This window comes from Aquidulcibacter sp., assembly GCF_020253525.1.
Taxonomy (GTDB): Bacteria; Pseudomonadota; Alphaproteobacteria; order Caulobacterales; family Aquidulcibacteraceae; genus Aquidulcibacter.
On record NZ_JADCBK010000079.1, the window covers coordinates 1 to 45443 of the forward strand.

The 45443-nt window shown below is 56.2% G+C and carries 35 protein-coding genes and 2 tRNA genes; 24 read left to right on the forward strand and 13 right to left on the reverse strand.

The window, feature by feature from the left end; translation table 11 throughout:
* Positions 1-318: 318 nt before the first annotated feature.
* Complete coding sequence (locus IOB61_RS10155; RefSeq protein ID WP_290815943.1) at positions 319-1620, reverse strand: amidohydrolase family protein; 1302 nt, start codon at positions 1618-1620, stop codon at positions 319-321.
* 188 nt (positions 1621-1808) lie between these two features.
* Between IOB61_RS10155 and IOB61_RS10160 the strand changes: the two genes are divergently transcribed.
* The 3 genes from IOB61_RS10160 to IOB61_RS10170 all read left to right on the forward strand — a co-directional run bounded on the left by IOB61_RS10160 (position 1809) and on the right by IOB61_RS10170 (position 6529).
* Entirely contained in the window at positions 1809-3767 is a 1959-nt protein-coding gene (locus IOB61_RS10160; protein WP_290815946.1) for a S9 family peptidase, read from the forward strand.
* An 84-nt stretch (positions 3768-3851) separates the two neighbouring features.
* Positions 3852-4262 (forward strand): MAPEG family protein, encoded by a 411-nt coding sequence (locus IOB61_RS10165; RefSeq protein WP_290815949.1) that lies wholly within the window; start codon positions 3852-3854, stop codon positions 4260-4262.
* A 272-nt stretch (positions 4263-4534) separates the two neighbouring features.
* Positions 4535-6529, forward strand: coding sequence for a DEAD/DEAH box helicase (locus IOB61_RS10170; RefSeq protein ID WP_290815952.1), 1995 nt, complete (start codon positions 4535-4537; stop codon positions 6527-6529).
* A gap of 53 nt (positions 6530-6582) precedes the next feature.
* Here IOB61_RS10170 and IOB61_RS10175 read toward each other — a convergent pair whose 3' ends face one another.
* Complete coding sequence (locus IOB61_RS10175) at positions 6583-7425, reverse strand: SDR family NAD(P)-dependent oxidoreductase (RefSeq protein WP_290815955.1); 843 nt, start codon at positions 7423-7425, stop codon at positions 6583-6585.
* A 164-nt stretch (positions 7426-7589) separates the two neighbouring features.
* Here IOB61_RS10175 and IOB61_RS10180 point away from each other — a divergent pair, with 164 nt between their 5' ends.
* The 3 genes from IOB61_RS10180 (at position 7590) to IOB61_RS10190 (ending at position 12203) form a co-directional block, all read left to right on the forward strand.
* Entirely contained in the window at positions 7590-9647 is a 2058-nt protein-coding gene (locus IOB61_RS10180; protein ID WP_290815958.1) for a M13-type metalloendopeptidase, read from the forward strand.
* A 432-nt stretch (positions 9648-10079) separates the two neighbouring features.
* Positions 10080-10922 (forward strand): MaoC family dehydratase N-terminal domain-containing protein, encoded by an 843-nt coding sequence (locus tag IOB61_RS10185; protein WP_290815961.1) that lies wholly within the window; start codon positions 10080-10082, stop codon positions 10920-10922.
* Between the two features lie 66 nt (positions 10923-10988).
* Positions 10989-12203, forward strand: coding sequence for a CoA transferase (locus IOB61_RS10190; RefSeq protein ID WP_290815964.1), 1215 nt, complete (start codon positions 10989-10991; stop codon positions 12201-12203).
* 52 nt (positions 12204-12255) lie between these two features.
* Here the strand turns inward: IOB61_RS10190 and typA are convergent, their stop codons facing one another.
* Positions 12256-14121, reverse strand: a complete 1866-nt coding sequence (typA, locus tag IOB61_RS10195; protein ID WP_290815967.1) for a translational GTPase TypA — start codon at positions 14119-14121, stop codon at positions 12256-12258.
* A 208-nt stretch (positions 14122-14329) separates the two neighbouring features.
* Here typA and IOB61_RS10200 point away from each other — a divergent pair, with 208 nt between their 5' ends.
* The 4 genes from IOB61_RS10200 (at position 14330) to IOB61_RS10215 (ending at position 18240) form a co-directional block, all read left to right on the forward strand.
* A complete protein-coding gene (locus tag IOB61_RS10200) occupies positions 14330-15295 on the forward strand; it encodes a complex I NDUFA9 subunit family protein (protein ID WP_290815973.1) in 966 nt (321 codons plus the stop codon).
* Positions 15296-15422: 127 nt separating this feature from the next.
* Positions 15423-15872, forward strand: coding sequence for a hypothetical protein (locus tag IOB61_RS10205; protein WP_290815975.1), 450 nt, complete (start codon positions 15423-15425; stop codon positions 15870-15872).
* 27 nt (positions 15873-15899) lie between these two features.
* Positions 15900-17156: a CsgG/HfaB family protein gene (locus tag IOB61_RS10210; RefSeq protein ID WP_290815978.1), complete on the forward strand. Its 1257-nt coding sequence runs from the start codon at positions 15900-15902 to the stop codon at positions 17154-17156.
* A gap of 124 nt (positions 17157-17280) precedes the next feature.
* The gene (locus IOB61_RS10215; RefSeq protein ID WP_290815980.1) at positions 17281-18240 is read left to right on the forward strand and encodes a hypothetical protein; all 960 of its coding nucleotides are present in this window, start codon (positions 17281-17283) and stop codon (positions 18238-18240) included.
* An 82-nt stretch (positions 18241-18322) separates the two neighbouring features.
* Here the strand turns inward: IOB61_RS10215 and IOB61_RS10220 are convergent, their stop codons facing one another.
* Entirely contained in the window at positions 18323-19519 is a 1197-nt protein-coding gene (locus IOB61_RS10220; protein ID WP_290815983.1) for an aspartyl/asparaginyl beta-hydroxylase domain-containing protein, read from the reverse strand.
* Positions 19520-19561: 42 nt separating this feature from the next.
* Positions 19562-21592, reverse strand: coding sequence for a S9 family peptidase (locus IOB61_RS10225; protein WP_290815987.1), 2031 nt, complete (start codon positions 21590-21592; stop codon positions 19562-19564).
* A 387-nt stretch (positions 21593-21979) separates the two neighbouring features.
* On the opposite strand from IOB61_RS10225, the gene IOB61_RS10230 reads away from it, so the two are divergent.
* Positions 21980-24148, forward strand: a complete 2169-nt coding sequence (locus tag IOB61_RS10230; protein ID WP_290815991.1) for a S8 family serine peptidase — start codon at positions 21980-21982, stop codon at positions 24146-24148.
* 76 nt (positions 24149-24224) lie between these two features.
* Here the strand turns inward: IOB61_RS10230 and IOB61_RS10235 are convergent.
* A tRNA-Leu gene (locus tag IOB61_RS10235) sits at positions 24225-24309 on the reverse strand.
* Positions 24310-24398: 89 nt separating this feature from the next.
* On the opposite strand from IOB61_RS10235, the gene IOB61_RS10240 reads away from it, so the two are divergent.
* The 6 genes from IOB61_RS10240 to IOB61_RS10265 all read left to right on the forward strand — a co-directional run bounded on the left by IOB61_RS10240 (position 24399) and on the right by IOB61_RS10265 (position 29827).
* Positions 24399-24587 (forward strand): hypothetical protein, encoded by a 189-nt coding sequence (locus IOB61_RS10240; protein WP_290815994.1) that lies wholly within the window; start codon positions 24399-24401, stop codon positions 24585-24587.
* Entirely contained in the window at positions 24514-25743 is a 1230-nt protein-coding gene (locus IOB61_RS10245) for a cation:dicarboxylase symporter family transporter (protein ID WP_290815998.1), read from the forward strand. Before IOB61_RS10240 ends, IOB61_RS10245 begins: the two co-directional genes overlap by 74 nt.
* Before the next feature lie 33 nt (positions 25744-25776).
* Positions 25777-26619 carry a type I methionyl aminopeptidase gene (map, locus tag IOB61_RS10250; protein WP_290816000.1) on the forward strand — a complete coding sequence of 281 codons (843 nt, stop codon included), beginning with the start codon at positions 25777-25779 and terminating at the stop codon, positions 26617-26619.
* 6 nt (positions 26620-26625) lie between these two features.
* Positions 26626-27318 (forward strand): DNA repair protein RadC, encoded by a 693-nt coding sequence (gene radC / locus IOB61_RS10255; protein ID WP_290816003.1) that lies wholly within the window; start codon positions 26626-26628, stop codon positions 27316-27318.
* Positions 27319-27422: 104 nt separating this feature from the next.
* Positions 27423-28562 (forward strand): hypothetical protein, encoded by a 1140-nt coding sequence (locus IOB61_RS10260; protein ID WP_290816005.1) that lies wholly within the window; start codon positions 27423-27425, stop codon positions 28560-28562.
* Positions 28563-28708: 146 nt separating this feature from the next.
* On the forward strand, positions 28709-29827 hold the full coding sequence (locus IOB61_RS10265; protein WP_290816007.1) for a hypothetical protein: 1119 nt from the start codon (positions 28709-28711) through the stop codon (positions 29825-29827).
* 86 nt (positions 29828-29913) lie between these two features.
* Here IOB61_RS10265 and IOB61_RS10270 read toward each other — a convergent pair whose 3' ends face one another.
* The gene (locus IOB61_RS10270) at positions 29914-32025 is read right to left on the reverse strand and encodes an ATP-binding protein (protein ID WP_290816009.1); all 2112 of its coding nucleotides are present in this window, start codon (positions 32023-32025) and stop codon (positions 29914-29916) included.
* Positions 32026-32276: 251 nt separating this feature from the next.
* Here IOB61_RS10270 and IOB61_RS10275 point away from each other — a divergent pair, with 251 nt between their 5' ends.
* The 5 genes from IOB61_RS10275 to IOB61_RS10295 all read left to right on the forward strand — a co-directional run bounded on the left by IOB61_RS10275 (position 32277) and on the right by IOB61_RS10295 (position 37570).
* Positions 32277-34106: an ATP-binding protein gene (locus IOB61_RS10275; protein ID WP_290816012.1), complete on the forward strand. Its 1830-nt coding sequence runs from the start codon at positions 32277-32279 to the stop codon at positions 34104-34106.
* 224 nt (positions 34107-34330) lie between these two features.
* Positions 34331-34966 (forward strand): outer membrane beta-barrel protein, encoded by a 636-nt coding sequence (locus tag IOB61_RS10280; protein WP_290816015.1) that lies wholly within the window; start codon positions 34331-34333, stop codon positions 34964-34966.
* Positions 34967-35135: 169 nt separating this feature from the next.
* Entirely contained in the window at positions 35136-35834 is a 699-nt protein-coding gene (locus IOB61_RS10285; RefSeq protein WP_290816018.1) for a response regulator, read from the forward strand.
* The gene (locus IOB61_RS10290) at positions 35831-37036 is read left to right on the forward strand and encodes an ATP-binding protein (protein ID WP_290816021.1); all 1206 of its coding nucleotides are present in this window, start codon (positions 35831-35833) and stop codon (positions 37034-37036) included. The genes IOB61_RS10285 and IOB61_RS10290 overlap by 4 nt, the downstream gene beginning before the upstream one ends.
* 60 nt (positions 37037-37096) lie before the next feature.
* A complete protein-coding gene (locus tag IOB61_RS10295; RefSeq protein ID WP_290816024.1) occupies positions 37097-37570 on the forward strand; it encodes a hypothetical protein in 474 nt (157 codons plus the stop codon).
* Positions 37571-37622: 52 nt separating this feature from the next.
* On the opposite strand, the gene IOB61_RS10300 is transcribed toward IOB61_RS10295, so the two are convergent.
* Both IOB61_RS10300 and IOB61_RS10305 read right to left on the reverse strand, forming a co-directional pair.
* A complete protein-coding gene (locus tag IOB61_RS10300) occupies positions 37623-38864 on the reverse strand; it encodes a pilus assembly protein TadG-related protein (RefSeq protein WP_290816027.1) in 1242 nt (413 codons plus the stop codon).
* Positions 38865-39134: 270 nt separating this feature from the next.
* On the reverse strand, positions 39135-40241 hold the full coding sequence (locus IOB61_RS10305; RefSeq protein ID WP_290816030.1) for a Fic family protein: 1107 nt from the start codon (positions 40239-40241) through the stop codon (positions 39135-39137).
* A gap of 279 nt (positions 40242-40520) precedes the next feature.
* Here IOB61_RS10305 and IOB61_RS10310 point away from each other — a divergent pair, with 279 nt between their 5' ends.
* Entirely contained in the window at positions 40521-41471 is a 951-nt protein-coding gene (locus IOB61_RS10310) for a DUF2971 domain-containing protein (protein ID WP_290816033.1), read from the forward strand.
* Between the two features lie 212 nt (positions 41472-41683).
* Here IOB61_RS10310 and IOB61_RS10315 read toward each other — a convergent pair.
* A tRNA-Arg gene (locus tag IOB61_RS10315) sits at positions 41684-41760 on the reverse strand.
* 37 nt (positions 41761-41797) lie between these two features.
* Positions 41798-42781 (reverse strand): P1 family peptidase, encoded by a 984-nt coding sequence (locus IOB61_RS10320; protein ID WP_290816036.1) that lies wholly within the window; start codon positions 42779-42781, stop codon positions 41798-41800.
* Positions 42782-42960: 179 nt separating this feature from the next.
* Here IOB61_RS10320 and IOB61_RS10325 point away from each other — a divergent pair, with 179 nt between their 5' ends.
* Positions 42961-43746 (forward strand): hypothetical protein, encoded by a 786-nt coding sequence (locus IOB61_RS10325; RefSeq protein ID WP_290816039.1) that lies wholly within the window; start codon positions 42961-42963, stop codon positions 43744-43746.
* Positions 43747-43775: 29 nt separating this feature from the next.
* Here the strand turns inward: IOB61_RS10325 and IOB61_RS10330 are convergent, their stop codons facing one another.
* Together IOB61_RS10330 and rlmJ are read right to left on the reverse strand one after the other, a co-directional pair.
* Positions 43776-44720: a cold shock domain-containing protein gene (locus IOB61_RS10330; protein WP_290816042.1), complete on the reverse strand. Its 945-nt coding sequence runs from the start codon at positions 44718-44720 to the stop codon at positions 43776-43778.
* Between the two features lie 206 nt (positions 44721-44926).
* A partial coding sequence (rlmJ, locus tag IOB61_RS10335) for a 23S rRNA (adenine(2030)-N(6))-methyltransferase RlmJ (RefSeq protein WP_290816045.1) occupies positions 44927-45443 on the reverse strand: 517 nt, incomplete at its 5' end.

Consider the following 45443-nt stretch of genomic DNA (forward strand, 5'->3'; position numbering starts at 1 on the left):
CATTTTGGTGGAAACCTTGTTTCACCAAAATGGATCATCAAGCATGAGCGCGACATCTGGGTCGTCAAGTGCGCAGCTTAGCTGCGTCGCAAGCGATCCGTTTTCGAAGAAAACGGACACTTGACTACCCAGAGGTCGCAAGAACAATTTCGTTTGCGGTTTGGTGGGCCGGAAGGATCACCAAACCGCGTCTAGATAAAAAGAAATCCAAAAAAACGTCACCCCCGCCGAAGGATCAGCTGCGAGCGGGGACCTCAGCGCGTTTTCAGCAAGGGAGCTGCGTCATCGGAAATGATGCCGTCTGACGCAGGGATGGCCCTATTCCTTGGCGATGCGGCCGCCGACCATAACAAAATCGATTTTGCGCATGAGGGAGATGTCCGTCAGAGGATCGCCAGTAACGGCGACAAGGTCGGCGGCTTTGCCCGGAGCCAAGGTGCCGATTTGATCGGACAGGCCAAGATGAGCCGCGCCGCCCACCGTTGCGCTGCGCAAGGCTTCAGCCGGGGTAAAGCCTGCTTGCACCATGAGTTCAAACTCACGCGCATTATCGCCATGACGCGAGACGCCGCTATCGGTGCCAAACACAACGCAGACGCCTGCTTCACGCGCGCGGCTCAGCATATTGACCATAAGCGGACCCACCGTCAAAGCCTTGGCCGCTTGCGCGCCCGTCAAGGTACCGCCGGCCTTGGCCATTTCGGTAACGGTTGTACCCGCCAGCAAGGTCGGCACCACACAGGCATTTTTGGCCTTGTAAAGGGCAAAGGTCTCTGCGTCGGCATAGCTGGAATGTTCAATACTATCAAAGCCTGCCCGTAAGGCCGCTTCAATGCCGCCTTTGCCATGGGCGTGAGCGGTGGCGGTCTTGCCCAAGAGGTGCGCCGTATCGGCAATGGCTTTGAGTTCATCATCGAAAAATTGTTGGCTGAGGCCGCTGGCCGTATTGCTCAACACGCCGCCAGTTGCCGTAACCTTGATGATATTGGCACCAGCCTTGACCTGTTCACGCACGGCGCGCCGGCAATCATCGACGCCATTACACACGCTTTCAGGACCCATCACATGCATGATATCTTCACGGAACCCATGCACATCGCCATGCCCGCCGGTTGGGCTGATGGCAGCCCCAGCAGCCAGAATACGGGGGCCGAGCAAGCGACCCGAGGCAAATTGGTCGCGCAATGCAAAAATCGTGTGGTGCCCATCGGCACCCAAATCAACCACGGTGGTAAAGCCTGCCCGCAGGGTTTTCTGCGCATGGACCAAGCCATCCAAGGCCAGATCGCTTTCCTCCTTGGTCACTGTATCCAAACGGCTGGACGGAGAGAGTTCTGAGAGGAGATGGACATGGCTGTCGATCAGGCCCGGCAGCACGGTTTTGGACTTAAGATCGACGAGCTTAGCACCCGCACTTGGGGCGACATAACCATCACGAATGGCTTCAATCTTGCCATCGCGGACAATCAGCGTTTTGGCATTGGTTGGCGGCGTGCCAGGCTCTGCAATCAAGCGACCGACATGGATAAAGGTGGCTTGCGAGGCAGCAGGCGGGGTCTGCGCCCCTACAGCACCCACGGCCACACAAGCCAAAATAGTCGATAAAAAAAGTGAACGCATGCTGCCCCCCAGGAGAGTGATTTTCACCTACCATGCGACTGACCCCTGGGTTTGGCAAGCGCCAGCTTGGCCCAAGCGCGCGCCCTAACCATCTGTCAGACCACGGCTCTGCCCCGCTAAGGTCGTGCCAGCAAACGGGATTGCCTTAGCGGGAAAGCTGTTGCAGTCTCGTGTGATTGGAGGCGTGTATGAGACGTAAATTGCTTTTGAATTTAGTTGCAGGATCCATTTGTTTAGCCGGGATTTTTCCAAGCCTAAGCCTTGCCAAACCAGCGCCCGCCACGGCAGAAGCTTTTGCAGCATCCCCTAACATCTCACGCGTGGCCATATCGGCAGATGGGAACCGCATCGCCTTTGGCTATACGACTGCGACGGGGGAGACCCAAGTACGGGTGTTGGATGTGCCGAGCAAAAAGACTGTCGGTGTAACAGTTGGCGACAAAAAGTTGCGCAGCGTCCGATTTGAAGATGGCGGCGATGTGCTGATTACGGCCAGCGACACCTTTCGGGGCTTTGGGCCCAAAGCTGAAGTCTTTCGCACGTTCTCTTTCAATTTTGAAACCGCCAATATTCGCACGCTTCTGGCCACAGGCGGCATGGTTCGCGAGTATAATTCTGGCGTCAATTTGCATTCCTTGCTGCCCGATACCCCAAACCGCGTGATCATGTCGGCCTATGACGTGAATAATTCAAACATGATCTCGCTCAATCTCTATGAAGTCGCGACCAATGGGGTGCAAGTCGTCACCAAGGCTTTGGGCAATTCCAACACGATTGACTGGATAACAGATCGCGCGGGCACACCGCTGGCGCGGGTCGATCATGACGCCGACCGCAAGACAACAAAGTTATTCTTGCTCGGCGAGAATAACCAATCCTCGGAAGCTTTGCGGTTGGATGATACCCCAGCAGGTGGGATCAATTTGATGGGTCTGTCACGGCAAGGGCGGATCATTTTTTCCAAACCGTTTGAATCAGAGTTTGGCGAACTTTTTTCTATCGACCCCAAGACAGGGGCAATCGCAACCTTTCTGCGCGCTGACGGGACCGAGCTTGAATCGGTATTCCGCGACCCTTGGTCAGACGTTGTCGTTGGCGTTTCGATTGGGGGCTTTGAGCCGATGGATCAAATGATCAGCCAAGACTTGCAAGCGGCCCAAGCAACATTGGAAGCAACTTTTGAAGGAAAGATCATTTCGATCGTCTCTTTTTCGCGAGACCGAAAAAAGATTATTGCGCGAATTCAAACCCCATCCACTCCGCCTGAATATCTGTTGCTGGAAGTAGACGGGCCTAAAGTAATGCGGCTGGGCGAAGCCTATCCAGGCCTCAAAAATGTGCCAATGGGCCGCCTCAAAGCCACAACATTCAAGGCGCGCGATGGGGCAGAAATTCCTGTCTATGTGACCCTGCCACCGGGGGATCAAGACATCAAAAATGCGCCGACCATCATCTTTCCCCATGGTGGCCCCGAAGCCCGCGACGAGCCGCGCTTTGATTATTGGACCCAATTCATGGCAACGCGTGGCTATGTGGTGATCCAGCCCCAATTCCGCGGCTCAACGGGCTTTGGGAAGGCCCATGCGGATGCTGGTCGCCGCCAATGGGGTAAAAGGATGCAGGATGATGTGTCGGATGCGGTGGCTTGGGCGGTGAAGGAAGGCCTGAGCGACCCCAAAAAGGTTTGCATTGTGGGCGGCAGCTATGGCGGCTATGCGGCTTTGGCTGGGGCAACCATGACCCCGGACTTATATCGGTGTGTCGTCGCGGTTGCTGGCGTTTCAGACCTGCCGCGCATGATTGCGCAAGAAAAGGATGATGCCGGTTCCTCTAAATCCAGCTCCGTCAATTATTGGTCTGAACATATTGGCGCCGATGATCGTGCGGCGATGGAGGCCGCCTCACCGCGACGCTTGGCCGATCAAGTCCGCGCCCCCATCCTGTTGATGCATGGGCGCGATGACACGGTGGTGCGCTTTGAGCAAAGTGCCGGCATGGCCAGTGCGCTAAAGGCAGCGGGCAAGCCCTATAAACTGGTGGAACTCAAAGGCGAAGACCATTGGCTTTCCAAAACCGAAACCCGCCAGCAAATGTTGACCGAGCTTGAGGCCTTCTTGCGGGAGCATTTGGGACCGGGGGTGAATTAGCTCTTCCGCACCCCCCGCCTTCCCTCTCCGCCAATCCCGTCCTAGAGTGTTCCCCATAGAATAATGCTCTGGGGAGGGCCTCTCATGTTATTACCAATTTTGGCGCTAATTGCGTGGACCATGGTCATGTGGGTGTGGATGTATGCCACCCGACTACCAGCTATGCAAAAACACAACATTGACCCGCAAGGGGCTGCAAAACCGGGTAGTTTGGACGTTTTGCCCATGAAAGTGGCCCAAGTCGCCCATAATTATAACCATTTGCACGAGCAACCGACCCTGTTTTACGCGCTGGCTTTGACCGCGCATGTGGGAAATTGGGCTGATGGGCTTTCCATTCAGCTCGCTTGGGGCTATGTGGGCCTTCGTGTACTGCATTCGCTGGTGCAAGCGACCGTCAATCTGGTAGCTGCGCGCTTTGCGGTGTTTGCCTTGGCTTCACTCGTTTTAATGGCACTTTGTGTGAAAACGATCCTGGAAGCACTCGGCAGCTAAGTCAGGTGTGAGGGGCTTTTGCCCCCCCGATCTGCCCGAGTTTAAGTGCACGTCCCACATCAGAGCCACAATGGCTCTTTCATCGCTTTCCGCCGTCTGGGCGTTGCACGTGGCCGTGTTTGTTTTCGCGAGGCCACACCGGGCGAAGGATTGCCCTATTTGGCGCGCCTGACGAGAAGCAACTCACGGTCAGGTCCGTCCCAGACGCGTGTGCGCACCCCAAGTGACGGGGGCGATACCGCACGCTTTGACGTGTGAAAGACGACTAAACCATGACTACTTTTGCCGATTTCGGCTTTGCTGAGCCTATTTTGAACGCCATTGCAGGCGAAGGCTATGAGCATCCTACCCCGATCCAGTTGCAAGCCATCCCGCCTGCCATGCAATCGCTCGACATTTTGGGCCTCGCCCAAACTGGTACGGGCAAGACGGCTGCCTTTGCACTGCCTTTGTTGCACCATTTAAGCCAGCGCCGCATTCATGCTGGCGCACGGGCCTGCCGCGCACTCATCCTCTGCCCAACCCGCGAATTGGCTGGCCAGATTGCTGACAGCCTGCGCACTTACGGGAAGTTCGTTGGCCTGTCGGGCGCTTTGGTCTATGGCGGGGCCAATATCCGCAAGCAGATCCGCTCGATGGAGCGCGGCGTGGATATTCTGATCGCCACGCCGGGCCGCCTCATCGATTTGATGAAGCAGCGCGCCATCCGCCTCGACATGGTGGAGCATTTGATTTTGGACGAAGCCGACCAAATGCTGGACATGGGTTTTATCAAGCCGATCCGCCTGATCGTCGGGGAAATTCCAAAGGCCCGTCAGACCAGCCTGTTCTCGGCAACCATGCCGAAAGAAATCGCCCATCTCGCCGAAGAATTGCTGACCGATCCCAAGCGCATCCAAGTCGCCCCTCTGTCGTCGGCGGCCGAGCGGGTCGATCAGCGCTTGATCATGACCAGCCAAGTGAACAAGCAGCAATTGCTGGAATCCATCTGTCATGAGCCCGAAGTAAAGCGCGCCATGATCTTTGTACGCACCAAGCATGGGGCGGAGAAGGTTCTCGACAAGCTGGAACAACAAGGCATGTCGGTTGATGCCGTGCATGGCAATAAGAGCCAGAATGCGCGTGAACATGCGCTGGAGCGGTTCCGCAAGGGCCACACCCGCTTGCTCGTCTGTACCGATGTAGCCGCGCGCGGCATTGACGTCGATGGCGTGACCCATGTGTTCAACTTCGATCTGCCAGACGTGCCAGAAGCCTATGTCCACCGCATTGGCCGGACCGCGCGCGCTGGGGCGGAAGGCATCTCTATCTCCTTCTGCGCACCCCATGAGCGCGACAATTTGCGCCAGATTGAGCGCTTGATCAAAAAGTCCATCACCAAAATGGATCCAGCCAATTTGATGAAGGCACCGCGCCCTGCCGCACCTAAGCCTGCTGAAGTCCAATATGATAAAGATGGTGAGGCGATCTTTGTCGAAACCGTGGGTGAAGCCTCCAACACTTTGGCTGCGCCAACCAATGCGCATGGCGATGTGATCGGCGTCTTGCGCCGCACTGGCCCGAAAGAAATGCTGTATGAGCCGCGCAACGATCCCCGTCGTGATGGCAAATTTGGCGCACGCGATGGTGGCCGTGAAGGTGGTCGGGGCGGTCGTCCTGGCCCGCGTGGCGGGCAATATTCCAACCGCGACCGCAGCGAAGATGGGGATCGTCGTCCCCGCTCGGGCCATTTCGCAACAGGCTCTGTCTTTAATGAAGGCCGCCCACAACAGCGCGAGGAAAACCGCTTTGGCGCCCGTGGTGCTGAAGCTGCGGAGCGTCCAGCTTATGTTCGCCCCGTAGCTGACACTGGGCGCGAAGAGCGCCCACGCTTTGACAAGCCATTCCATGGCAAGCCACGCGAGGAGCGTAGCTTCCAAGACCGTCCACGCAACGAGCGTCCTCGCGATGATCGTCCCCGTGATGACCGTCCCCGTGGTGATCGCCCAACCGGCGACCGTCCACGTGCCTATGAAGCCCGCAGCGAAGCCTTTGGTCATCGCAATGGCCAAGGCCAACGCGATTTCGCGCCACGCAAGGGCCCTGTCCCCCGGGGCGAAGCCCGCATTGAAGGCCGCAGCGATGATCGCAAGTCATCCAAGCCCGCCGCTGGCAAGAAGAGCTTTGGCGGCAAGCCCGTCAGCCTTGGCCGTTCTGGCGCACGGGGTGGGGCCAATGTCGGTCGCGGTGGGGACAGCACCTTCGTGCCCCGTCGCGGTCGCTCGTAAGCGACTTACTCAGGCCCGTTCAGGCCCACAAAGCCTGAACGGGTCAAATCACCTTAAGCCTCCTCGCCTTCGCGCGCCCAAAAGCGCGCCAAGGCCCCTTCTATCGCCTCGGCCCGCGGCCTTGCCACTTCGGCAATGTCGCGGCCATGGGTGAAGAGGAAGAATTCATCGGCCTCGATGCCGCGCAAGATACGCTCTGCAGCGGTGATGGCTGGAAGGCCCATGCGGTTCTCCTGCCCAAAGGCTGCATCCAAGTGGCGTGGCCCACCAAACTTCTCATGCCGATTACGAAACCCATTCCAGATTTCAGACGCGACCAATCCTGGGCACAGGACCGATACCGATAAAGGCGTGCCCGCATAGTCGCGCGCCATGGCCTCACACAGGCCCACCAGCGCGTGCTTGGAGGCTGTATAGGGCGTGGCCTGCCCGCCCCGGATCGGCAGGCCCAAGCCATGCTCAGACGCGGTAATCACCAAACGCGACGGGATGTCTTGTTCCAGCAAGCGCGGCGCAAAGGCACGTACACCATCAATTGTGCCCATCAGATTGACCGCAAACGTCCATTCAATATTGGCCCGTGACGCTTTATGGATCGATCCACCCGCGCCAATGCCCGCGTTCAAAAACACCAAAGTCACCCGGCCAAAGCGCTCAAAAGCAAACTCTGCCAAGGCTTGGTTGGAGGCGGGATCGGCGACATCGACGAAACAGCCAAGGGCAGCCCCACCTTGATCGCGGATCGCTTGGGCGGCAGCTTCAGCCTTTGGTCCTTCAATATCGGCCAATAGGACGGCGGCCCCCTTTGCCGCGAGGGCTTGGCCCAAAGCCAAACCAATGCCCGAGGCACCCCCGGTAATCACGGCAACATCGGCTGGTCCTATCGTCTGGGTCATAGCTAACCTCCCTTGGCTTCTTTGGATGATGGCTTCACTCTATCGTTGCTCAAAGGGACTTGCTTGGCAAACCTTGCTGCAAGTTAATTCGACAAGGTTTCCCAAGAGGCAGAAGACTTAAGGCGTTAAGGTCCATGGGGCGACCAGCGAGGGAGGGAGTATCCATGAATAGACGCGCGTTTTTGGGCACAGGGTGCAGTGGTTTAGGCTTTGCCCTTGCAAGCCAAGTTGGCGTTGCAGGCCCCGCTTGGGCCGCACAAGGCAAGCCGAAGTTCGGCAGTTTCGGTTTTGATAAGGCTGGCCGCGACCTTTCGATCCAACCCGGCGATGACTTCTGGCGCCATGGCGGCGGCACATGGATGAAAAACAACCCCATGCCGGCAGACCGCTCACGGTGGGGCGCATTTGATGCCCTTGCAGCCCAAGCCGAAGCTGATGTGCGCGCGATCATTGATGAGGTTGCGGCCCAAAAGGCCGCACCCGGCTCAATCGAGCAAAAACTTGGCGACTTTTATCGCGCCTATATGGATATGGACACGATCAATGCCAAAGGCCTTGCCCCCATGCAGCCCGAATTAGACCGGATTGCCGCGGCCAAAACGCATGAAGATATCGCAGCCATCATGGGCACCCCTGAAATTCCGACCCAAAGCCCGCTAGGCTGGGGCGTGACCTTGGATGACGGCAATCCTGACCGCTATCTGGTCTTTGTGTCGCACAGTGGCCTCGGCATGCCCGAGCGCGAATATTATCTCAGCGACGACAAGCGCTTTGCTGAATTGCGCGAGAAATATCCCGCCCACATCGGACGCTTGATGACTTTAGCGGGTCAGAGTGACGGTGTCGAAAAGGGCAAGCAGATCCTGGCGCTTGAAACCGAGATCGCGAAACTCCATTGGGACATTACCGACCGGCGCGACAGCACAAAAATCTATAATCTGCGGACCTATGCCCAACTTGAAGAGTTGGCACCTGAATTCCCATGGGCTGCTGGCTTTAAGGCCAACGGGTTTAGTGGCGTTAAAGAACTGATTGTGAACGAAATCACCGCGATCGGACCCTTAGCCAAATTGTTCCGGGCAACTTCGGTTGAACACTGGCAGACCTATCTGACCTATCATGTAATTGCCGCCAGCTCTGGCGTATTGCCCCAAGCCATTTATGACGAGCGCTTTGATTTCTATGGCCGGACGTTGAATGGCCAGCCTCAGCAGCGCGAACGCTGGAAGCGGGCGACCCAGGCCCTTGATGGCGCGTTGGGCGAGGCCATTGGTCAACTTTATGTCGCTAAGCATTTCACCCCGACTGCGAAAGCAAAAATGCAAGTACTGGTCGAGAACCTGCGTAAAGCCTTCCATGTGCGCATTGACGGGCTGACCTGGATGACAGCTGCAACCAAAGCGAAGGCCAAGCGTAAGCTGACGACCTTTAACCCCAAGATCGGCTATCCGGATCAATGGCGCGACTATGGGGCGCTCGAGATCAAAGCAGGCGATGCTTTTGGCAATGACCGTCGCGCGCGGGCATTTGACGTCAAACGCGATGTCGAAGACCTTGGGCGCAAAACCGACAAACGGCGTTGGTTTATGACACCCCAGACGGTCAACGCTTATTATAATCCGGTGTTCAACGAGATCGTCTTCCCGGCAGCTATTTTGCAGCCACCTTTCTTTGACGAATTTGCCGACCCAGCTGTCAATTACGGGGCTATCGGCGGGGTGATTGGTCATGAAATGGGCCATGGCTTTGACGACCAAGGGGCCAAATATGATGAAAAGGGCGTCTTGCGCGATTGGTGGACCCCTGCCGATGTTGAGGCCTTTAACAAGCTCGGCGCAAAAATGGTCGCACAATATTCCAGCTTTGAGCCCTTGCCCGGGGTGAAACTGAATGGCGAGCTTTGTCTAGGGGAGAATATTGGCGATCATTGCGGCGTTGTTGTTGGTCTCACGGCCTATAAATTGTCGTTGAAAGGCCGCTCGGCCCCTGTGATTGATGGATTTACAGGCGATCAACGCTTCTTCCTATCGTGGAGCCAAGTCTGGCGTGAAACACAGCGCGATGAGTCTTTGCGCAATCAAATCCAGTCTGACCCGCACTCCCCGGCGGAATTCCGGGTCAATGGTACGGTCCAGAACGTGGATGCGTGGTATCAGGCCTTTAATGTGCGGCCGGGCAATAGGCTCTATGTTGCACCCGAAAACCGGGTCCGCATCTGGTAATGAGTTAGCCCCTCTTCCAATCGGGAGAGGGGCTTTTTCGTTCATTGTGCGGCCAAGGCGTAAACATCTGAAAGCGCTTTCCTCGCGTCATGTGCGCCGCACAATTTAGGGGGCTTCTGCCGCCCAATCACAGGGCATTACTTTCTTCAAAAAGACTTGCACCCCAAAAATGCTGAGCCGAGACAGACGGATAAGCGGCACACGAGGCCTTAAAGGCAAGCGCCCCAGCCCAAGTAGACATGCGCAAAACCTTGGCAAAACCAGCCAAAAATGAGCAAAAAGCACTGAAATTTGCGCTTTTGGCGCGTGCGCACAGCGATCAGCAAGCGGCGGAGGGTTCCGATTTACCTTGTGCCAGGGTCAAGGCCATGATCTCTGATCCATGATGGCTGCCCCTTCTTATTGGAACAGCTTTCCAATCGGGGTGCGGTGATGACACAGGAACCCATTTCAAACTGGCTGGGACGACAGGAAACGCTGGAAGAAACCCTCGCCGCAGGCCCGGCGCAGGGCTTGGCGGCAACTTTGAACCTCAATCCCGGAGACTTTGCTAAAGACGGCGCGGTCCTGCCGCCGATATGGAACTGGCTTTACTTCCTGCCCCGCGCGCCCAGCCACCAAATCGGCCCAGATGGCCATCCTAAGCGCGGTGGTTTTCTGCCGCCCATCACGCTAGCGCGTCGCATGTGGGCGGGCAGTCGTTGCCGCTTTCATCAGGATTTGCGCGTGGGTGAGCGCGCCACCAAAACCTCCACCATTTTGAAGATTAGCGAAAAGCAGGGCCGTGCTGGCACCATGTTCTTCGTCACCGTCGGCCACAACATCCATGTTGGGTCCAATCTGGCCTATGAGGAAGAGCAAGACATTGTCTATATGGACATTCCCGCCGTGTTTACGCCACCTGAACCGGTGGCTTTACCGCCCTGCACCTGGCAGCACGCGGTCGCATTGGACCCCGTCCTATTATTTCGCTTTTCAGCCCTGACCTTTAACGGCCACCGCATCCATTATGATCGCGACTATGCGATGGGGGTCGAAAATTATCCGGGGCTTGTCGTCCATGGGCCGCTGCAAGCCATTTTGGCCTTCCACTATGGCTGTTTGGAACAGCCAGACCGCAAGCCACAGGCGTTTCGGTTCAAGGGTATCCGCCCCTTGTTCGACTTCGACAGCTTAACCGTCAATGGGGCCACCTCTGACGCAACAAGCACCAGTATCTATGCCGCCAATGGCGACAACAACGTGACCATGGAGGCCCAGATGACTTGGGCCTGACGGCAAGCAACGCATACAGAAAGCCCACCCATGGCAGCTAGCACCAGGGTTGGCGGGGGAAACAAGATGAACAGAATTTTAGACGGTATGCGCGTGGTAGAGGGCTCAGCCTTTGTGGCTGCCCCCTTGGCCGGCATGACTTTGGCGCAAATGGGGGCGGATGTAATTCGCTTTGACCGCTTACAAGGTGGTCTCGATGCCGAGCGTTGGCCCGTCACCAAGTCTGGGAAAAGCCTTTTTTGGGCGGGCTTAAACAAGGGCAAGCGCAGCCTCGCGGTGGATATGACGACGTCACAGGGCCGCGAGATCTTAACCCGGCTCATTTGTCGGCCCGGCGAGGATGCGGGCATTTTTCTGACCAATCTGCGGCTGCGCGGCTGGATGTCCTATGAGGGGTTGAAGCAGCACCGCGAAGACCTAATCATGATGGCGGTGCTGGGGGATCGCCACGGGGGGCCGCAAGTTGATTATACGGTCAATCCCGCCGTCGGCTTTCCCATGGCGACCGGGCCTGAAGGGTCGAGCGAACCTGTCGGCCACGCTTTGCCCGCGTGGGACTGTATTACGGGCCAGCAGGCCGCCATGGCCATTATTGCGGCTGATCGCCACCGCCGAAAGACGGGCAAAGGTCAATTGATGGAATTGGCCTTGAAGGACACAGCCCTCGCCATGCTGGGCAACCTGGGCATCATTGCCGAAGCCAGCATCAATGGCATCGACCGACCCAAGATGGGGAATTCTTTGTTTGGGGCCTATGCACAGGATTTTGTCTGCCAAGATGGTCAGCGCGTGATGGTGGTTGCCCTAACCGATCGGCAATGGCGCAATCTGAAAGCGGCAACGGGGGCAGAGGCTGCGATGGCGGACTTGAGCCAGCGGCTCGACACCGATCTCGATCAAGAGGGGGCGCGCTTCATCCATCGCCACGCCATTACGGCGCTCTTAAAGCCTTATTTCGAAATGCGCACCTTGTCGGAGGTGGCAACCAGCCTTGCAGGGTCTGACGTGACTTGGAGCCAGTATCGAACCTTCAAGCAAGCGGTGGAGGAAGACCCAGATTGCAGTCTCGATAATCCCATGTTCGAAATGCTGCACCAACCGGGCATTGGCAGCTATTTGACGCCGGGCAGCCCGATCCATTTTATGGGCGTAGACCGCTTGGGCCCAGCACCTGCCCCAATCTTAGGGCAACATACGCTGGAAATCCTCACCGAGATCGGCTTTTCCAATACAGAGATTGCCACGCTGCATGATGGCAAAATTGTCGCCAGCCCCAAATAAAAAGGGGCTTGAAGCCTTTGCCTCAAGCCCCTGTTTCAGGATCGTGATTTGATTAGTCAGCCTTGGGCTTGCGCTTACGGAAGGCGGGATTGAGTTCCATTTTGCGGATGCGGATCGATTTTGGGGTGATTTCCACCAACTCATCATCATCGATCCAAGCAATGGCTTGTTCCAGCGTCATGCGGCGCGGCGGGGTGAGGCGCATGGCTTCATCCTTGCCCGACGAGCGCACGTTCGACAGCTTCTTTTCCTTCAGAGGATTGACGTCCATATCTTCTGGCTTGGCGTTTTCGCCAATGATCATGCCCTGATAGACATCTTCGCCGCCATCGATGAACAATACGCCGCGCTCTTCAAGATACCACAGCGCATAGACAACCGACTTGCCGCTGTCATTGGCAATGAGAGCGCCATTGTGACGGCCATTGATATTACCCTTCCACGGCGTCCAGCTGTGGAAAATGCGGTTCATAATGCCCGAGCCGCGCGTGTCGGTCAGGAATTCAGAGTGATAGCCGATGAGGCCGCGTGCGGGGGCTAAGAAGGTAACGCGGGTCTTGCCGCCGCCCGAAGGACGCATGTCTTGCAACTCGCCTTTGCGGATCGACATTTTCTCAACCACAACGCCTGCATATTCATCATCCACATCGATGACGACTTCTTCCAGAGGCTCCATCTTCTGGCCGGTATCTTCGTCGATCTTGGTCAACACGCGGGGGCGCGAAATCGACATCTCAAAGCCTTCGCGACGCATGCCTTCCAACAACACGCCGATTTGCAATTCGCCACGGCCTTGCAGCTCATAAGCGTCCTTATCGGCAGTTTCGGTGACTTTGATCGCGACATCGGTTTCAGCTTGCTTCAACAGACGGTCGCGGATCACCCGGCTTTGGACCTTATCGCCATCGCGACCGGCCAAGGGGCTTGAGTTCACCATCACGGTGACAGACAGGGTTGGCGGATCAATGGGGGTGGCGTGAATGGCTTCGGTTACATCCATGTCGCCAATCGTATCGGCCACCGTGGTGGTGGACAGACCTGCAATGGAGACGATGTCGCCTGCTTCGGCTTCTTCAATCGGCTGGCGGCGCAGACCGCGGAAAGCCAAGACTTTAGAAACGCGCGAGCGCTCGATGGTTTTGCCATCAATGCTGATACCCTTCACAACGGTGCCTGCGCTCAAGCGGCCGCTCTCAACCCGACCCGTCAGGATACGGCCCAAGAAGGGGTCTGAATCGAGCATGGTGACCAACATACGGAAAGGCTCGTCACGGCGCAGCGCTGCATCTGGTGCGGGCACGTGCTCAATGATGGTCTCAAACAGCGGATTGAGGTTCTCGCGGGCGCCATCAAGGACCAAAGTTGCCCAGCCATCGCGGCCAGACGCATAAACAGCAGGGAAGTCTAATTGTTCATTGGTGGCATTCAGCGCCATGAACAGCTCAAACACTTCATCGAGCACTTCGTCAGGGCGCGCGGTTGGGCGGTCAACTTTGTTGAGAACCACGATGGGGCGCAAGCCGAGCGCGAGCGCTTTGGTCAAAACGAATTTGGTCTGTGGCATCGGGCCTTCGGTGGCATCGACCAACAACAGACAGCCATCGACCATGGACAAAACCCGCTCCACTTCGCCACCAAAGTCGGCGTGGCCTGGGGTGTCGACGATATTGATGCGGACTTCATCGGCACCTTGTCCGTACACAATGCTGGTGCACTTGGCCAAAATCGTAATGCCGCGTTCTTTTTCTTGCGGGTTGGAATCCATCGCGCGTTCGGCGCGGGCTTCGTTTTCGCGGTAAGCACCACCTTGGGCCAATAATTGGTCGGTAAGGGTTGTCTTGCCATGATCAACGTGGGCGATGATCGCAATATTGCGTAGCGCAGCCGATGAAACTGGCGCGTCAGAAAGGGTGGTCACGGGTCATGCTCCGGGAGGAAATCTGCAGTGGAGGCCCCATCTACCCACGATCGAAATCAGGTGGCGGAGGCCTTAGTGTGCCGGGCCTATAGCAGCAAGGTGGGGGGTGCGGCAAATCGACCGCTGCGCAAAGCTGATTGGGTGTCCCAAACGCTCGACAAACAAGGGCCTATCAGACTATGCCGAAGACGACTTGTAGGGGAAAACCATGTCCAATGATGTGATCGTCGTGTTTGGTGGCTCAGGCTTTGTTGGGCGCTATGTTGTGCGCGCGCTGGCAAAAGCGGGCAAACGCGTGCGCGTGGCGATGCGGCGGCCCCATTTAGGGCAAGATTTGCGCGTGATGGGCGATGTTGGGCAGATTCAACTCGTTCAAGCCAATATCCGCAACCCGGAAAGTGTCGCCCGCGCCCTCGAAGGCGCAAAAGGTGTGATCAATCTGGTCGGCATTTTGTATGAGACGGGCAAACAATCCTTTGAGGCCACCCAATTGGAAGGCGCACGCATCGTTGCAGCCGAATCAGCCAAGGCCGGGATCACCCGTTTCGTTCATATGTCGGCCTTGGGTGCTGACCCCGCTTCGGCATCTAACTATGGCCGCACCAAGGGTGCTGCCGAGCAGGCCGTCCTTGAGTTGATCCCAAGTGCTGCAATCCTGCGCCCTTCCATCATTTTTGGCGCGGAAGATAATTTCTTCAACCAGTTTGCCGCCATGGCCCGCATGTCCCCTGCCCTGCCCTTGATTGGTGGCGGCAACACCAAGTTCCAACCCGTCTATGTTGGCGATGTGGCCGAAGCGACCGTGAATGCCCTCGATAGCGGCGGCGGCACCTATGAATTGGGCGGACCACGCATCTATAGCTTCAAGCAAATTCTCGAATATATCTTGAAGGAAATTGAGCGGCCACGCTTCCTAGCCCCTCTGCCCTTCTTTGTGGCCCAACCCCTGGGGGCGGTCCTCAATGCAGTGTTCAAACTCTATCCCTTTGCCGGCCCACCGCTGACAGACGATCAGGTCGTGATGTTGAAAACCGACAATGTGGTCAGCGCTGGCGCTAAGACTTTAGTGGATCTCAGGGTAACCAATTTGGAGAGTGTTGAGGCAATTGTGCCCACTTATTTGTACCGTTTTAAGCCATACGGTCAGTTTCAGGTAAAGCGCAAAGCCGTCTAGGAACAGAAATTAAGTATAACTGACGCGTAATACATCTAAATATCTGAGTTCATTGTAAAAACCTGACTGGCACATAGCTTGCTACCTGCTCTTTAACCAAAGTGTTACAAGAGTAGGATGTTCCAGAATGGTACGTACCCAACAACATCGAGCTTTCCGCAACAAAGCTCTTTGGATGTGTGCAACCGCAATTTGCTTTGTGCCCGGATTTGCCGCGGCTCAACAACAAGGTGCCGATCAAATCCGTCGCACCTATGGCGTCACCCCCGACGTTGAAGCCAGCCCCTACCGCTTTCCCAGCCGCGATCCAAATGGCGTGCGCCTTGTCGTGAATGGGCGGCCGGTTGATCTGGGCGGCTCTCGTGCAGCTGGCCCTGCACGACTGGCGGATCCCAACGCGGGCATTGGCGGACAACTTTCCAGTTCAACGCGTTCGGGTCGTTTGGCGAGTTCAACGCTGCCCAGCACAACCGCAGTCGGCAATAATGTGACGATTAGCAATGTGCGCAATTCCACCATTTCGATCACTCAGATCAACACGGGCCGCGTCACCGCGTCCTCCAACACGCCGCGCTAATTTCGCGCGCCAACTTCGGTGAACCCTATGATCCGCAAAAGTCGAGCGACCCGCCTTCTCTTAGTCTGCACCGCCTTGAGCAGCTTGCTTGCGGGTTGTGCCAGTGTGGCTGGCTCTGAAGACCATGTTGCGCCTGTAGCCACCTTAAAGGGCAGCCCGGTCTCCAAGACCCAGACCGATTATACAGCGGCCTTAAGGTGCGTGGCCGATGTTGCCGGTAGCCAAGACTTTCCTGCTCCCCGCATCGCCGTAGGCCATATCACCGATATGACCGGTGCCGATGACCTCTATCTGGGGCGGCGTTTAACCCAAGGGGCAACCTTGATGGCCATTACGGCCGTCTCCAATGCCGGCATGCGGGTGATTGAACGCTTTGATACCGGCGTTACCCAAGTGGATTTGGACTTTGCCAATAATCGCCTGTTGCGGGATTCACCCACCGTGATCCGCACCCCGCAAGAAGGTCAGATCCAGGGCGTCGCTCTTTATATCGTAGGCGGGATCAGCGAATATAATCATAATATTCAATCGCGTGGCCAAGATGCAGCCTTCAGCAAGACTGGCCGCAATGGCGGTTCAGCCTTTGTTGCCAATGGCGATTATGTCGTCGATGTCGGCATGGATTTGCGCCTGATCGATGCACGCACCACCGAAGTCATCGCCGTCAAATCCTATCGCAAACAAGTGCGTGGCCAACAACGTGAGCTCGGCGCCTTGATCGCCAATGGCTCCGAAACGCTGGATTTTGGCCTCGGCGGGCGACGGAATGAGCCTATTCAAACCGCTATTCGCAGCATCATTGACCGTTCGGTGTTTGAGTTTACCGCAGGTCTCTATGGCCAAGATGCATCGCATTGCTTGAGCCTCGCCCAACAGGTTGAGGCAATCCCTGCGCGTACCTCGGTTGCGACAATGCGCGCACCCGTCCAGCGCGCCACGGCCACCCCATCCGCCGCACGCCCTGTGGCACGCCCCGCAGCACCGGATATGGCGGCATTCCCTCAGACTTCCAGAATGGAACCTGCTGCCATCGCGCCACCCTCGGTGCCGCTGGCACCCTGGCTACAACAATCCCGTGTTGGCCAGAGCCAAGTACAGGCCAGTCCATCACAAGCTAGACCCCAGTCGCCAGAATTGGCTGACGGTCAAACAAACTTCGGGCAGACCCAATTGAACGCTCCATTACGGGGTCTTCGAGCGGGTCAATTAGATCAACCCTTCGTGCCCGGGGACCGGTCCAACAGTGAGACGATGCAGGAACGCCTGCGTCGCGAGGGGAGCTAGCGGCATTGTTGGGCTCATGCTCGGTGAGGTACGGGCATCATCTCCTAACCTCCTCATCGAGCCAGTATGTAACCAGCCAAACAAGAGCAAAAAGCTCTAACGGCAATCAAGAGGGAAGTATCCAGTGACTAAAAAATCACTTTTCATCACCGCAACCGCCATCGCGCTCAGCGCTTCGGTTGTTTCGTCGGCAATGGCGCAGCGCACCGTGATCAACACGAGCCAAAACAATGTGGCACGTGCGATTGCTGAAACCAATGCAGGCATCACCCGTGCAGGCAACATTGCTGGCGGCAAGGTTGAGGCAACTGCCGCAGCGATTGGCAACACGTCGTCGATCGATGTGAGCCGTGTGGCAACAATCTCCAACACCCAGACCAACATCGCCCCAGTTTCATCGACCCTGAACCTGACTGCGGTCAATGGCGCAGCCAATAACTTCAAGGATGTCACCGCAACTTCGGCAGCGATTGCCAACTCTGCGACCATCAAAGTCGCCAATACCTCGGCTGATGCAACCGGCATCACCAACACCCAACGCGCTTGGGGCGCAACCCAATCGCGTTTGAACAGCAATATCGGCGGTGTAACCGGCAAGGTGGAGCAAACCTCTGCTGCCATCGGCAACACCTTCTCGGCTGAAGTCTCTGGCCCAGTCGGCACCATCAACACCTACCAAGCCTATTGGGGTGATGTGAGCAGCCAATTGAACACCACTGTGAACAATGTCAGCGGTGACGTGACAGGTACCTCTGCTGCAATCTGCAACAGCGGCACAGTGAAGGCGACGACTGCCGCCAGCATCAATCTGAACAACACCCAAGTCTGCAACATTGACCCAAGTGCTACCACCAACGCTCTGATCCAGAATGTTGGCGGCAAGGTCACTTTGACCACGGCAGCGATCGGCAACACCTTCTCGTTGAACGCTTTGCCAACGTCGACCTTGAACGTGAACAGCTTCCAAAACAATGGCGCCATCAATGTCGCCACCTCTAACCTGACCTTGGCAAACGTGGCTGGCGATATCGCCTCGACCACCGCTGCTATTGGCAACAGCTTCACCATCTCGGGTGGCAACTAAACAGGACGGGGCTGTCTCAGTCCCGTAATACTGGCTCGGGCCAATCTGTCTTGCGGCAGGTTGGCCCTTTTTTGTGCGCGGCCTATGTGACGGGTTCGAAGCTTTCAACAGCCGCCAAAAGGGCAGCAACCAAATGGCGCTCCTCCTCGGTCAAGTCGGGATGCCAGATGTTGAAAATGAGGACAACGCGTGTTCCCGTGCCCTGATTGCGGGCTTCATGCTCAATCGTATCGTCAAACACCCAAGCTTTGCCCCGCTCCCATAAGCGGACTTGGTTGCCAACCCGGAACCAACAGCCATCCGGAACCAGCAAGGGAAGATGGCAGACTAAGCGTGAGTTCAAAAAGCCGGTATGGGGGGCGATCCAAGCACCGGGAGTCAATTTCGAAAACAAAACAAAGGGCGCACGGCCTTCAATGGCCTCTAACGGTACCCCATCGAGAGCGGCCAATGTCTTTGGGCATCGTTCGGCCAAAGGGCTTTGGCGTTTGCCGTCGCGGATTAGATAGGCGGCGGTCCAATCCTCAACCGAGGAGACAGCTTCCTTCGTCCCGCTTCCAACGAAATGGGCGGACTTTTCAGCCTCCACCTCGATATAGGGACCAAAATGGGTGCCCTCTTCTAGGATTGGCATCAGCTCAGACACCATATCCTCAGTCGCGGCTTCAACTTGATCCAGCCAAGCAAAACGCGCGCGGTCGTAAAATTCGATCGCCGGCAGCTCTGGGAAGAAATACGCGCGCGGCGTTGGAACATAGCGTTGCTTCCGCCCCGTCAAAATATCGAGACTATCGCGAAAGCGGCGGCTGGATCGAGCGGGGTGGAAGCCTGCCTTTTCTACCTCAGCCTGCAGATAATCGCTCAAACCTTGTTTCAGCTTGGCATGGGTCTCGCGCGCGCGTTTGAGCTCAGCGGCGATTTGGGGCGGAAGACCTTGGGTATCTGGGACAAGTACCTCCAGATGCGCATAAAAGCCCATCGCCGCGCGCCGATGACCTAAAGCAACCAAAGCATCAGCTTTGATCAAATTAGCCCGAATGTTATCCGGATCCTGATCGAGGATGTGGGTGACCGCAGACACTTCCGCTTGCCGGTCACCGGCCGCTTGATAGGCCATGGAAAGGGCGAGCCAGACGGCGGTATCTGCCGCGCCAGCCTCAACAATGGATTGAAACTTGGCGATGGCTGTTGCGAAGTCGCCCGCGCGCAGGGCCTGCATCCCAGCATTGCCAGCCGCCTCCATCGCAGCCGCATTCATGGCAAATCCTTTGGCTGTCATATGCCCGCGTCTCTTAGCCTAACCTCTCACGCAGCGGCCGTACTATTGGCCGCCCGGCGGGGCATAGGTCTCAACCCATTTGCGGACTTCTTGATACCAGAACAGAGAATTTTGTGGCCGCAGAATCCAATGGTTCTCATTGGCGTAGTAGATAAAGCGCGACGGAACGCCTTTCTTTTGAAGGGTGTTGAACAATTCAATGCCGTGATTGACTGGAACCCGCAGATCGAGCTGGCCATGAATAACCAGCGTGGGGGTTTTGAAATTGGCGGCCATCATATTGGGGCTGATGGCTTGGAACTTCTCAGGCTCTTCCCACGCTTCATAATAGCGGTTTTCGTTGGCCCCATAATCGGCACCGATCTGGGTATATTGATTATAGACGGGGGCATGGGCCACCAAGGCTTTGAACGGATGGGGCCGGCCCAGTAGGACCGTGGCGAGATAACCGCCATAGCTGCCACCGGCGGCAACCATGCGTTCGGAATCCACCCATTTTTGCGCTTTCAGATAGTCCGCCGCGGCAATTGTATCTTGATAGGGCAAGGTCACCCAATCAGGCTGGATGGCATCGGTAAAGGCATCGCCAAAGCCCGATGAGCCGTGGAAATTATGCCAAGTGGTCACATAACCCCACCCCGCAAAGACTTGCGCATTCCAGCGGTAAGACCATTGGTCGGTAATCCCGACATGGGGGCCACCATGCAGCAAGAACATCACCGGATATTTTTTTGACGCGTCAAACTTGGGCGGCTTGACGACCCACATCTGAATGTCGGCTCCATTGCCGCCGCGATAGCTAACCGATTCCACTTTGCCCATGTCCACTTTGGCCAATAAAGCGTCGTTGAAGCGGGAAAGCTGGCTGGTTTGGCCTGTCGCGCCATCGATACGGACCAAGGTGGCGGGGCTTGAAAAACTTGCCTGCAGGCCAACAAGGCCGCGCCCGGCAGCGGCAATGCCGGCGAAATCGCCATCCTTTGTGATCCGCCGTGGCGTCGCCCCAGTGAGGTCCATTCTGAACAGACGCCGGGTTGGCCGATCCTCAGCAATCACCCACAGCGATTTGGAATCAGCAGCCCACGTAACTTCTGCGGCCGACCAGTCCCAATTGGCCGACAAATCGCGCGGTGCAGCCCCTGCTGCTTGGCGGTCCAACAGCATGACGCGTTGGCGATCTGCGGCCGCGACAATAACATTCGAGCTCCAGCTCAAATAGCGCCCATCCGGGCTATAATGAGGCTCATTATCCCCTGCGAGATTCGCGCTTGTCAGATTGCGTGCGGTTCCTGCAGCCAGCGACAACACAAACACATCCGAATTGGGGCGGGTACCCTTGGTGTCGCTTTCGCCTACGAATGCGATCTCTTGGCCATCTGGGGCGATGTCATAATCCTCTGCGCCGGGGGTGCGAAACTCAATCGCGACCCCAGCCGGGCGGGTCAGTGCAACAGGGTCCCCGGCATTGATCGAAATGGCATAGAGGTGGGGCTGACGCTCATCAAGAAAGCGGTCCCAATAGCTGATGGGCGCTTTATCCCAAACGCGGGCCTGCATGGTGGTCGAGGCGCGGTCTTTCAACCGCTTGCCCTGATCTTCCCATGTTTGCAGATCGGGAAAGATCGAGCTGATGAAGGCAATTCTCTGGCTGTCGGGGAACCATTTAGGCGCGGATACCCCCGTTGGCACGCCCGTCAAGCGGCGGGCTTCGCCCCCGTCGGGGGCGATCACATAAAGCTGGTTGGCTTGGTCATTGCCGCGCTTGGAGACAAAGGCGATCCACTTGCCGTCCGGGCTCCAAACGGGGGAGACGTCATTGCCTTCCCCACTGGTGAGTTGGCGGCTGGTACCGGTCTCAGTAGAGATCACCCAGAGCGCGGTAAAGCTGCGGTCGCTCTCAGCATCAAACCGCGTCACCGGCACGACCGAAAACCGGCCATCGGGTGACAAAGAGGGCGCGCCGACACGTTGCAATTGCCACATGAGTTCAGGCGTCAGCGGTCCTTTAGCTGGATTGGATTGTGCGACGCCTTGGCTAGCCCAAGCCAGTCCGCAGGCGGCTAAACCGATCAAGCCCCAATTCCTCAAAACTCGCACGTGCGTCCCTCCAGCTAGACTCCGTTTTTGTCTTCTCTAAGCGGATCGTGGTTGAAAGCTAGGCCGGGGGGGCGATCACAAAAAGTTTTTTCACATCTCCTGAGGCTCATTGCTTAAGCCGCGCCCTTGCGCCTGCCGCATAAGGGCTAAAGCGCCTGTCATGCTTAGGAGAAATTTACTTCAATTCCGCCGGTCCTGAGTTGCCTTAGCTGAATAGCCAACCCCCAACTCGACCAAATTTGATCTATCTTTGACTAAAAAAGCCAATTTGCAGGGTAGAAATTCTATGCCTTGTTTCAAAATTCCGCTTTAAACCTTCGGATTTATCGGTCCATCCACGCATTCACGTTCGGGGACCACCTGATGAAATCCATTCTACTTTCCATGACCGCCGCTGCAGCCCTTGTTCCATGCAGCGCAGCACTCGCTCAAACCGCCGCCCTTCCAACAGGCCAAGAACTTGCTTGGTCATCTGCTGCCGCGCGCGTTGGCGCATTTAAGCCTCGCCCTTGGGCAGCACGTGGCACCAATGTAACCATCGCCATTATCGATTCAGGCATTCGCCGCGACCATATCGACTTCGCCGGTGCCATTACCGGTGGCTATAATGCTTTCACCAATCTGACCGGCACCGCCGCAGTCAACGACACCAATGGCCATGGCACGCACGTAGCCTCGCTGGCAGCGGCGCGCGCCAATGGGGTTGGCATGGTGGGGGTTGCCTCAAACGCGCGCATTCTGCCCGTTCAAGTGTTCCAAGGCTCCTCAACCTCAGACTTCTTTGTGGCGCGCGGCATTAATTACGCGACCAGCCAGCGTGCCTTCGTGATGAATTTAAGCTTGGGTGGCTCTACCATGAGCCCCACCATCCGCACCGCCCTACAAGGCGCACAAGCGGCTGGTCTTTTGATGGTGATTGCCGCGGGCAATGAAGGCCTTGCCAATCCATCCTTCCCCGCCCGTCACGCTTCTGAAGCGTGGGCACGGGGCCAGATCATCGCTGTGGGTGCGGTTGACGCCAATAATGTCATTGCCAACTTCTCTAATCGGGCCGGCGATGCACGCAATTTCTATCTGGTGGCTCCTGGCGTCAGCCTCATTGGGGCCTTCCCTTCCGCCCCCAATGCCTATGCCATGATGAGCGGCACCTCGATGGCAGCGCCAGTGGTGGCCGGGGCTGCGGCTGTGGTGAAAAGCGCGTGGCCGTTCCTGACCGCACCAAGGGTTGCTGAAGTCCTGTTTGTGACCGCCACAGACCTCGGTGCCCGCGGGATCGACCCGATTTATGGCCGCGGTCTGCTTAATCTTGAACGCGCCCTCTTGCCCGTCGGCACCGTAACAACGGTCAGCTCCGCTGGGACAACGCCGCTGGCGCTTGCCCCGACGTCTGCGGGGGCCGTGGCCATTGGGGCCAAGTCCTTTGCAGCCAATGGCGGGGCCTTTGAAGGGGTGGTGTTTGACGCCTTTGGACGCGACTTCGCCTATGACTTTGCCACCAAAGCTCAAGACTTGCGGCCAGATTCAGTCTCCATCCTCGCGACAAGTTTGACCAACCGCATGCAGGCGACTTTGGCCAGTGTGGCAACCCCAAGCGGCACATTGTCCTTGATGGCCGCCCCCGCCCAAGCGGCTGGTGGTGACGCCAGTGGTGGCCTGCATTTTGTCGGCAATCAAGGCCAGTCTTGGGCCGTTGCGATTGGCCAAGCCTCCCCCATTTTGGGTGCAAGCTTGACGGCTGGGGCTGCCCCCAGCGCCCGCCTCTTGGGCTTTGCCGACCACACCGCCTTGTTTGAAGGCACCACCGCCAGCGTGGCGAGCCAACGCACCTTGGACAATGGTCTCAGCCTGACCTTTGGCGCGCGCTTGCAAGGTGAGCAGTATAAGCGCCGGGGCCTGAACTGGACCCCCAATACAACAAGCCAAGCCAGCAGCGTCGAAGCCGCCCTAAGCCGCACCTTTGATCGCGTCAGCCTCAGCGCCAGCGTCGCCGCCATCCAAGAAGCACAAGGCCGCCTTGGCGATGTGGATAGCGAATTGTTTGGCCTGTCAGGGCCTGCCCGCACCCTTGCGGTCCAGACGGATTTGGCTTGGGCTGTTTCGCCGACTGCGTCGTTGAGTGCGCGGATGACCCATACCCAGACTGCCGCCCAAGTCGGTGGTGGGGCAAGCTTGGTCAGCTCGATCAGCGCAACCGAGGCCACCGCTTACGCGATCAATTTCGCCCAGCGTGACCTTTTGGCCAAAGGCGACCAGCTTGATCTTGCCATCGGGACGCCTCTGACCAGCCGCAGCGGTATGATGAATTTGTTCTTGGCAACCGGTGCAGACCCTGAAACCGGCGCGCCCATCATGACACGTCGCGGCATCAGCCTTGCGTCGAAAACGCCGGAACAACGCTTTGAGGCCGTCTATACACGGACTTTGAGCCCAGATTCCGCCCTCGCCTTTGCCGTCATGGCGCGGCAAGATGCCGATGGCATTGCAGGCAAAGAAGATCAGGCCCTGATGGTGCGCTATCAGACCAGCTTCTAAGTCACACCAAAGGTTCCCAAAGCCCCGCGGCTGGCACGTCCAGTCGCGGGGTTTGGTGTTTTTGGGCTATCAGGATTGGTAGGGACGGCCGGACTTGAACCGGCACGGATTGCTCCAACGGATTTTAAGTCCGGTGCGTCTACCTATTTCGCCACGTCCCCATCTGCGCGCTTTGTGCGTCATACGCGCTTTTTGAGCAAGAGTGTGATGATGTAATCTATCGGCTTTCTGCACGCACATTTTAGGTGCCATGCAGAAGATGGTGCCGCTTTTGGCGGGGGCTTGGCTTGCCGTAGCCCGCAAGCTCAGCCAGATTGGGGCCTCTGGGCCCCGTGACGGGCCGATTTGGCTGAAAGTTTTGGAATATGTCGAAGGCGCTGATCATACTGGCCGCACTGGTTTTTGGGCTTTTGGCGGGCATTTGGCTGGGGTCGATTGAGGCGATCAAGTCGACCGCCGACACGATTGGTTCGGTCTGGCTCAATGCACTTCGCATGACAGTTGTCCCCTTGGTGGTTGCCCTTTTGATAACGGGGATTGCGCAAACAGCCTTGGCGGCGCGGGCGGGACGGCTCGCCGCGCGCGGTGTTGCGACGATGCTGGTGATTTTGTGGTGCTCGGCCATTATGGCGGCTGTGACCCTGCCCTTGATCCTCAACATCTTCCCGATGCCGGATGGATCGGCAGCGGCCCTGCGTGACGCTTTGAGCATTACCGAAAAGCCCGGGCCCGTGCCGCCCTTGGGCGATTTCTTGCGCGCCATGATCCCAACCAATCCGATTGCGGCGGCCGCCAATGATGCCATTCTGCCCTTAATCATCTTCACCTCTGCCTTTGGCTTTGCCTTGACGCGCTTGCCTTTAGAAAAGCGCGCCCCCGTGACAGGCTTTTTTGAAGCCGTGGCCGAGGCCATGATTTTGGTAATTGGTTGGGTCTTAGCCCTTGCCCCGATTGGCGTGTTTGCTTTGGCCTTTGTGGTTGGGGCGAAGGCGGGGGCAGAAGCCTTTGGCGCGCTGGCCCATTATGTCATCGTGCTCTCTGCCTTGGGGGTGATTGTGTGGCTGGCCTCCTTTGCTTTGGCGGTATTTGGGGCAAAGCGCGGTTTGGGCGCGTTTTTCAAGGCCGCCATTCCGGCTCAGGCGGTGGCAATTTCGACACAATCCTCTCTCGCGTCGCTCCCGGCTATGCTGAAAGGCGTGCAGGCTTTGGGTGTGCCCGCGGCCAAGGCCGATGTGATCTTGCCGATTGCGGTTGCCATTTTCCGCGCCACAGGGCCTGCCATGAACCTTGGCGTCGCGCTTTATATCGCCAATTGGTTTGGGGTGGAGTTGGGGCCTGCCCAGATTGCTTTGGGCATTGCGGCTGCGGCCACCACCACGCTTGGCGCCGTCAGCCTGCCCGGCTCCATCAGCTTTATTAGTTCCATCGCGCCCATCTGCTTGGCTTTGGGTGTGCCGGTCGAGCCTTTGGCCCTGTTGATTGCGGTTGAAACCTTCCCCGATATCTTCCGCACTTTGGGCAATGTGACCATGGATATGGCCGTCACCGCGACCGTAGCGCGGCAAGATGACGATGCGGCAGAGCAATCCTCATAAGACCCCCTGCCCAAAAGCCAATTTGAAGGCTATATGACAGGGATGTATATCGACGCAGACACCGCACCCGACAGCCGTAATGACCATGCCATCAAATTGCATGGGCCAGAGGCGTTTGCCGGCATGCGCGCCGCAGGCCGTGCCGCCGCCGAAGTGCTGGATATGCTGGTGGGCGAGGTCAAGGAAGGTGTCACCGCGGAGCGGATCGACACATTGGCCCGCGACTATGTGCTTGATCATGGCTGGATCCCTGCCTGCATGGGCTATCGCGGCTATAATCACACCACCTGTATCTCGCTGAACCATGTCGTCTGCCACGGTATTCCAGGCCCGCGCCAGTTTCGCAGCGGTGATATCGCCAATATTGATGTGACCGTCATTGTCGATGGCTGGCATGGCGACCATTCGCGCATGTATGGCATTGGCGATGTGTCGCGTAAGGCCCGTCGCTTGATGGATGTGACGTGGGAAAGCTTGCAGCGCGGCATTGCGGCGGTAAAGCCCGGCGCGACTTTGGGCGATATTGGCCATGCCATTCAAAGCTTTGTCGAAGCGCAGCGTTGCTCTGTCGTGCGTGATTTTTGCGGCCACGGCCTTGGCCGTGTCTTTCATGACAACCCCAATGTCGTTCATTTCGGCAAGCCAGGCCAAGGCCCAGAATTGCGCCCTGGCATGTTTTTCACCATTGAGCCGATGGTGAATTTAGGCAAACATTCGGTTTCGGTCCTGCCTGATGGCTGGACCGCTGTTACGCGCGACCGTTCCTTATCCGCGCAGTTTGAACACTCAATTGGTGTGACTGAGGACGGATGCGAGATTTTCACCCTCTCCCCTCTTGGCTTGGACACACCCCACACGCTGTCTGATCCAGTTTGAGGGCCCATGGGACTAACCAACAAGTCGAATGCCCATCTTGATGGCCATCGCGAACGCTTGCGCGACCGCTTCTTGCGGGCGGGCGCAGACGGGCTTGCTGATCATGAATTGCTCGAGCTGTGGCTGTTTGGCGTCATCAAGCGACAGGATACCAAAGCGCTCGCCCGCAATCTCTTGGCGCAGTTTGGCGGCATTAATGACGTGCTGCAAGCGCCGATCAACGACCTCTTGCGGGTCAATGGTGTTGGCCAAGTTGCAGCCATCCACCTCAAATCCATTCACGCGCTCCAAGTTCGCGCCAGCCAGAGCGAAATAACCAATAAGCCGGTTCTGGGCTCGTGGTCGAGTGTCTTGTCCTATCTCAAGCTGAACCTTGGGGGCGCCAAGCGGGAGGAGTTCCGCGTCTTGTTCCTCGACAAAAAGCTCCGCCTGATTGTGGACGAAAAGATGGGTGAAGGAACGGTCGATCATGCCCCCGTCTATCCGCGTGAGATCGCGCGGCGGGCCTTAGAATTATCGGCAAGCTCTGTCATTTTGGCCCATAATCACCCATCCGGTGATCCCACACCTTCAAGTGCCGACATTGCGATGACACGAGAAATCATCAATGCACTCAGCCCTTTGAAAGTAAGTGTGATTGACCACATAATTGTCGGCGCCCAAGATACACGAAGCCTTAAGGCTTTTGGGCTAATATAGACACTGTATAGTTGTATTCTATACGCGTTAGTATCCGTCAAATAATCAACAATGTGATCGGGTAATTTTGCGTATCTGAAATTACTCATAGGGAAGCATTCTCTATGACTATGCATGCACGCAGCTTTGGTGGCCCCAATACAACCGGCGTTCGCAGCCTAGCGGCCCTTGCGAAGACCTGTTCGACAAGCCGCGTTCTCAATCTGAATTCAATAGATCACAAAGGATTGCGGGCCGCGGACAAACTTCACACGCCACTTTTCCAAGATCGGCTGTTGAACAGTGCCATCATCACCAAGCATCGGCCACGACCCGACGAGGTTGATTTTTTCCATGAAAGCGTGCCCGTCGCCACCAAAATCATTTTCCCGCTCGACAATGATGACCTGCGCGTTGGCGGGCGGTCTGTATTTGTCAATCAGATTGGCTATTTGAACGCGATTTGTGATTTTTTGGGCAAGGACCTTGTGGCGCTCGATGGCGATCTCATGGTTCTTGAGCTTTTAAATGAATTACCTTCGCTCGATCCTTTTTTGGTCCGCGAACAGCTCAAGCGCCATAGTCTGACCCCATCAGACGATTATTTCGCGATCACGCCAAATGACACCGCTCGGTTGGAGAAATTTGCCTATAATGAAATCCGAGACTTGGTGTCGCTGGCGTTCCAATCGGGGGCCGAAGCTGGCGGTGAGTTGGTCAAACGCATGTCGAACGCCATTCTCGCAACCAATGCCGATCACCGTTTGGCTCCCCTCCAAGCAACGCTGGGTCTGGAGGGCGAGCAATTCCAGCGCGGCATTTTTAGTTGGAAGGGCTTTTTATATTACAAATGGCAATTCGTAGAAACAAAGCCAGAGCTTTATAAAGTCGTTGCCCAGATGCAATCCATGAGGATACGGGGCCGCATCGACCCAACTATGGGCTATATGGTCACAACTATTCGCGGCTCCATTAAGGCGCGCATCCAAGAAGCAATTCGACGAACCGCCGATATCTTATCCCTTTATGATGATGGGCTCGCCGGGCTCACCCAAAAGGGTAATGCTGTAGAGTTTCGCAAATTTCTACTGGAAGCGCCGGGTCTGTTCATCGAACTGGGCCACGCCATGGGGATGATTTCCCATATCGTCTCTTATTGGCGTTATCAGTTCAAACCCACCCAATCAGAAGTGACCAATGTGGAAGAGTTCATCGAGCTGTTGAAAGACTTCGACCTCGGCCTTTCCCCAAGGGAAGTGCGATAGCTTGTGCAATTTGTTCGCTTTTTCGGCAAACTGCCTGCATAGATGTAACCAAGGTTTACGAAATCTCAATTGGACTTGACCTATCTTTCAACTGCCGATCATAAGCGTTTCTGTGTGCGCCAGTTGGAATGTTAGGGTGAGTATCCATGAGTGGCGTAAGAAGCTTAGCAGCGCTAACAAACACCGCTTCGACCAGCCGGGTGTTGAACCTGCATTTGGTCGCGGTTGAGTTTGCAGACGACTTGGCGCGGGTCAGTGCGCCCTTCTTTTTCGACGCCTTGTTAAACCGCGCCATTATCATCAAGCACCGGCTGCGCAGTGATGAGACCTATCTGTTGAGCGACGGGACATCGGTTGCGACCAAGATCATGTTTCCGCTAGACCGCGCGGACCTGAAGGCTGGTGGACGCTCTATCCTTGTCAATCAAATGGGCTGGCGCGCGACCTTGTGCGACGTCCTTGGGGCTACCGAGGCTGAGCTGCAAAAGGATTTTGAAATCCTTGAGATGCTCAATGAATTGCCATCGCTCGACCCATTCTTGGTGCGCGAGCAATTGCGCCGCTATCACCACTATCCCGCTGATTGCTATTTCGCCATTTCACCGGCTGACAATGCGCGAATGCAAACCTTTACCTCCAACGAAATGGCCCCCCTGATCGCCATGGCGTTTGGCAGCAAGAATGGCACCATTCCACCCGAGCTCGTCAAAAAGCTGGCCGACGCACTTTTGTCGACCAATGCGGATTCACGGCTGGATCCGTTGCGGATGACGCTGGGTCTTGAAGGCGAAAAATTCACCCAAGGCATCTTCAGCTGGAAGGGGTTCATCTATTACAAATGGCAGTTCTCTGAGACCTTCCACAAACTGACCCGCATCAGCAGCGAGATGGACTCGATCAAGATTAAAGGGCGTATGGACAAGAATATTCGCGAAGAGATCGATGATCTAAAAAAGTCGATCCGGGGCCGTATTCGCGACAGCGCCAAAAGTTGCCAGCAGGTTTTGGCGCTTTATGACGACGCCTTCCGCGACCTTGTCGACAAAGGCAATACAGCAGCCTTTCGTAAATTCTTGCTCGACGCGCCAGTGCTCTTCATTGAGCTCGGCCATTCCATGGGCATCATCTCGCACATTTCATCCTTTTGGGCCTATCGCTTCAATAAGGAAAAAGAAGCCAATATCGAAGTTCTCGAATTCCTCGACATTCTGCGGGAGTTTGAAAACGGCCTTGCCCCCAAACGGGCAACCATGGTGACTTGGTAGGCCAAAGGCGGCAAGCTTTGTTTTTTGGCGCGCCACTTAAACGCGCCGCTCCCCAAACGCTCAATATTGCCGAGCTTGTGGCCTCTTTAGGCTCGGGCTTGGGCGAGCTTTCCGTAAGTTGTCAACGCCATGCGCATGGCGTCACCAATAGCCACTTGGGTTACGGGCTTGGCAACATGGAGGTCTGCGCCCGCCGCCAAAGCCTCCCGGCGATGATTTTCCCCGGCATTGGCTGTCAACATGATGATCGGGGTAGGCTTTGCCCCTGTTTGGGCTTCAATCGCGCGGATTTCACGGGTTGCGGCCAGGCCGTCCTTTACGGGCATTTGCATGTCCATGAAGATGATGTCGAAAGTAGCGGTCTCAAAGGCCTCCACCCCCTCATCGCCATTGGTCGCGGTGAAAAACTCTGCGCCAAACGGCTCCATCATGAAGCCGAAGACTTGTTGGTTCAGCACTTGATCTTCAACCAAGAGAACCCGCAAATTCTTTGGGATGTCGCGGCAGATTTCGTCTAAATCCTCAGCAGTAGGCGCGCTCAGCACGGCGCGGTCGAGCGGCAGGGGGAGGTCCAACGTAAAGATCGAACCAACATCGGGTGTCGATTTTGCGGTGATCGTGCCGCCCATTAACTCAGTCAAGGATTTAGAGATCGCAAGCCCCAACCCCGTCCCGCCAAAGCGACGGGTGATCGAACTATCGGCTTGCGAAAAGCGCTCAAACAATCTTTGACTTTGAGCCTCGTCAAACCCAATGCCGGTATCTTCCACGTGAATCGTCACCCCAGGGCCCGTCACGCGGGGCAAGGCCGAAACAGCAATCCGACCGGCATTTGTAAACTTGACCGCATTTGACACGAGATTGGTGACGATTTGGCGCAGGCGAACAGGGTCGGCCAAATAAAGTTGCTTCGCGGGCAGTTTGTTCTCAAACGCGAGCTCAAGTTTCTTTTGCGTGCAGGCACCAGACATCAGGCTGACCACCTCTTGCAGGATCATCCCGACATCGGTGGGCACGGCTTCGAGTTGAAGCTCACCGGCTTCGACTTTGGTCAGATCAAGGATGTCGGACAATTGCCGCTCTAAATCCTTGCCGGACGACCGGATCAATTCGACCATCCGTCTTTGGCGATCATCCAAAGGAGTATTGGCAAGTGCCGAGGTAACACCCACCACCCCATTTAAGGGCGTCCGCAACTCATGACTCATATTGGCCAGAAACTGCGTCTTAGCCGCATTGGCGGCATTGGCCTTGAGCGATAGATCGCGCAAATGTTCTTGCTGTGCCTTGAGATGGGTGATGTCGGAAAAAGTCGACACGACAAAGGATGGCGTTTCGTCAAACGGTTCGAACAGGGGACTGGCCGAGAGATGAAGCCATTTCGTGCTTCCATCGGCTGCAGGAATACCGACCACTTCATTGCTGATCGGAATGCCGCTGCGCAACACCTGCATGGCTGGCATCTCATAGGGTACATAGGGTGTCCCATCTTCGCGTACGCGCTGCCAACGCTGATCATTGACCATCATGCCCAAAAGCTCGTCGCGCGATAAGCCTAGAATCCGGCACGCACTGGGGTTGGCCTCAACAACCTTGCCGATGCGATTTTTGATCAATACCCCTTCAGACATCGTCTCCAAGATCACACGCGCATGGTCTGCTTCGCGGTTGAGCGCTTCATTGGCCTCGGCAAGAGCCAAAGCATCACGGGTTGAACGGGTAATTTCGAGTTGGCTGACAACGATTTTGGCCAAGGCCTTCATGTGCTGAATTTGAGCCGGCGTAATGCTGCGCGGCTTTTGATCGATCGCGCATAGGGTACCGAGCCTTAAATCCGGACCTACAATCAGCGGGAAGCCAAAATAGGCGCGAATTTTTGGATCCCCGACAACTAAGGGATTGGTCGCAAATCGCGGGTCTTCGAGTGCATTTGGAACAATCAGCGGTTCATCGTCCAAAATCGCATGGGCGCAAAAGGCACTCTCGCGATCGGTCTCGCAGGCATCTAAACCGACCCGGGCCTTAAACCATTGCCGCTCTGCATCGACCAGAGAGACCAGCGCGATGGGCACATCCAATATACTCGAAGCTAAGGCCACAATCACGTCAAGAGACGGATCGGGCAAAGTATCCAGAACCGCAAAATCTACCAACTCCGCGAGGCGCTGGGCTTCGTTATGGGGTTTCGGCGCAGCCATGGTCAATCCTCAAAATAGACCTAGGCCATCGCATAAACCCTTTAAAGGAGTATTAGTGCAGCGAGGAAAAGGCGCGATCACACCTCGATTTGAACAGAATTCGATACAAAACGCAGGTAAATTCATCAGGTCAAGCAAGCAGTAATTTCAGGCATAGGCGAAGTATGCACCTAAACTTCATCTAATTTTTACTCCGCAGTTCTAAGGTTTGGTCGGGCTTTTTTTCCGCGGCAAAGAATTGGTCAGATTTGATGGATACGCACGCAGCTGGATTTGCCGAAGTCGGCCTTAATCGCGCGAAGGAGCTGAAAACGCGTCTTGCGGTTGCGATTTTCCTTGCGCTTGCCTGCTTCTTCATCGTCGGTGGTTATGAGCCTTTTGTCTGGTTGGGCGTTGTGGTGCTGGGCCAGGTACTCGACTGGTTCATTTTCAAGCCGTTGCGACTCAATCCCGAGGGGGCCGTTTCCCCACGGCGGAAGTTTGCCTGTATCCTCATCGTGACACTCAACGCCTTGGTTTACACCAGCGTCGCCGCAATTTTGTGGGCCGAAGGCGGGGAAGCTGGCCGCATCTTTGCAACTCTGATCATTTGCGGTGCTTTGCTGCACTCCACCTTACATGCCGCCCGTTCGACGGCGCTTTTGGCCGCATCGACCGTACCGATGTGCCTTTATCTGATCGGTCTTCCCATTGCGTCTTGGCTTTATTTTCAGATGGAGCCAGCCACCTCCGCTGTGATCCTGATTGGATCGCTGGTTTATTTGGGCCATTTGGCGATCATCATTCGCCGCTCATATGAGTTTACCGACCAGCTTGTGCGCGCCAATGAAGAAGCCCAAGATCAGAAAAATCGCGCGGAAAGCGCAAGTCAGACCAAATCTGACTTTTTAGCCACCGTCACCCATGAAATCCGCACCCCGATGAATGCGGTTATGGCCTCTGCCATCCTCTTGCGCCGGACCAAATTGACAAAGGCGCAGAGCGAGCATGTCGATATGCTCAATGATGCCGTGGATACGCTTTTAGCGCTGTTGAACGACGTGCTGGACATGTCGAAGATCGAAGCTGGCAAGATGACTGTCGAGCGGGTCGATTTCCCGGTCATCGATGAATTGCAGGCCGCCGTGCGGATTTGGGACCCACGTGCCTCCGACAAAAATCTTCACCTGCGCTTTGAAGCCACGCCTGACTTCCCCAGTGCGATCAAGGGCGACCCGCTGCGCATTCGGCAGATTTTGTTCAACCTGATTTCGAATGCGGTGAAATTCACCGAAGCTGGATCGATCACGGTTTCTGCCCGGACCGCCATAGACGCCAAAGACCGACCCGCCATGGTGCTGGAAGTCGCAGATACAGGATGTGGCATTTCGCCAGTAACTTTATCGCGCTTGTTTGCCGAGTTTGAGCAAGGCAATCAGATGATTGCCCGAAAGAAAGGTGGCACCGGCCTTGGTTTGGCCATCAGCCGTCGCCTGGCTGAATTGATGGATGGCACGTTAGACGTGCGCAGTGTTGAAGGCGAAGGCTCAGTCTTTACGGTCACGCTGCCTTATGAATTGGCCGACAGCCAGGGTGCCCTCGATGAGGACGAGGATGTGGATCTTGACGTCCGGGCTTTACGGATTTTGGTTGCCGAAGATCACCCGACCAATCAGAAGATCGTCAGCCTGTTTCTATCGACGATGGGCTGGTCTTTGGCGATGGCCAATGATGGGGTCGAAGCCCTCGAGATGGCGGCCTTGGAAGAGTTTGATGTCATCCTGATGGATATGCAAATGCCCAATATGGATGGGCTGGAGGCCACCCGCCGACTGCGAGCCACATCTGGCTATACCCAGCACGTGCCAATTATTGCACTGACTGCCAATGCGATGGACCACCACCGCGCTGCCTTTATGGAAGCTGGGGCGGATGCCTTTGTGCCAAAGCCACTCGACCCCAATGTCTTGATCCAAACGATCCTGACCTGTGCGAAAGCCAGCATGGCCGATGTGACCGGCTCAACCACCCAGACGCCAGAGCCAACGCCAGCCCCGAGCTTATCAATCCCTGCTTGGCAACTTGATCAAAACCTCGCCTAAAGCGGGCGGAAAATGGGCCTAAACATAAGGGTCTTGGTGTTTGTCCTCGGTCGAAGGCCCGCGCTGACAAAACCCGATTTCTCATCCATTTCTCCAAATGTCCTCCACATTGCCTCCATCTGTGTCGCTATTTTCGCGGTCATACACCGCTGCGAACTAATCCAGATGGCGCTCCTGTAGGGTTCTTCGACTCTACCGCCATGCGGTGACACGGAGAAAGAAAAATGAAAAAAGCGATTGTCCTCGGTACTCTTCTTGCCCTTGGTCTGTCGGCTGCCCCTGCCTATGCAGAAGGCACCTTCACGGGCTTTTATGCTGGCGCTGAAGTCGCCGCTGCCCGCAGCGACACCAAAACAACCGTTACACCCGCAACAGGGGCCGCGGCCACCCGCACCAATAAGAAGACCCAAGCAGATGTTGGCCTGTTTGGCGGCTTTGGCTATCAATTTGACAATGGCTTCTATTTGGGCACTGAGGCGAGTGTTAATCGCCCAACCGGTCAGAACAAAGCGGTGACGCTAGCCGGGGTTTCTGTGCGGGAACGACCCCAATATGAGCTGGCACTGAAAGGCGTTGCCGGGATTGGCATCACCGAAAGCACACTGGTCTATGCCAGCGCTGGCATCGCGCAAAACCGAGCCAAATATCAATTGCCCAATAATGTGACCCGCAAAGCGACCTCGAGCGGCCGCGTTCTGGGGATTGGTGTGGCGCAGGCTTTTGGTGACAATCTGATTGGTCGGGTTGAGTATGAAAACACCACCTATGACCGCAAGAGCTTTGTCACGGCCGGTGCACCAACGGTGGCCTATAAGCCTGCATCGAACCGTATTTCGGTTGGGCTGGCTTACAAATTCTAAGTCAAGGTCTGTGGTTGTCTTCCAGCCCAAAGGGGTTTGGAAGACACGCCGCACGTGGAGATTGGAATGCGCATTGACACCCCCCAATGTTACATGCCTCCATCCAATCTCCACAAAACCGGGATAAAGAGAAACTTCATCTAACCCTGTAAACTTGTGTATCGTCGCTATGGAAAATGCTCTCATCCTGATCGTTGAAGACGAACCCAATATTGCGGAAATCCTCGACGCTTATTTTCAACGCGAGGGGTTTCGGACCGTGCGCGCCAGCGATGGCGAGACGGCCATTACCCATCATCGCATGTTGTCACCCGATCTGGTTGTGCTGGATGTCAATCTGCCCAAAAAGAATGGCCATGAAGTCTTGCAAATCATTAGGCAGTCGTCTGACACACCCGTGCTGATGGCAACCGCTATGGGCGAAGATGTCGAGAAGCTTGGCGCCCTGCGTTTTGGCGCCGATGATTATGTGGTTAAGCCGTTTAATCCGCTGGAAGTCGTCGCCCGCGCACAAGCCATTCTGCGTCGGGTCGCAGCTGGGGAGTCGCGTTCAAAAATCGTGCGTGCCGGCCCATTAGAAGTCAATCTTGAGACCCATAGCATCCGCGTCCTTAGGGAAGAGGATCAAGCCGTGCGGCCAGATTTGACTTTGACGGAATTTCGTCTGGTCGCCCACATGGCCCGCGTGCCCCACAAAGTGTTTTCGCGCGCCGAATTGTTGGATGCTTGCCTGCCTTCCGATGGCGACGCCCTAGAGCGCACTGTCGACAGCCATATTAGTAAAGCCCGGCGCAAGCTGGAACAAGCCGGTGCCGATAAATGCCTAGAGGGCGTCAGAGGCATTGGATATCGGTTGCTCGCCCTATGAAATTTGGCCGAAACCTAACTTTACGGGTTCAACTCATGCTCGCCATGGCGGGCTGCGTTCTTATGGCGGTCGTATTTGGTTATGGGGGCCTCAGTCTGCTTGGTGAGTATCAGACAACCCAAATGCGGGCCGAATTGTCGCCAAAAGCGCTCCAAGCCGTCGACAAGCTCGAAAGGAGCGAGATTCCCACACCCGATGAGTTTAGAGAGCTGTTTAAGATTGATGATACCATCTTAGAGCGGATCGATAATGAGCAGAGCCTAGCCTTCATCGTTTTGAGTATTTCGGCGATGGTGGCGGGTGGGGCGGCAGCTGTCCTATTAGCCAATCGCATTGCAGCCCCCTTAGATGGGGTTGCTTCCGCGCTGCGCCGGCTTGCTTCTGGCGATCTATCGGTGCGCGCGGTGAGCCGCAGTCCAGGCTCTGCAGAAGCATCCAAACTGATCACCGACTTTAATACGATGGCCGATGCGCTACAGCGCTATGACCGCGAGCTTACCGAAGGCGCCGCAGCCATTGCCCACGAATTGCGCACGCCCTTGACCATTCTGCGCGGTCGCCTGCAAGGCATGAAGGACGGTGTGTTTCAGCCGACCGACAAAGAAGTTTCGGGCCTAATCCTACAGGTCGAGGCACTCAGCCGCATCGTCGATGATTTGCAGACTGTAAGCTTTGCTGAAGTCGGGATTCTTACCTTGCACAAGAGCCAAATAGATCTGGCGAAAGTTATGGGTGAACTCAGCCATTTTGTTGCGCCGGAGATCAAGGATGCTGGTATGCGCCTCAATTTGTCCTTGACGCCTGCCCCGGTCTTTGCCGATCCCCTACGCGTGCGTCAGGCCACGCTCGCCCTCATCACCAACGCCTGTCGACATGCACAAAGTGGCGGGGTTGTCGATATTGATTGCGGCTTGGTGGGCGACTTTGGCGTGATCCGCGTGATGGACCGTGGACCCGGCCTCAGCTCTCTGGCAGTGCAGAATGTCTTCCGCCTGTTTTGGCGAGAAGACCCGTCGCGCGCCCGCGAGTATGGCGGCAGCGGTATTGGTCTTGCAGTCGTTGAAGCTATCGCCAGCGCCCACGGCGGCAGCATTATGGCCAGTCACCGGCCTGGCGGCGGGGCCCAGTTTGAACTGCGCATTCCACAAAAGGATACCCCTTCGGCGCCATTCATTCATCAGGGCTCCACACAACCTGCATAAGCGTCCGCAAAAGTCGAAACTCACAGAGACGCGTGTGTCTCGTCTACTCTGGAGTTCCCTTTGTTTAGCCTTTTCACCCTTGCCGCTTCCGCCCTAACCCAAAAGACCTCCCAAACGCCGCTTTACAAAATGAGCCCGCTGGCTCGCGCGCGTGTCACAAAAGCCCTGGTCGTGCCTCTGATCTTGATCGGCACCGCCAGCCAAGCTGCCGCAGGGGTTTCTGACATCCGCGGCGATTGGGTTTTGGACGACGGTAGCGCAGTCGCCCGCGTTGCCCCCTGCGCCTATGAACCCAGCCGTCTGTGCGCCATTGTAATTCAAGAAGTTTTGGCCCCGGGCGAAGAAAGCGCCATAAACCAGATCGTGGTGCGCGACATCCGCCCAACCGGGCCGGGGCAGTTTTCCGGGCTCTATCACATTGGCCCACAAAAGACCTTACCCACCACGATCAAGGTGCGCAGCGCCACGATTCTTGAAATGAAAGTCTGCATGACTGTCTTTTGCGAGACCATCAAATTGGTTCGAAAAGCCTGAGATTTATCCCAAGAGATTTCGATTGCCCAAAGCTGCAAGGCCCGCAGCAGCTCTAGTGTCGCAACCGAAGCGGGATCGAGTCTGCGCCGCCGGCGCGATTGCCCACACCTTCTGGAACCGGTACGGGCGAGCCGTCATAATTGGAATTAATGATCAAATTGGAGGAATTTGAGGTAATGACATAGCGGGCGACCACCACGCTCCATTGCGAACCTTGCGCAACATTGCCGGGTGCCGTCACATAAATCGTCGTGTTGGGCAAATAGATAGTCCCGAGAAGGCGGTCGATTTTGGTTGATTTGAAACTGACATGTTTGGTGCTCGACCGGTTGCTCACGATGACAAAACCAGCCCAAGGACCCACCGTTCGCCCTTCCAAAGACACATAGGTGTTACCTTCTACCATCAGCTTGACGTCCATCAGAACCATGACGGTGTCTTGACCTTCCAAGCGGGCATCTTCAGAAAAATTGAGGTCGCTGCAGAAATAATGTTCCCCAGGCATAAGCTTGAGGGTTGCGGTGCCACTCATCGCATATTGGGTTCTATGCACACCCGGATTTAAGGTAATGGTGCCCGCTGAATAGGCTTGAAGGCCTCCGTTAGGTACATTGGCACACGGTGTTGGTGAAGTAATCGTGCGGTCCTTGAACGGATCTGGGATCGCCAGAGCACCCGTCTGCGGCAAAGGCGAAAATGCTGCTCCGCTGGCGGTACCTGTCATACGTACTGTTCCGGCATCGATGGAAGCGAGCTGTTTGACTTCGTGGTCGCTATTGGAGTGAACTACACATCCCTTTGCCGTAATCTTTGACGATCCGGCGCTTGAAATCGTAAAAGTACCCGGGGTCGGTTCAATACCGAGGATACATAAGGGCTGCTTCACCAAGGCCTCAGCAACCGATTGGACAGCGATCCGAAAGCCACCGGGAGGCACCATATTACCAAAGAAAGATGGCCGGATCGCAAAACCCTGCACCGTAAAGGCGCCGTTTGCGCCATCACTGGCAACAAAGCGAACCCTAGCCCGATTGGCAAAAGACCCAACTTGGCTCAAGGCAAACTTCTCGGCGAACTCCGCCGCACTCTTTTGGTTTGTCCCCGCTATTGTGCGGCTTTGGGCCCCGGCAAGGGCCGCAGCATCTGCCGCCGCCTGCATCATTGCGCGCTCATTGCTAAGCGCAGTTAATTCTACTGCACCGACAAGAACCAAAGACAAAGGCAAGACCGCAAGCGCGGTCATGAGCGTAATATTGCCACGCGGTTGGCGCAATTCTGCAGAAGCCCAGTTCAAAATAGATCTATACTGGGCTTGTGCCAACGGATTACCACGCAACTATTGGTTAAATCATATGTACCTTGGCACAGCTTGGTTTGATTTAGGTAAAAGTATTCAACTCGTTTTGAGTGAAAACGCGGCTTTGGTATCGGGAGCCCGCAAGCTAATCAGAAGGTGGCGCTTTGCTATCCCTAAAGCCGCCGGTTAATTATGTGACCCTAGACCTTGCCCGCAATTCGAAAATGCCCCTTGACCGCCAGATTTGGGTGCAATCGCAGCTCAGGGTTAAACTGGGTCTGCGCCTTCGCTCAAAATGTCGAGATAGGCGCTGTATTGCCATAACCGGTCACGCAAGCGGCCTGTGATTTCGCGGACGATTCCCAGCGTCTCAAGCGCTTCAAGGGCGCGCGTAATCGATGGGATGGTGAGGCCCGTGGCCTGCTTTAGACGCGCCGTGGAGACAATCGGGCTTGCTTGTAACGCTGCATGAACGCGCAAGACTGTTGAGGCGGGCCGACCCAGCGCCTCAATCTGCGCCCTATCATGGGCAAAGACCGCAAGGATGCGCCCCGCAGCCTCCGTTGACTGCGTGGCAATCTCAAGCACGCCTTCCAGAAAGAAGGTCAGCCATTCTTCCCAAGCGCCTTCGCGCCTCACCTTGGTGAGGAGTTCATAATAACGCTCCCGGTGCGTCTTTAGGTAAAGCGATAGGTAAAGCACGGGTTCGCTCAACGCCTTCTCAGCGCAAAGGAGCAGCGTCACCAACAGGCGACCAAGACGGCCATTACCATCCAAAAATGGGTGGATGGTCTCGAATTGAACATGCAGGAGTGCGGCGCGCACAAGCAGAGGTAAGTCATGGCCATGGCCGTGCAACCAGATTTCCGCCTGCCCCATTAAGGCAACAACATCTTGAGCGGGTGGCGGCACAAAAGTGGCGTTGCCGGGCCGTGTGCCCCCAATCCAGTTTTGCGTAGTCCGAAAGGCCCCAGGCTGCTTGCCCGCACCACGACCACCCCGCAACAAGATCTCATGCATCTCACAAATCAGACGCAACGAAATCGGAAAGCCCTCTTCGAGGCGCGAAAGCCCGTGTTGAATAGCGGCCACATAGTTTGAGACCTCCTCGACGTCATCAAGGCCAAACCGCGTTGCGCGATCATTTTCATGCATCAATAGATCGGTGAAAGAGCTTTGGGTGCCCTCGATCTGGGACGACACCAAGGCCTCTTTGCGCACATAGAAATAGAGGAACAGTTTGGTGTTCGGCAGAAGGGCGCTCATCCCATCCAGTCGCCCAAGAGCTTGATTGGCTCGGTCCAATAGACCGAACAAGGGCTCCAGCTGAAGCGGCGGGTTTGGCGGCAATGGCGGCGGAATGAAAGCGCGCACCACTTCCCCGCCAGCGACCGTTTCACGGTATTGGCCCAGCCTGTTTGAAGGGCTGATGTTGGAAGATGAGGAAGTTGGACTATTCACACACGCGTTAATAGCGAAAGTCGTTATTAAAGGAAAGTGCCGTTTGCGTTATTAGTGAAGATGTTTTGCAAAGCTATCGAAACGAATCGCAACGATCAGAATGCTTTGGAACTATAAACCTTCCTAGACCCTCTTGATTACATACCACTAGTAGGAATAACCTAAAATTGAAAAATTGCGGAGATCCCTACCATGACACCCGAGGAAATATTTGATTTGCTTCTCCCATACTCAGATGAACGGAGAACTGAGTTCGAAAATGGAAAGCGACTTGCACATTACACATCTGCAGCGGCTGCTTATCAAATACTGACAAACCAAGAAGTGTGGCTACGCAACGCATCCATGATGAATGATTTTTCTGAAATTCAACATGGCATCGATTGTCTAGGCGCGGCATGGCGCTCTCGAGGGGGTAAACAACTAAGGGAAATGTTGGATCGAATTGAACCCGGACTATCTGAAAGGATCGCCAGGCTATTTGACTCTAACTCTTTCATCTTGCAGCAGAATACATTCATAGTGTCCTTGTCGGAGCACGATGACAATGAGGACGACTATGGCCGCTTATCAATGTGGCGCGCATATGGAGGGAGCTCCGGCGTGGCCCTAATCCTAAATCCTACCGCCTTTCTCTCCGATACTGATGAGATGAAGGTCTTTTCGGCGCCAGTTCTCTATAAGAGTGAAGTTCAATTTGTGGAATGGTTTCAGGATTGGGCAACCGCTGTAGGCAAAGCAGAGAAGGAGCTCAAAGGCCTTGGAGCGGAAACTATAAATAATTGGATTTTCGGTGTTTTTCGTATTTTTGCCCTAAGCACCAAACATCCGGGATTTTCAGAGGAGAAAGAATGGAGGGTGTTCCACAGCCCAGACTACGAGGGAGCATCCCCTTGGGTCAGGTCAGAGATTGAAATTATCAAAGGTATTCCGCAGAAAATTGTAAAGCTTAAGCTTTTTGATGACCCAAATAAGAGTATAATGGGAGTTGCTCCTTCTCGACTAGTCAATCGAGTAATAATCGGCCCCTGTGACTATCCTTTACAAGTTCGAGACACAATTGTTGCAGCACTTGAGAAGGCCGAGGTAGAGGATGCGGCAAACAAAGTTACAATTTCCTTGATCCCATTAAAGCACGCGTGATTTCAAATAGCGTGTTTGCTTGACAAACGGTGGGCTTTCACTATCCGCCCTAATAGCTTATTAATCCACAGACTAGGGTTAAACTATTGACGTTCGAAGTCTAAACGAGCTTGTATCATCATTGTTACCCAATTTTACTGGGCATATGCTCGCATTTCATCAGCAGGCCCCCGCAAGGGGTTTAGTTCTCATCTAAATTGTCTTGGAGGAAATGGCGCGCCCGGAGCGATTCGAACGCCCGACCCTCAGATTCGTAGTCTGATGCTCTATCCAGCTGAGCTACGGGCGCGCTGAGGCGGCGTCATTAGACGTCGTAGCGGCGAAGATCAAGCGTCTTTGGCTGCATAGACGCCACGCATAACAGCCCGAGCCAAACAATCCGCAGCCAAAGCGCCAATTCGGGCAATCGTGAAGTGGGTGGGTTCGGTCAATTTTTGCTGCGCCGTCGATAGAGCAAATACCACGTCGCCATCAAAAGGGGCAAAAACAGGTCGGATCGCACGGGCAAGGCCGGCGCTGGCCATTTGGGCAACCCGCTTGGCTTGCGCAGGCGTCAGGGCCACATCGGTGGCGACACAGGCAATCGTCGTATTGGTGCGCCCGATCGCGGCAGGGTTAGCCTTAGCCGCACCCCAATCATCGCCGTCCACGATCAAGGCGGGGTCTGGGCGGATGCCGCCTGCTTCGCCATTCTGTTCCAACGCCCAAGCCCAATAGGCGTCACTGCCGGGCATAACTACACTGCCAAAGCAATTGACCGCGACAATCGCCCCAACATGAATGCCGTCGGCCGTGCGTTGACTGGCAGAACCTAAACCACCGCGCAACTGCCCTGCCCGCGCGCCAATGCCTGCCCCATGGGCCCCCAAGTCAAACCGATCAGAGACAGCCTCAAGGGCGCGAACCCCCAAAGCACGATATGGCGGGTCCTGACCCCAGCTTTTGTTACCGCCATTGGCAAGGTCATAGAGGATCGCCGCAGGCACAACTGGGGAACGGGGGACACCTGGCAAGTCTACTAAGCCAAAGCCGCGCCCTTGGCCCCCCAAAGCGCTTGCAACGCCATCAGCAGCCGCCAGGCCATAGACAGACCCACCTGACAAGACCAAAGCATCAATGGCATCGACGAGATTTTCCGGGGCTAGAGCATCACTCTCGCGCGTGCCCGGCCCCCCACCACGCACATCCACCGCACAGACAGCGGCGACATCAGGATAAATCACGGTCACGCCTGTCAAGGCGGCCTTATCTTCAGCTTGGCCAATCTTCAGGCCGGGGACGTCGGTAATGAGGTTCTTAAGTGGCTGCATTTGGGTTTTATATCGCCTTAACGGTCGTGGGCCTATAGCTGGGTCTGGATTATGTCGGTGGCTTGGCGTCACAAGCGCCATAGACTTTGCTGGCAAGATCGTTTCATTCTAGCCGACACACGATGGCGGACGCGGGCTATTGCTGGGCGCGCCAACACGAAGGAATTTTGGGAAGCACCATGGGATCTCGCGCACCAAAGGCCCTGTTTCGCCGCCTGATCTTGGCCGTGTGTGCCGGGGCTTGGCTGGTCGCAACAGCCGGTGTTGGAAGTGTCAGCGCCGAGACAAAGGCAAAGGCAAGCCAGCGGGTGCGGGTGGCCGTTTCTTCGGTGGGTGCAGACGCGATCGAGCGCACCCGTCAACGTTTGGCCTTTGCCTATTCAGACCTAGGCCTCACCTTAGGCGCACCGGTCTATTTTCGCCTTATCCGCGACCAAGACCGCCTTGAAGTATGGGTGAAATCTCCATCAGGGACCTATAGCCGCCTGCGCAATTTCAAAATCTGCAGCAAGGATGGGCCATTGGGGCCGCGCCAAAGCGTGTCGACCGGGCAACCTGAAGGCTTTTACACCCTAACCGCCTCCCAGATGCGGCCCCAAGGTGTCGGCTATTTGGGCATTAATCTCAATTGGCCCAATGCGTATGATCGGGCGCGCGGATGGCGTGGTGCGCCGAGCTTGATCCAAGCGGGCTGTGCTTCGGGTCGTCATTATGGATTGACGGACCAAGATATGGAGGAAGTCTACACGATTGCTTATTCAGCCTTGATCAGCGGACAGACTTCAATTCCCTTCCATATTTTCCCGTTTCAGATGACGCCATTTCGGATGCTGCAAGTGGGTCAAGGGCCAAAGGCAAGCTTCTGGCGCGAGCTCGAACCTGCGTGGCGCGCCTTTGAGCGCACAAAAACGCCGCCCCAGATCAAAGTCCAAGGGCGGCGCTATCGTGTCAGTGCAGGCAAATAGCCGGGCCGGTTAGAGGCCCGACAATCTGCTTATTCTGGATTATAATCGCCTAAATCTGGCTGATCATCGTCACCGCTGGGTGCAGCTTGGCCCACATCGCGGGCTGGAGCGGCAGCAGAGCCATCCAATAAGGACAGATTGATCGCCTTCGGGCCTTTGCCAAAGCGGTCTGGCAAGGTTTGGAATGCCAAACGCTGATCGGGTTCCAACACTTCAAAGCCTGAACGTTGGACAGCCGAAATGTGCACAAACACATCTGCGCCGCCACCATCTGGGGTGATGAAGCCAAAGCCACGTTCCGCGTTGAAGAATTTCACCGTGCCTTCATGGTTTTCCAAAGGCTCGCGCGGGCCACGATCTTCGAAGTTACGTGGGCCACGGTCGCCACCGCCGCCGCCAAAGTCACGGCGAGGAGGACGGTCGCCAAAGCCACCGCCGCCTTGTGGACGGTCACCATATTGACGCGGTGGACGGTCACCAAAACCGCCGCCGCCACCACCGAAGTCACGGCGTGGGGGACGGTCACCAAAGCCGCCGCCACCTTGTGGACGGTCGCCATATTGACGCGGCGGACGGTCACCAAAGCCACCGCCGCCTTGCGGACGGTCGCCATATTGACGCGGTGGACGGTCGCCAAAGCCACCCCCGCCCTGTGGGCGGTCGCCATATTGGCGCGGTGGACGGTCACCAAAGCCGCCGCCGCCCTGTGGACGGTCACCATATTGACGTGGTGGACGGTCACCAAAGCCGCCGCCACCTTGTGGGCGGTCGCCATATTGGCGCGGTGGGCGGTCGCCAAAACCGCCGCCGCCGCCGAAGCCACCGCCACCACCAAAGTCACGGCGTGGTGGACGGTCATTGAATGAAGGTGGTGGTGCGTCGAAGGAAGGTTCTTCCATGCCACGTGCGCGTTCACGTGGCTTCTTCTTCTTGTCGCCTGGCTTTGTATCTTCGTCGTCGTCGTCGAAACGCATGTAATTCCCCGGGAACCGACGGAGCAGGGTTGCGCCGCCACAGGGCCATCTCGACTGAGACAGACCAGCACAGAGCCGAAGCTGTCTGGTCTTGCACGCAATGAATGGGGCGTGTGCGACCAGATACGGGGCCGGTGCGGTCATTTCAGTTTGTTAAAAACGAACCTGCTATCGCCTTATGCGCGAGTGTGAGCCGAGAAGCAACCTCACCAGCGGCCTGAAATGCGCGCTATTTCAGCCTTTGCCCCGCTTCCGCGTGCAAAAAGTGGTGCCAAATAGCCTCCAGCCTCGCGTAACGCCTCTTCCAAACCAAATGGCGGATTGGCAATTGTGACCCCGGCGCTGACCAAACCTTGGCCTTCATGGGGCGCGCAAACCTGTAAATCAGCGGTCAAAAGACGGGCTTCAGTCTCGGCCAAGGCACGGCGATATTCGCCGGTGATGTGACTATCCTTGTCGGCGTGCCACAAGATATAGGTCCCAGTTGCCCACCGGCTAAGGCCATCTTTCAAGGCTTCAACCAAACGCTCAAATTCACCGGGGCGTTCAAAGGGTGGATCGATAAGGACCAAGCCGCGTCGCTCTACCGGGGGCAAATGCGCGCGGACAGCCTCCCAAGCATCGCGCCGCTCAACCTTGATGCCGCGCGCGCGTTCAAACCGCGCAGCAAGGGTTTCGAAATCGACCGGGTGCAGCTCACAGAACAAGGCCTTGTCCTGATAG

Coding starts and splice junctions, on each gene's coding strand:
- IOB61_RS10270 (WP_290816009.1), bottom strand. CDS start 32,025: ATGGCTGCGCCGAAACCCCATAACGAAGCCCAGCGCCTCGCGGAGTTG.
- IOB61_RS10265 (WP_290816007.1), top strand. CDS start 28,709: ATGAGTGGCGTAAGAAGCTTAGCAGCGCTAACAAACACCGCTTCGACC.
- IOB61_RS10155 (WP_290815943.1), bottom strand. CDS start 1,620: ATGCGTTCACTTTTTTTATCGACTATTTTGGCTTGTGTGGCCGTGGGT.
- IOB61_RS10325 (WP_290816039.1), top strand. CDS start 42,961: ATGGGATCTCGCGCACCAAAGGCCCTGTTTCGCCGCCTGATCTTGGCC.
- IOB61_RS10310 (WP_290816033.1), top strand. CDS start 40,521: ATGACACCCGAGGAAATATTTGATTTGCTTCTCCCATACTCAGATGAA.
- IOB61_RS10220 (WP_290815983.1), bottom strand. CDS start 19,519: ATGACAGCCAAAGGATTTGCCATGAATGCGGCTGCGATGGAGGCGGCT.
- IOB61_RS10320 (WP_290816036.1), bottom strand. CDS start 42,781: ATGCAGCCACTTAAGAACCTCATTACCGACGTCCCCGGCCTGAAGATT.
- IOB61_RS10210 (WP_290815978.1), top strand. CDS start 15,900: ATGATCCGCAAAAGTCGAGCGACCCGCCTTCTCTTAGTCTGCACCGCC.
- IOB61_RS10280 (WP_290816015.1), top strand. CDS start 34,331: ATGAAAAAAGCGATTGTCCTCGGTACTCTTCTTGCCCTTGGTCTGTCG.
- IOB61_RS10190 (WP_290815964.1), top strand. CDS start 10,989: ATGAACAGAATTTTAGACGGTATGCGCGTGGTAGAGGGCTCAGCCTTT.
- IOB61_RS10175 (WP_290815955.1), bottom strand. CDS start 7,425: ATGACCCAGACGATAGGACCAGCCGATGTTGCCGTGATTACCGGGGGT.
- radC (WP_290816003.1), top strand. CDS start 26,626: ATGGGACTAACCAACAAGTCGAATGCCCATCTTGATGGCCATCGCGAA.
- IOB61_RS10185 (WP_290815961.1), top strand. CDS start 10,080: ATGACACAGGAACCCATTTCAAACTGGCTGGGACGACAGGAAACGCTG.
- IOB61_RS10160 (WP_290815946.1), top strand. CDS start 1,809: ATGAGACGTAAATTGCTTTTGAATTTAGTTGCAGGATCCATTTGTTTA.
- map (WP_290816000.1), top strand. CDS start 25,777: ATGACAGGGATGTATATCGACGCAGACACCGCACCCGACAGCCGTAAT.
- IOB61_RS10230 (WP_290815991.1), top strand. CDS start 21,980: ATGAAATCCATTCTACTTTCCATGACCGCCGCTGCAGCCCTTGTTCCA.
- IOB61_RS10275 (WP_290816012.1), top strand. CDS start 32,277: ATGGATACGCACGCAGCTGGATTTGCCGAAGTCGGCCTTAATCGCGCG.
- IOB61_RS10200 (WP_290815973.1), top strand. CDS start 14,330: ATGTCCAATGATGTGATCGTCGTGTTTGGTGGCTCAGGCTTTGTTGGG.
- IOB61_RS10240 (WP_290815994.1), top strand. CDS start 24,399: ATGCAGAAGATGGTGCCGCTTTTGGCGGGGGCTTGGCTTGCCGTAGCC.
- IOB61_RS10170 (WP_290815952.1), top strand. CDS start 4,535: ATGACTACTTTTGCCGATTTCGGCTTTGCTGAGCCTATTTTGAACGCC.
- IOB61_RS10285 (WP_290816018.1), top strand. CDS start 35,136: ATGGAAAATGCTCTCATCCTGATCGTTGAAGACGAACCCAATATTGCG.
- IOB61_RS10330 (WP_290816042.1), bottom strand. CDS start 44,720: ATGCGTTTCGACGACGACGACGAAGATACAAAGCCAGGCGACAAGAAG.
- IOB61_RS10205 (WP_290815975.1), top strand. CDS start 15,423: ATGGTACGTACCCAACAACATCGAGCTTTCCGCAACAAAGCTCTTTGG.
- IOB61_RS10290 (WP_290816021.1), top strand. CDS start 35,831: ATGAAATTTGGCCGAAACCTAACTTTACGGGTTCAACTCATGCTCGCC.
- IOB61_RS10180 (WP_290815958.1), top strand. CDS start 7,590: ATGAATAGACGCGCGTTTTTGGGCACAGGGTGCAGTGGTTTAGGCTTT.
- IOB61_RS10165 (WP_290815949.1), top strand. CDS start 3,852: ATGTTATTACCAATTTTGGCGCTAATTGCGTGGACCATGGTCATGTGG.
- IOB61_RS10260 (WP_290816005.1), top strand. CDS start 27,423: ATGACTATGCATGCACGCAGCTTTGGTGGCCCCAATACAACCGGCGTT.
- IOB61_RS10245 (WP_290815998.1), top strand. CDS start 24,514: ATGTCGAAGGCGCTGATCATACTGGCCGCACTGGTTTTTGGGCTTTTG.